The sequence below is a fragment of the Stenotrophomonas lactitubi genome (assembly GCF_002803515.1).
GTDB lineage: Bacteria > Pseudomonadota > Gammaproteobacteria > Xanthomonadales > Xanthomonadaceae > Stenotrophomonas > Stenotrophomonas lactitubi.
Genome location: NZ_PHQX01000002.1, coordinates 57672 through 115342, shown reverse-complemented (window position 1 = coordinate 115342; position 57671 = coordinate 57672). Strand labels below are relative to the sequence as shown.

The 57671-nt window shown below is 65.2% G+C and carries 47 protein-coding genes (2 of these 47 cut by a window edge); 16 read left to right on the top strand and 31 right to left on the bottom strand.

Annotated elements, in window-relative coordinates; translation table 11 throughout:
* The 5 genes in view from CR156_RS20030 to CR156_RS20010 are tightly spaced (at most 39 nt apart) and all read right to left on the bottom strand, a layout consistent with a single transcriptional unit that may run on beyond the window.
* Window positions 1–112: the start of a family 43 glycosylhydrolase gene (locus CR156_RS20030; RefSeq protein ID WP_100554297.1), read on the bottom strand. The gene continues 1478 nt to the left of window position 1, outside the view; only the first 112 of its 1590 coding nucleotides appear in the window; its start codon is at window positions 110–112; its stop codon lies beyond the left edge, outside the window.
* 17 nt (window positions 113–129) lie between these two features.
* Entirely contained in the window at window positions 130–1413 is a 1284-nt protein-coding gene (locus CR156_RS20025; protein ID WP_099819446.1) for a TRAP transporter large permease, read from the bottom strand.
* A 3-nt stretch (window positions 1414–1416) separates the two neighbouring features.
* Window positions 1417–1959 carry a TRAP transporter small permease gene (locus tag CR156_RS20020; protein WP_100554296.1) on the bottom strand — a complete coding sequence of 181 codons (543 nt, stop codon included), beginning with the start codon at window positions 1957–1959 and terminating at the stop codon, window positions 1417–1419.
* Between the two features lie 10 nt (window positions 1960–1969).
* Window positions 1970–2974, bottom strand: a complete 1005-nt coding sequence (locus CR156_RS20015; protein WP_100554295.1) for a TRAP transporter substrate-binding protein — start codon at window positions 2972–2974, stop codon at window positions 1970–1972.
* A 39-nt stretch (window positions 2975–3013) separates the two neighbouring features.
* Window positions 3014–3841 (bottom strand): 2-keto-4-pentenoate hydratase, encoded by an 828-nt coding sequence (locus CR156_RS20010; protein WP_100554294.1) that lies wholly within the window; start codon window positions 3839–3841, stop codon window positions 3014–3016.
* Between the two features lie 156 nt (window positions 3842–3997).
* Between CR156_RS20010 and CR156_RS20005 the strand changes: the two genes are divergently transcribed.
* The 3 genes from CR156_RS20005 to CR156_RS19995 are packed head-to-tail and all read left to right on the top strand — an operon-like array spanning window position 3998 to window position 7239.
* Window positions 3998–4981, top strand: coding sequence for an alpha/beta hydrolase (locus CR156_RS20005; protein ID WP_100554293.1), 984 nt, complete (start codon window positions 3998–4000; stop codon window positions 4979–4981).
* Entirely contained in the window at window positions 4978–6600 is a 1623-nt protein-coding gene (locus tag CR156_RS20000) for a carboxylesterase/lipase family protein (RefSeq protein WP_100554292.1), read from the top strand. The genes CR156_RS20005 and CR156_RS20000 overlap by 4 nt, the downstream gene beginning before the upstream one ends.
* 51 nt (window positions 6601–6651) lie before the next feature.
* Complete coding sequence (locus CR156_RS19995; protein ID WP_099819440.1) at window positions 6652–7239, top strand: cysteine dioxygenase family protein; 588 nt, start codon at window positions 6652–6654, stop codon at window positions 7237–7239.
* Between the two features lie 91 nt (window positions 7240–7330).
* On the opposite strand, the gene CR156_RS19990 is transcribed toward CR156_RS19995, so the two are convergent.
* Together CR156_RS19990 and CR156_RS19985 are read right to left on the bottom strand one after the other, a co-directional pair.
* Entirely contained in the window at window positions 7331–11134 is a 3804-nt protein-coding gene (locus tag CR156_RS19990; protein WP_100554291.1) for a LamG-like jellyroll fold domain-containing protein, read from the bottom strand.
* Window positions 11135–11270: 136 nt separating this feature from the next.
* A complete protein-coding gene (locus tag CR156_RS19985; RefSeq protein WP_100554290.1) occupies window positions 11271–14033 on the bottom strand; it encodes a TonB-dependent receptor in 2763 nt (920 codons plus the stop codon).
* A 285-nt stretch (window positions 14034–14318) separates the two neighbouring features.
* Between CR156_RS19985 and CR156_RS19980 the strand changes: the two genes are divergently transcribed.
* On the top strand, window positions 14319–15338 hold the full coding sequence (locus CR156_RS19980) for a sugar kinase (protein WP_100554289.1): 1020 nt from the start codon (window positions 14319–14321) through the stop codon (window positions 15336–15338).
* Window positions 15325–15963 (top strand): bifunctional 4-hydroxy-2-oxoglutarate aldolase/2-dehydro-3-deoxy-phosphogluconate aldolase, encoded by a 639-nt coding sequence (gene eda / locus CR156_RS19975; RefSeq protein ID WP_100554288.1) that lies wholly within the window; start codon window positions 15325–15327, stop codon window positions 15961–15963. Before CR156_RS19980 ends, eda begins: the two co-directional genes overlap by 14 nt.
* A 52-nt stretch (window positions 15964–16015) precedes the next feature.
* Here the strand turns inward: eda and CR156_RS19970 are convergent, their stop codons facing one another.
* Window positions 16016–17866 (bottom strand): sigma-54-dependent Fis family transcriptional regulator, encoded by a 1851-nt coding sequence (locus tag CR156_RS19970; RefSeq protein ID WP_243382148.1) that lies wholly within the window; start codon window positions 17864–17866, stop codon window positions 16016–16018.
* A gap of 222 nt (window positions 17867–18088) precedes the next feature.
* On the opposite strand from CR156_RS19970, the gene adh reads away from it, so the two are divergent.
* The 3 genes from adh to CR156_RS19955 all read left to right on the top strand — a co-directional run bounded on the left by adh (window position 18089) and on the right by CR156_RS19955 (window position 21215).
* Window positions 18089–19618 (top strand): aldehyde dehydrogenase, encoded by a 1530-nt coding sequence (gene adh, locus CR156_RS19965; protein WP_089241881.1) that lies wholly within the window; start codon window positions 18089–18091, stop codon window positions 19616–19618.
* 74 nt (window positions 19619–19692) lie between these two features.
* Entirely contained in the window at window positions 19693–20721 is a 1029-nt protein-coding gene (gene adhP / locus CR156_RS19960; protein ID WP_089241883.1) for an alcohol dehydrogenase AdhP, read from the top strand.
* A 104-nt stretch (window positions 20722–20825) separates the two neighbouring features.
* A complete protein-coding gene (locus tag CR156_RS19955; RefSeq protein WP_100554286.1) occupies window positions 20826–21215 on the top strand; it encodes a hypothetical protein in 390 nt (129 codons plus the stop codon).
* A 117-nt stretch (window positions 21216–21332) separates the two neighbouring features.
* Here CR156_RS19955 and ligD read toward each other — a convergent pair whose 3' ends face one another.
* The 3 genes from ligD to CR156_RS19940 all read right to left on the bottom strand — a co-directional run bounded on the left by ligD (window position 21333) and on the right by CR156_RS19940 (window position 25287).
* Entirely contained in the window at window positions 21333–23810 is a 2478-nt protein-coding gene (gene ligD / locus CR156_RS19950; RefSeq protein ID WP_100554285.1) for a DNA ligase D, read from the bottom strand.
* Between the two features lie 3 nt (window positions 23811–23813).
* Window positions 23814–24743: a non-homologous end joining protein Ku gene (ku, locus tag CR156_RS19945; RefSeq protein ID WP_100554509.1), complete on the bottom strand. Its 930-nt coding sequence runs from the start codon at window positions 24741–24743 to the stop codon at window positions 23814–23816.
* A 145-nt stretch (window positions 24744–24888) separates the two neighbouring features.
* Window positions 24889–25287 (bottom strand): hypothetical protein, encoded by a 399-nt coding sequence (locus tag CR156_RS19940; RefSeq protein WP_100554284.1) that lies wholly within the window; start codon window positions 25285–25287, stop codon window positions 24889–24891.
* A 141-nt stretch (window positions 25288–25428) separates the two neighbouring features.
* Between CR156_RS19940 and CR156_RS19935 the strand changes: the two genes are divergently transcribed.
* Entirely contained in the window at window positions 25429–25755 is a 327-nt protein-coding gene (locus CR156_RS19935; RefSeq protein WP_089241889.1) for a hypothetical protein, read from the top strand.
* 105 nt (window positions 25756–25860) lie between these two features.
* Here the strand turns inward: CR156_RS19935 and CR156_RS19930 are convergent, their stop codons facing one another.
* Window positions 25861–27975, bottom strand: a complete 2115-nt coding sequence (locus tag CR156_RS19930) for a TonB-dependent receptor family protein (protein ID WP_100554283.1) — start codon at window positions 27973–27975, stop codon at window positions 25861–25863.
* 171 nt (window positions 27976–28146) lie between these two features.
* On the opposite strand from CR156_RS19930, the gene CR156_RS19925 reads away from it, so the two are divergent.
* The 3 genes from CR156_RS19925 to CR156_RS19915 all read left to right on the top strand — a co-directional run bounded on the left by CR156_RS19925 (window position 28147) and on the right by CR156_RS19915 (window position 31514).
* A complete protein-coding gene (locus CR156_RS19925; RefSeq protein ID WP_100554282.1) occupies window positions 28147–29349 on the top strand; it encodes an amino acid aminotransferase in 1203 nt (400 codons plus the stop codon).
* Window positions 29350–29681: 332 nt separating this feature from the next.
* Window positions 29682–30698, top strand: coding sequence for a class 1 fructose-bisphosphatase (locus CR156_RS19920; RefSeq protein WP_100554281.1), 1017 nt, complete (start codon window positions 29682–29684; stop codon window positions 30696–30698).
* Window positions 30699–30806: 108 nt separating this feature from the next.
* Window positions 30807–31514, top strand: coding sequence for a 2OG-Fe(II) oxygenase (locus CR156_RS19915; RefSeq protein WP_100554280.1), 708 nt, complete (start codon window positions 30807–30809; stop codon window positions 31512–31514).
* A gap of 60 nt (window positions 31515–31574) precedes the next feature.
* Here CR156_RS19915 and CR156_RS23325 read toward each other — a convergent pair whose 3' ends face one another.
* From CR156_RS23325 to dnaA, 19 genes are all read right to left on the bottom strand, one after another.
* Entirely contained in the window at window positions 31575–31709 is a 135-nt protein-coding gene (locus tag CR156_RS23325; protein ID WP_263407398.1) for a hypothetical protein, read from the bottom strand.
* A gap of 57 nt (window positions 31710–31766) precedes the next feature.
* Window positions 31767–32096 carry a hypothetical protein gene (locus CR156_RS19905; protein WP_133120124.1) on the bottom strand — a complete coding sequence of 110 codons (330 nt, stop codon included), beginning with the start codon at window positions 32094–32096 and terminating at the stop codon, window positions 31767–31769.
* The gene (locus CR156_RS19900; RefSeq protein WP_165781028.1) at window positions 32068–34275 is read right to left on the bottom strand and encodes an RHS repeat-associated core domain-containing protein; all 2208 of its coding nucleotides are present in this window, start codon (window positions 34273–34275) and stop codon (window positions 32068–32070) included. Before CR156_RS19900 ends, CR156_RS19905 begins: the two co-directional genes overlap by 29 nt.
* Before the next feature lie 15 nt (window positions 34276–34290).
* Complete coding sequence (locus CR156_RS19895; protein ID WP_223880222.1) at window positions 34291–37509, bottom strand: DUF6531 domain-containing protein; 3219 nt, start codon at window positions 37507–37509, stop codon at window positions 34291–34293.
* Window positions 37510–37702: 193 nt separating this feature from the next.
* Window positions 37703–38815: a PA0069 family radical SAM protein gene (locus tag CR156_RS19890; RefSeq protein WP_100554278.1), complete on the bottom strand. Its 1113-nt coding sequence runs from the start codon at window positions 38813–38815 to the stop codon at window positions 37703–37705.
* 302 nt (window positions 38816–39117) lie between these two features.
* On the bottom strand, window positions 39118–39861 hold the full coding sequence (locus tag CR156_RS19885; protein WP_100554277.1) for a pyridoxine 5'-phosphate synthase: 744 nt from the start codon (window positions 39859–39861) through the stop codon (window positions 39118–39120).
* Between the two features lie 9 nt (window positions 39862–39870).
* Window positions 39871–40131: a hypothetical protein gene (locus tag CR156_RS19880; RefSeq protein WP_100554276.1), complete on the bottom strand. Its 261-nt coding sequence runs from the start codon at window positions 40129–40131 to the stop codon at window positions 39871–39873.
* Between the two features lie 40 nt (window positions 40132–40171).
* Complete coding sequence (cls, locus tag CR156_RS19875; protein WP_100554508.1) at window positions 40172–41632, bottom strand: cardiolipin synthase; 1461 nt, start codon at window positions 41630–41632, stop codon at window positions 40172–40174.
* A 206-nt stretch (window positions 41633–41838) separates the two neighbouring features.
* Entirely contained in the window at window positions 41839–42252 is a 414-nt protein-coding gene (locus CR156_RS19870; RefSeq protein WP_004132666.1) for an ExbD/TolR family protein, read from the bottom strand.
* 3 nt (window positions 42253–42255) lie between these two features.
* Window positions 42256–42681: an ExbD/TolR family protein gene (locus CR156_RS19865; RefSeq protein ID WP_012509603.1), complete on the bottom strand. Its 426-nt coding sequence runs from the start codon at window positions 42679–42681 to the stop codon at window positions 42256–42258.
* 56 nt (window positions 42682–42737) lie between these two features.
* Window positions 42738–43499, bottom strand: a complete 762-nt coding sequence (gene exbB / locus CR156_RS19860) for a TonB-system energizer ExbB (RefSeq protein ID WP_025875552.1) — start codon at window positions 43497–43499, stop codon at window positions 42738–42740.
* A gap of 94 nt (window positions 43500–43593) precedes the next feature.
* Complete coding sequence (locus CR156_RS19855; protein ID WP_089241905.1) at window positions 43594–44262, bottom strand: energy transducer TonB; 669 nt, start codon at window positions 44260–44262, stop codon at window positions 43594–43596.
* Between the two features lie 143 nt (window positions 44263–44405).
* A complete protein-coding gene (locus CR156_RS19850; protein ID WP_099819422.1) occupies window positions 44406–45593 on the bottom strand; it encodes a tetratricopeptide repeat protein in 1188 nt (395 codons plus the stop codon).
* Window positions 45594–45724: 131 nt separating this feature from the next.
* Window positions 45725–46531 carry a M48 family metallopeptidase gene (locus tag CR156_RS19845; RefSeq protein WP_100554275.1) on the bottom strand — a complete coding sequence of 269 codons (807 nt, stop codon included), beginning with the start codon at window positions 46529–46531 and terminating at the stop codon, window positions 45725–45727.
* A gap of 71 nt (window positions 46532–46602) precedes the next feature.
* A complete protein-coding gene (locus CR156_RS19840) occupies window positions 46603–47448 on the bottom strand; it encodes a CPBP family intramembrane glutamic endopeptidase (RefSeq protein ID WP_100554274.1) in 846 nt (281 codons plus the stop codon).
* A gap of 67 nt (window positions 47449–47515) precedes the next feature.
* Window positions 47516–49975 (bottom strand): DNA topoisomerase (ATP-hydrolyzing) subunit B, encoded by a 2460-nt coding sequence (gene gyrB, locus CR156_RS19835; protein ID WP_100554273.1) that lies wholly within the window; start codon window positions 49973–49975, stop codon window positions 47516–47518.
* 112 nt (window positions 49976–50087) lie between these two features.
* On the bottom strand, window positions 50088–51182 hold the full coding sequence (gene recF, locus CR156_RS19830; protein WP_100554272.1) for a DNA replication/repair protein RecF: 1095 nt from the start codon (window positions 51180–51182) through the stop codon (window positions 50088–50090).
* Window positions 51183–52103: 921 nt separating this feature from the next.
* Entirely contained in the window at window positions 52104–53204 is a 1101-nt protein-coding gene (dnaN, locus tag CR156_RS19825; protein ID WP_100554271.1) for a DNA polymerase III subunit beta, read from the bottom strand.
* A 276-nt stretch (window positions 53205–53480) separates the two neighbouring features.
* On the bottom strand, window positions 53481–54812 hold the full coding sequence (dnaA, locus tag CR156_RS19820) for a chromosomal replication initiator protein DnaA (protein WP_089241915.1): 1332 nt from the start codon (window positions 54810–54812) through the stop codon (window positions 53481–53483).
* 254 nt (window positions 54813–55066) lie between these two features.
* On the opposite strand from dnaA, the gene rpmH reads away from it, so the two are divergent.
* The 4 genes from rpmH to CR156_RS19800 all read left to right on the top strand — a co-directional run.
* Window positions 55067–55207 (top strand): 50S ribosomal protein L34, encoded by a 141-nt coding sequence (gene rpmH / locus CR156_RS19815; RefSeq protein WP_006404565.1) that lies wholly within the window; start codon window positions 55067–55069, stop codon window positions 55205–55207.
* Between the two features lie 5 nt (window positions 55208–55212).
* Complete coding sequence (rnpA, locus tag CR156_RS19810) at window positions 55213–55707, top strand: ribonuclease P protein component (RefSeq protein ID WP_025875580.1); 495 nt, start codon at window positions 55213–55215, stop codon at window positions 55705–55707.
* Entirely contained in the window at window positions 55707–57422 is a 1716-nt protein-coding gene (gene yidC, locus CR156_RS19805) for a membrane protein insertase YidC (protein WP_100554270.1), read from the top strand. Before rnpA ends, yidC begins: the two co-directional genes overlap by 1 nt.
* Before the next feature lie 130 nt (window positions 57423–57552).
* Window positions 57553–57671: the 5' portion of a polysaccharide deacetylase family protein gene (locus CR156_RS19800; protein ID WP_100554507.1), read on the top strand. It continues 2551 nt past the right edge of the window; only the first 119 of its 2670 coding nucleotides appear in the window; its start codon is at window positions 57553–57555; its stop codon lies beyond the right edge, outside the window.

Genomic DNA, 57671 nt, shown 5'->3' with positions numbered 1-57671 from the left:
CGATGCCGCGCTTCCACTGCGCGGGCGCGGGATCGGCAGCCAGTGCGGGCAGCGCAGCCAGCAGCAGGCCGAGCAGGGCAGTTGCAGCAGCGCGGTGCAGGGTCTGTGTCATGGGAGCGCCTCCGCTCATCAGGCGCGCAGCGCGGCGGGCAGCCACAGCGACAGCGATGGGAAGAAGGTGACGATCAGCAGCACGCCCAGCGCGGCGAACCAGAACGGCCAGATCGTGCGCATGCTCTGGCCGACGCTGATCTTGCCGATGGCGGTGCCGATGAACAGCACCGAGCCCACCGGCGGGGTGACCAGGCCGAGGCCACCGGTCAGCACCAGCACCAGGCCGAAGTGGATCGGATCGATGCCATAGGCCTTGGCCACCGGCAGGAAGATCGGCGTGCAGATCAGGATCATCGGTGCCAGGTCCATGAAGGTGCCCAGCAGCAACAGCATCACCACGATCATCAGCAGCACCATGAACTGGCTGTGCGCGAACGACTGCAGGAAGTCCACCGCCGCCGCGGGCACCTGCAGGTAGGCCAGCAGCCAGCCGAACACCGCCGCGGTGGCGATCACGAACAGGATCACGCCGGTGCTGCGTGCGGCATGGATGACGGTGTCGAAGAACTCGCGCCAGCGCAGTTGCCGGTACAGCACGGTGGTGACCAGCAGGGCGTAGACCACGGCGATGGCCGCGCTCTCCACCGCGGTGAAGATGCCGGCGCGGATACCCACGAAGATCAGCGCCACCAGGCCCAGGCCGGGCAGGGCGGAGACGATGCGCAGCAGTACCGCGCGCCAGCCCGGGAACACTTCCACGCCATAGCCACGGCGACGCGCGACCACGTAGCCGGTGATCATCAACGCCAGCGTCATCAGCAGCGCCGGCACGATGCCTGCGGCGAACAGGTCGGCGATCGACAGGCCACCGCCGGCAGCGGCCGAGAACAGGATCAGGTTGTGCGATGGCGGCACCAGCAGCGCCACCAGCGCGGCGGTGATGCTGACGTTCACCGCGAAGTCGCGGTCGTAGCCGCGCTTGACCATCTGCGGAATCATCGTGCCACCCACGGCCGAAACATCGGCGATGGCCGAGCCGGACACACCGCCGAAGAACAGCGAGGACAGGATCGAGACCTGGCCCAGGCCGCCGCGCATGCGCCCCACCAGCGATGACGCCAGGGCGATCAGGCGTTCGGAGATGCCGCCGCGCATCATGATCTCGCCAGCGAAGATGAACAGTGGAATGGCGATCAGCGAGGCCGAACCGGTGCCGGCGGAGATCTGCTGGACCAGCACGATGCTGGGGATGTCCAGGTAGAGCAGGGTGGCCAGCGCAGCAGCAGCCAACGCGTAGGCGACCGGCACGCCCAGCAGCAGCAGTGCGGCAAAAACAGCGAACAGGATGGTGATGCCCATGGATCAACGATCTCCTTCAGCGTCGACGGCGTCGGCGTCGGCATCAGCTGCCGTGGCATGCAGCGCCTTCCACGCACGGTTCAGTGCGAACAGCAGCATCAGCGCACCGCCCACGGCCAGCGGCAGGTAGTTGATGCTCTGCGGCAGGTTGGCGCCGGCAGTCTTGATGTCCATGCCATCGAGCAGCAGGTCGGCCGACCAGAACGCGATGAAGCCACCCAGCACGGCCACCACCAGTTGGGTGAACACATCCACCGCCCGGCGCAGGCCGGACCCCATGTAGGCGTGCAGCAGGAAGAAGCCGAAGTGGCGGTTGGTGTGCACGCCGCAGGCCGCGCCCAGGCTCATCGCCGTGGCCAGCAGCAGCAGCGTCACCGGCTCGGTCCAGCTGGGCGAATCGTTGATCACATAGCGGGCGAACACCTGCCAGCCCTGCACCACCACCAGGCCCAGCAGCGCAGCCACGGCGATGTAGATGGCGATGTCGGCGATGCGGTCCAGCAGGCGCTGGCCGGGGCCGGCGGCGGCAATCGTCGTCTCGGTCATGGCAGTGTCCTCAGGCGGCAGCGCGGATGCGGGCGACCAGCGCGGCCAGCTCGGGTTGCTGCAGGTACTGCTGCAGCAGCGGCTGGGCGGCGGCGCGGAACGCGGGAAGGTCCACCTCGTTGGCTTTCACGCCAGAGGCCAGCACCGCGCGGCGCGCGGCATCTTCGGAGGCATCCCATTGCTCGCGCATCACCTTCACCGAGGCGCGTGCGGTCTCCAGCAACAGCTGGCGGTCAGCCGGCTGCAGGCGCTCGAAGCTGGCGCGCGACATCAGCAGCACGTCCGGCGCATACGAGTGATCGCTCTGCGACCAGTAATGCGCCGCCTCGAAGTGTCGGCTGGAATGGAAGCTGCGCATGTTGTTCTCGGCGCCATCGATCATGTGCGTCTCCATGCCGGAGAACGTATCGCCCAGCGACATCGGCGTCGGGTTGGCGCCGAGCAGGCGCATCAGCTGGATGAAGATGTCCGAGGACGCCACGCGCAGTTTCAACCCATGCAGATCATTGGGCTGCACGATGGGATGCTTGGTGTTGTAGAAGCAGCGCGCGCCGGAATCGTAGATCGCCAGGCCGACCAGGTCGCGACTCTCGAAACCCCGCAGCACCGCCTCGGCGATGCCGCCATCGAGTGCGGCGCGCTGGTGCGCCACCGACTCGAACACATACGGCAGGCACAGTGCCTGGGTCAGCGGGAATGCGTTGTTCAGCGCACCGGCATACACGCGGGTGATGTCGATGGCACCGAAACGGGCCATGTCGATCGCTTCCGACTCGCGACCAAGCTGGCCGGAATGGTATTGCCGCAGGCGCAGGCGGCCGTTGCTTTCGCGCTGCAGCGTTTCGCCGATCCACTTCACCGCGGTCACGGTGGGGTAGTCGGCCACGTGCACATCAGTGGCGGTCAGCAGCTGGCCACCGTCGATGGCCTCGGCCGGCCCACGGCCACAGGCCGCGAGCATCGGGGTGGCCAGCGCAGCAGCGCCACCGGCCAGGAAGTGTCGTCGTGTGATCATCTGCGCCCTCCCGCGCGTGTTCACCGGATCGTGCGGCGGTTACCCGGCCGGCACGGCCCTGCAGGCAATCTCGCCGAAGCCGGCAAACCGCACCAGCGCCGTCTGTCCTGCGGTGATGTCATGGATGCCGGTGGCGTTGCCGGTTGCGATCAGGTCGCCGCGCTGCAACGGCCGGCCGCGCAATGCCGAACGGGACAGCGCGAACGCGTACGCCGCGCGCAGACCACCGGGCAGGCGCGTCGCTCCGCCGGTGCCGACCACCTCGCCCTCGATCAGGGTTTCGGCGCGCAGCTCGGTCTCGTCGCGGGCGGTCCAGTCGGCGATCTCCGGCCCCAGCACCAGGCCGTTGTTGTTGCCGAAGTCGGACACCACCACGCGCGGGCCGAGTTGGTTGATCGTCGCCAGCGGGCTGCTGGCCACTTCCACACCGATGTACAGCCGCGCCGGCAGCGCTTCAGCCTGCTCGGGTGACCAGTGCAGCTGTGCGGCCGGAGCGTCCTCCAACAGCTCCAGCACGTACTCCGCCTCGACCGCGCCGAAGCCGCCGACGAACACCGGAATGTCCACTGTTCCACCGGTGGCATTTTTCAGCTGACGCGAGAAAACCGGGCCCAGCAGACGGTCGTCGCCGGATGCATCACGGCGCTCGGCGGCGATGTAGCCGACCTTCCAGCCGACCACATGGTCGTCCCAGCTGGCGATGGCCAGATCCTGCACCTGGTAGGCAGCCACCAGGTCAGGCGGGACAAGGCCCGGGAAGCCGGGCAGGGCCTGGCCCGCGCGGCGCGCGGTGGTGAAGGCGTGGGCGATCGCGGCCGCATCGTCCGGCGGCGGCGTCTGCCCATGTATGCCGTGTTCGTTGCTCAAGAACGGTCTCCCTCTGGCGTTGTTGCACTGCCCATCGACAGCGTCTGCAGGAGGTGTATATGGTAAACCGGTGTCATCGCGCAAGCCGCAGCGCATCACGAGCGCTTGCCGGTGACCTCGGCCACTCTGTTGCATCCCGTTGGAGCCCTGCCCACCATGCGTTTTCCCCGTGTGCTGTTGTTGCTGACCGGCCTGCTGTTGGCCATCCCTGCGTCCGCCGTCGATGCGCCGCTGCGCGCGGGCGAGCGGTTGGGCAAGGAGCTGGCTGGTGAACAGATACCCCTGTGGCCAGCCGGCCAGGTGCCCGGTGAAACCGGCACTGCGCGACCGCCGCGCGTGGTCGAGCGCAGCGATGATCCGGCCCACCCTGATCGCTTCATCGACCAGGTCGATGCGCCCTACCTGCTGGTGCATACACCCGCCCACGGCAACGGCCGCGCGCTGCTGGTGATTCCCGGTGGCGGCTACCAGCGCGTGGTGATCGACAAGGAGGACAGCGCGCTGGTGCCCGAGTGGGTGGAGCGTGCCGGCTATACCCTGTTCGTGCTGCGCTACCGCCTGCCGCAGGCCGGCCGCGACCGCCAGGCGGCGCTGGCAGACGCGCAGCGCGCACTGCGCGTGGTGCGCGACCAGGCCGCACGGCGCAGGCTGGATGCCGACAGCGTGTCGGTGATGGGCTTCTCCGCCGGTGGCCACGTCGCCGCACGGCTGGCCACCGGCTTCGATGCGCCGGTCTACCCACCGCGCGATGCCATCGACCGCCTCAGCGCGCGTCCCGCCCGCGCGGTGCTGGTGTATCCGGTGATCGACATGGGCCCGCATGCACACAGCGGCTCACGCGGACGCCTGCTGGGCGAGCAGGCCGATGCGGCGCTGGCTGCGCAGTATTCGATGCAGCAGCACGTACGCGCGGACATGCCGCCGACGCTGCTGATCCACGCCAACGACGACCGCGTGGTCAGCGTGCACAACAGCGAGGTGATGGCGCAGGCGCTGGCCAAGGCGGGCGTCGAGCACGAACTGCATCTGTTCGCCCACGGCGGCCATGGCTTCGGCATGCGCATGCCGCCTGATTCAACGCTGGCCGTGTGGCCGCTGCTGGCACAACGCTGGCTGCAGGCGACGGAGGCCGCACCTTGAACGCAGGGACGACCGACCTGCAGCGCCGTCGTTTCCTGCGCGACAGTGCACGCTGGGCGCTGGCCACGGCCACCCTCGCAGCGCTTCCTGCATCCGCACTGCCTGGACCACGTGCTGACACACAGGTGGTGGCACGCCTGCGTGGCGGCCGCGTGCGTGGCCAGCGCGAGCACGGCGTGCACGTGTTCCGTGGCCTGCGCTATGGCGCCGACACCTCCGCCTACCGTTTCCAGCCACCACGCCGCGAGACAGGTTGGCGAGGCATCGCCGACGCCCTGGAATACGCCGCCTCTGCACCACAGACGGGGGGGGATGGTCCGGGCAGCGAAGATTGCCTGTTCCTCAACGTATGGACGCCAGCGCTCGGCGACGGCGGCAAGCGGCCGATCCTGGTGTACCTGCATGGCGGCGGCTTCAACAACGGTTCCGGCAGCGACCCGCTGTACGACGGCAGCGCGTTGTGCCGGCGCGGTGACGTGGTGATGGTCACCGTCAATCACCGCCTGAACACCTTCGGCTACCTGTACCTGGGCGCGCTGGGCGACCCGCGTTATGCGGCCTCCGGCAACGTCGGCCAGCTCGACCTGGTGCAGGCGCTGCAGTGGGTGCGGGAGCACGCCGCGGTGTTCGGTGGCGATGCCGGCAACATCACCGTGTTCGGGCAGTCCGGTGGCGGCGCCAAGATCGCCACGCTGATGGCGATGCCCGCAGCGAAGGGCCTGTTCCAGCGCGCGTGGACGATGAGCGGGCAGCAGGTCACCGCGGCCGGTCCACGTGCGGCGGCGCAACGCGCTTCGATTGCGATGGACGCGGTTGGCGCGCGCGACCTGCAGGCACTGCTGCGCTTGCCGACGGCCGAGCTGCTGGCCGCCACCCGCGCACGCGATCCTTCGCGGGTGGAAAGCAGCGCGCTGTATTTCGGCCCGGTGCTGGATGAGGTGGTGCTGCCGGTGCATCCGTTCTGGCCACAGGCACCGGCGCAGTCCGCGTCGATTCCGATGGTGATCGGCAACACCCGCGATGAGACGCGCGCGTTTCTTGGCAACGACCCGGCCAACTTCACGCTGACCTGGGAGAGCCTGCCGGCGCAACTGGAGAAGCAGCAGTTCGTCGATCTGCTGCCTTCGGTGGTGATCGCAGAATATCGACGCCTGTACCCGCACTACACGCCGTCAGAGGTGTTCTTCGCCGCCACTACGGCCGGCCGTTCATGGCGTGGTGCAGTGGAAGAACTGGAGGCCCGCGCCCGGCAGACATCGGGTGCCGCACCGACCTGGGCCTACCAGCTCGATTGGCCGTCACCGGTGGAAGAGGGACGTCTGCGTGCGTTCCACACGCTGGATATTCCGCTGGTGTTTGACAACGCGGGTCTGCCCGGTGCGCGCACCGGCGGCGGTGAAGACGCCATTGCACTGGCGGTGACGATGAGCGATGCCCTGATTGCGTTTGCGCGTTCCGGTGATCCGAATCACGCGGGAATGTCGCAATGGGCCCCCTATTCACTGCCACAACGGCAGACGATGCTGTTCGATCGTCACAGCCGCATGGTTGACGATCCACGCGCGGGAGAGCGTGCGCTCTATGCAAAAGTGCCGTTCGTGCAGCGCGGCACGCAGTGATGACACCGCGATGCAAACATTCTGTTAACCCGCCTCGGCTAGAGTCGGTTCATGGAAGCGATGTTCACGCCACCGCCGTTTACCGGCCGCGAACGCTTGATTGCAGGGATCGACGGCGCCGTCTGCCTGGTTGATCCGAAGGCGATCACCGATGCGCTGCAGCGGGTGCTGCGTGAGGCCATCATCGATCCGCTGATCGAACTGCCCCCCTGCGTACGCCGTCCGGTGGATGGTCATTACGCACGCCGTGAACTGCACCGCAGCCCTACGCTGGGCTACAGCGTGATTGCGATGTGCTGGGGCCCGGGGCAGGGCACGCCACTGCACGACCACGATGCGATGTGGTGCGTGGAGGGGGTCTGGCAGGGCGAGTTGATCGTGACCCCGTATGCGCTGCTGGAACAGCGTGGCGAGCGTCACCGCTTCGCCGCGCAGGACACGCTGTACGGGCACCGCGGCAGCGCCGGCAGCCTGATTCCGCCGCACGAGTACCACACGCTGCGCAACGCCAGCGACGAGGACATAGCCGTATCCGTCCACGTCTACCAGGGCGTGATGGAGCGCAGCGCGGTGTTCGATCCGCTGGATGACGGCTGGTACCAGCGCCGGGTGAAGGTGATGGAGACCGAGGCGTCCTGATCGCATTCCGCCGGGCATGGCCCGGCGCTACCAGGGCTTGTGGGCAACCGATTCATCGGTAGCGGCGGCCATGCCCGGCGGAACGCGGAATTCATCGCGGCACGTCCACCACATTGTTGAGGCGCGTCACTTCCTCACCGCCGTCGGCCAGCGCAACGCGCACGCGCAGGTTACTTCGGTCACCGGCCGGCAACGGCAACGACACCACCGTCGTCTTCGGCAACAGGTCAGTCGGTGCAGCCATCGCCGGCACTTCGGTGCGTGCGATCTCGCGGCCCCGCGCATCTTCCAGCACCGCCACACCCACACCGCTGGCCACATGCCCAAGGCCGTGCACCGTCACGTGTACCTGGCGCCCGTCCACCCGTACATCACCACGGCCCACACCCAGGTCCGGGCGTGTTTCCACCGGCGTCCCCGCAGACACACGCTCGAACTCGAATACCTCGGTGCGCCCAGGCTGGAACTGCATCGGAACCGACGCACTCGTTTCCAACTGCACCACGCGTTCGCGCGGCGTGCCGTCGATGCGGCCATCGCCGTCGGCATCCACGCCACTACGCACGCGCCATGACCCGCTGGCCACGTTCCAACCGGTCATGTCAGCGGTGATCACGCGCGCGCCGAGGTTGTGGCTGGTGACCGTGAAGTGCTCGCGCGAGGGCGCATGCACCAGCAGCGCCACCTGTTCGGCGGCACCCTCGCGATCGAAGCGCCAGCTGACGGTGTGCCCGGGCCAACTCTGGTTGCGCTTCAGGGCGATGCCACCCAGCCGTGCACGCTGCAGGAACTCGCTCGGCGCTTCCACCCGGTCGGACCACCAATGGCCTTCGGTGTTCATGTACGCGCGTTGTGCCTTGGCTTGCAGGCCATCGGCATGCAGTGCATCGATGTACTTCCGTTCCCCGCTGGCCTGCCAGGCCATCAGGCTGGCGAAGCCGGTCTTCCCGGCGTCGGCCTCGGCGGTCAGCAGCGGGTACCAGTCCTGCTGCCGGCCGAGCGCCTCCACGTAGTTCTCGCCGAGGTTGGCCAGCGCGCCGGGCCCGCCGCGCTGCACGCGGTAGTCCAGCGCCTGCAGGTACTTCGCGTCGCCGGTCCAGCGCCATGCCGCCCAGAACGTATGCATGGTGTCGCCGCTGCCGGAGCCGTTGTTGAGTTCGCCGCCGCGGGTCTCGCCGGTCGCCCAGTTGATCTCGTTGGGCAGGGTGAAGCGGCCCTTGTCGTCGGTACCGGCGTGGGCCAGATAGCCATCGGCCAGGCCGATCACCAGCCGGCGCCCGGTCGCGTCGGCGTTGTACTGGCCCAGCAGGAACGCCGGATGCAGCACCGGGAACGAGTACGGCTTCTGCCACTGCCAGTTCGGTTCGCGGTAGACCTTGTTGCCACCGAACCAGTTGCTGGAGAACAGCAGATGGCCCTGCGGGTTGCGCAGGATGATGCGCTCGTCGAACGCCTTCACCGTTTCCATCAGTCGTTCCAGGGTCAGCGGATCGCCCCAGTTGAGGTAGAGCATCGCGCTGTTGGTGTTGATGCCTTCCTCGTAGGCATGCAGCTCGTCGGTCTCGATGGTGCTGAGGCCATTGCTGAACATGCCATTGCGGTACACCGCGTCTGACAATGCGGTCAGCGAGGCATTCAGGCGGTCCGGCTGCACGCCCATCAGGGCCAGCCCCGGCCATTGCTGGGTCAGGTCGGAATCGTCGGAGATGCCGCCACCGAAATCGCCGTAGGCCACCTGCCGCTGATCGATCCACCAGTCGACGAACTGCCGCACCTGGGCCAGATCCTGCACCTGATGGAATGCCCACGCCGGTACACCGTTTGGCACCTCCGGCGCGGTGTACGGTGGTCGGCCCTGGCTGTTGTAGCTGATGTAGTTCCAGTACAACCGGCCCAGTTCGTGGTCCGGGTCGACCCGCAGCAGGTCGCTCAGGTCCGCGTATACGCGCGCATACAGGCGCTGGCGCTTGGAGGTGGTGTGTTCCTCCACCAGGAAGCCCCAGTTGTCGCGCACCTGGTTGAAGCGGTCGGCCACGTGCTCCTTGATCGCCTCGGCGCGTGGCTTGAACACCAGCCGCACCTGCGCACCGTCGAGTGCCTTGGCGTCGAAGCCGGGCGCAGCCGAGGCGATGCTCAGCCACAGGCTGTCGGGCGTAAGGATGCGGTCGCGCAGGTCCAGCCACAGCGTGCGCTTCTGCCCGGGTTGCACCGAGACCGAAGCATCGATCATGTCGCGCGCCGGCCAGATCGGATCCTTGATGCGGATGTTCAGCGGGATCAGGCCGTCGTGCGTGGCCGGCAGGTCCAGCGCGGGGATGTCGATGGCCACGCCGTCCAGCCCGTCATGCATGTTTTCCCAGCTGTAGGCCCAGCTGCGGATCAACGGCTGGTTGGCCGGCGCATCGCCCACGCCCGAGGGAATCAACACGTGCACGATCGGTTCCGGCTCGGCCGGCAGCGTGTCGGCGCTGCGGCGCCGCGAGCCTGCGCCCTTCGGCAGCGCCATCACCGTGCTGCGTTCGGCCAGCGGATAGCGGCCGTCGATGTAACGGCGCAGGGTGTCCAGGTTGGTGTAATCGGGCAGCGCCTGGCTGTCGATGACATAGGTCTGTTTGACCGTGCCATCGGGCTCGGCGCCTTCGCTCACGTCGTACGCCCAGATCTCCTGGATCGGCGTTTCCTGTTCAACGTTGCTGAAACGCAGCACGCCCCCGGTCTGTGCCGGAATGTCGTCGACGCTGCGCACCACGCCTTGGGGACGCGTTGCCAGCACCTGCGTGGCGTGCGCCGCATCGCGGCCATGGGCCAGCGTGCCGAACGCCGCACCACGGATCTCCACGCGGTTGACGGTCTCGCCGGCCGGAACGGTGAGGTCCAGGTGCTGGCCGCTTTCCACATAGGTGTTCCAGTCCGGCAACTGGAAGTAGTCGCTGCGGCCGGGCAGGCGCGAGCGGTTGTAGACGCCGGGCCACGTGGTCTCGGCGATGCCGTCGGTGGCCTTCCACATCCATGCCTTCAGATCACGGGCATCGGCAAACTCGATCTTGCGGATGCGCGTGCCGGCGGCGCTCAATGCCGGTGGCGGTGCGCCGTCCCAGCCGAAGCGATGGCGCCAGGCGCGATCATCGCTGGCACCGGCAACGGCGCTGGTGACGGCCTTGCCACGCGCGAGCGCACTGACGGCCGCAGCATCAAGCATGCGGTCGTACACGCGGATGTGCTGGAAATCACTGCCGCGCAGGAAGTTGTAGCGGCTCTGCACCTGGTAGGGCGCCATCACCCGTCCGGCCAGGCCGAGCTGGTCCAGCGCTGCATCGTAGTCACCGCTGGCCTGCACACGCGCCACTTCGCGACCATCGACGAACAGGCGCACGCCCTGGTCTTCATCCCAGGCGAAGGCCAGGTGCAGCCATTGGTCCGCGCGTGGCGGCGTGTCCATGCGGAACGACACGCGCGTGCGGGCGAGGTTGGCATCGGTGACGAACGCATCGAAGCCGTGCCCGTTCCAGTCGATGCGCAGCCAGGCCATGTCCCAGCTGCTGTGGTCGGCATAGCCGACGCGGAAGATCACGAACGGTGCTTCGCCCACCGCATAGCGCGCGCGCCAGTCGAAGGCGACGGTGCCGCGCTGGGCAAGGATGTTGCCGGGCGCATCCCAGGCCAGCACACCGTCGTCCTGCCATTGGATTGCCTTGCCGCGCGCTCCGTCGTCGACGATGTCGACCTTGTCGCGGAAGTTCGGCACCGCCTCACCCTGCGCCACCACGGCCTCAAGGCCTTTGCCGGCATCGACATGGAACAGCAGCGTGGGTGCATCGGTGGCGGCCATCGCGGGGCCGGCAGCCAGGGCCACCGCCAGCAACAGGCAGCGGGACAGGGTCGAGCGGTGCGGCATCAGGCGTTTCCTTTCAACGGGCGACGGCCGGCAAGGGCCGCCGGACCGTAGCAAGGCCACGCCGCGACGGCACCTTGCGGCGCAGCAGCGGTCGTGGCGAACGACGGCGTGCCGGGTGGCACGCCGTCGGCGTTGCTCAGAACTTGTAGCGCAGCCCCAGCAGGTACTGGCGGCCGGTCTCGGTGTACTGCAGCGGCAGGCGACCGGTCAGCGGCGAGTACACCCACTCGTCGGAGGCTTCGTTGGTCAGGTTGATGCCTTCCAGGCTCAGTTCCAGCTTGTCGCTGATCTTGTAGCGGATGGACGCATCGAACACCGTGGTACCGGTCATGCCGTGGTAGCCATCGAGGTTGAAGCCGGTCTCCTGGCCCGGTGCCTGGGTCAGGTAGTCATCGCGGTTGGTGGCCGAGATGCGCCCGGCGAACTTCTCGCCTTCATAGAACAGCGTGGCGTTCCACGACGACTTCGACAGGCCGGTCAGGTCGGTCTTCATCACCGGCTGCCCGGCCGCGTTGATGTACTGGATCTTCGATTCCACCCAGGTGTAGTTCAACTGCACGCCCAGGTTCGCCCACTTGCCGGGCAGGAAGGTGAAGGGCTGGGTGTAGTTGGCTTCCACGCCGTGCAGTTCGCCGCCCGGGGTGTTGACCGGCTTGCTGTAGGTGAAGTCATCGGTGGCCGAGGCGCCGGTGCCGACCAGCAGCGACGCCGGCAGGCCGCTGTCGCTGTACGGGCGCACTTCGCGGGTGGTCTGCACGAAGCTCTCGATGTCCTTGTAGAACAGGCCGATGCCGGCCATCGCACCTTCGGCGAAGTACCACTCGAAGCCGAGGTCGACATTGGTCGCACGGATCGGATCCAGTACCGGGTTGCCACTGGAGATGGTGCGTGCACCACCGGCCACCGCCACCGTCGCGCCCGGCGTCAGGCTGCCCAGCCCCGGACGGCTCATCACCTTGGCCGCACCCAGGCGGATCAGGAAGTCCGGAGTGACTTCAGCCACCAGGTTGAACGAGGGCAGGGTGTCGTCGTAGGTGCGGCTGACCGTGGTTTCGACGGTGCCGTTGGCCAGCGTCGACTGCCCGGTGGACGACTGCTTGGTACGCACGTAGCGCACGCCGAAATTGCCCGACAACGGCAACGAGCCCAGTTCGGTGGAGAACTCGCCCATCAGGTAGGCGCCACGGTCCTTCTCTTCGACGCTGCGCACGTTGTTGGCACGCGGGGCGACGGCGAAGGTGCCGCTGTTGCTGTAGATGTCCAGCTGTTCGGCGATCGCGTCCAGGTTCGGCACGACCCAGTTCGACGGACTGCCGCTGATGCCCTTCAGTCCGGCCTGCTCGGTCAGGTCCACCGGCACGATCTTGCTGCCGTCGGCGAAGTTGGGCACGGCCAGTTCGCTGGCGCGGCGCAGTTCGACGGTCTTGAACGTGTAGTCCTTGGCCAGCACGCCGCCCTTCAGGCGGAAGCCCGGGCTGATATTCCAGTTGAAATCGATCTGGCCGGTGTCGAAGTCGTTGTCCACGTACTGCGGACGCAGGCGGATCTCGGCCAGTTCCCAGCCGTTGGGATTGGTCGGGTCGATGCCGTAGTTGAGCACCGGCGCACGGCTGTTGCCACGGTAGTCGTAGCTGTAACCCTTGACGTCGTACTTGTCCATGATGACGGTGGTCTGCACCGGGTTCTCGTGCTTGGAACGCGAGATGCCGAGCTTGCCGGACAGGGTGAAGTCATCGCCGAAGCGGTGCTGGCCGTTCAGCGCGATCTGCTTGAACTCGGTGCTCCACTCGTCGTGGCGGTTCTCGGTGCGGATGTCGACGTTGTCGAATTCGCCGTAGAGCAGTGCGTTGTCGCGTATCTCGCCATTCTTGACGATGGTGGTCGGCTTGCCCGACAGGCGTGCGCTCGCGTTGGCGCCGCGGCTGAAGGAGATCGCTTCGATGTAGTGCTCGTCGCGCGTCGCATCGATCTTCGAGTACAGCGCATCCAGCGAGATCTCGGTGGCGTCGTTCGGCTTCCACTGCAGCGAACCGGTTACGCCCAGCCGCTTCTGTTCGTGTTCCATCTGCACGTAGCGCGGGAAGCGCGGATGGAACACGTTGGCGCCACGCGCGGCGGCGAACGGCGAGGACGCGGCGAAGTTGCCGTTGCTCGGGCCGTTGGCCCAGCGGCCGGTGTTGGAACCCTCCTCCAGCGCCTGGCGCTCGGAATAGGCCACCGACAGCAAGGCGCCGAAGGTGCCATCGGCGAAGGTGTTGGAGACCAGCGCGGCGATGCGCGGGTCGGCCTTCTCGGCCATCGCGTTGTAGCTGGCCTGGCCACTGGCGGCGAAGGTGAAGCCGTCGTAGTCGAACGGACGCGCGGTGCGCAGATCGACAGTGGCGCCCAGCGAGCCCTCCTCGACGTCGGCCGAGGCGGTCTTGCGCACCAGCAGCTGCGAGAACAGGTCCGAGGCGAACACGTTGAAGTCGAAGCCACGGCCGCGGTTGGTGCCGCCGCTCTGGTCACCGGCGCCGACGGTGGTCAGCGCTTCCATGCCGTTGATGCGCACGCGGGTGAATTCCGGGCCGAGGCCACGCACCGAGATGTTGCGGCCTTCGCCGGCCTCACGGGTGATGACCACGCCGGGGATGCGCTGCAGCGACTCGGCCAGGTTCAGGTCGGGGAACTTGCCGATGTCTTCGGCAACGATGGCATCGACCACGCCGGCTTCGCCACGCTTGATGTCCAGCGCCTTCTCCACGCTGGCGCGGTAGCCGGTGACGGTGACCGTATCCAGGTCGGTGGCGTTCGGGTTGGCGCTCTGCTGCTGCGCGCTGGCGTTGCCTGCCAGGGCCAGCGCTACGGCCAACGCGAGCAAGGTAACCGGTGTCTTTTTTTCATGGTTCCGAGAATGCATGCCTTTCCCCTCTCCCAAAGGTCTGGTATCGCGGCTGTTTCAGCGTGATGACACCGCTGGTCAGGCCGGACGTTAACAGCACGTTCCCGATCCGGCATCTTGCACCGCAACAGATCTGAAATGTCTCCAAGACGCTTGCAGGACAATGCTTCCAACAGTTTGGTAGGCTTAGGGCAAGGCCGGGCGGGATTGAAATGACACCGCTAGCCAATTCCACGCCCCACGCGTGGTCCACAACCACGCCGCCCAGTGTCACATGCTGGCGGCACGCGTGAAGGAGCAGAAATGGGTCGTATCGTGTGTTTCGGGGAATTGCTGCTGCGCCTGGGTGCGCCCGGTCGCGAGCTGCTGCTGCAGTCGCCGCAGTTGCAGGTGCACGTCGGCGGCGCCGAGGCGAACGTGGCTGTCTCGCTGTCCCGCTTTGGACATGACGTGGCCATGGTCAGCACCGTCGCCGGCAACGCGCTCGGCGCGCATGCGCTGGCCGAACTGCGCCGGCATGGCGTCGATACGCGCGGCGTGCGCGAAGATGCCGAGGGCCGCATGGGCCTGTATTTCCTGACCACCGGCGCGGTGCAGCGGGCCAGTGAAGTAGTCTACGACCGTGCCGATTCCGCATTCGCCAACAGCACTGCCGCCGACTACGACTGGCCGGCGCTGCTGCAGGGCGCGCAGTGGCTCCACCTGTCCGGGGTCAGCCCGGCGCTGGGCCCGGACGTGGCCCAGGCCACGCTGGCTGCAGCGCGCGCCGCCCGTGCGCTGGGCGTGCGTGTGTCCTTCGATGGCAACTTCCGGCCGAAGCTGTGGCAACGTTGGGGCGGCGATGCGCAGGCGATCCTGCACGAACTGTTCGCGCAGGCCGACATCGTCTTTGCCGATTACCGCGATATCGAAGTCATCCTCGGCCAGCGCTTCGAACAGGCCGACGTGGTCGCGCGGGTGGAAGCGGCAGCCGCCGCGGCATTCGACGCATTCCCGCAGCTGCAGTGGCTGGCCTGCACCCAGCGGCAGACGCTGAGCGTGGACCACCATGCGCTGGGCGCGCTGCTGCTGGGCCGCGATGGCACCCGTGCGCAGGCACCGGTGCGCCAGCTGCAGGGCATCGTCGATCGCATCGGCGGCGGTGATGCCTTCGCGGCAGGCATCCTGCATGGCATCCTGTCCGCCTTCGATGCCGACGCCACCGTGCGCTTCGGCCTGGCCGCCGGGGGCCTGAAGCACTCCATTCCCGGCGATTTCAATCCCGTCAGCGAAGCTGATGTGTTGGCCCTGATGGGCGAGGAGCGATTCGATGTCCGGCGCTGATCCACGCGTTCGTGCGGTACTGAAACTGGCACCGGTGATTCCGGTGTTCACCCCCGATGACATCGACGATGCGGTGCAGGTCGCGCATGCGCTGTTCCGTGGTGGCCTGCCGGTGATCGAGGTGACCCTGCGCACGCCGCGTGCGCTGGAGGCCATCAAGGCCATGGTCGAAGCGGTGCCGGATGCGGTGATCGGTGCCGGCACCGTGCTCGATGCCGCGCAGATGCAGGCCGTGAAGGAAGCCGGCGGCCGCTTCGCGGTATCGCCCGGGGCGACGCCACGGCTGTACGCCGCCGCACGCGATGCCGATCTGCCCTACCTGCCGGGTGTGGCCACCGGTTCGGAGCTGATCGTCGGCCTGGAGCATGGCCTGGATACCTTCAAGTTCTTCCCCGCCGTGCAGGCCGGGGGGGCCGCGATGCTGTCGGCGTGGCACGGCCCGTTCGCTGATGTGCGCTTCTGCCCGACCGGCGGCATCAGCGCGCAGACCGCCAGCCAGTTCCTGCACCTGCCCAACGTGCTGTGCGTGGGCGGCTCCTGGCTGACCACCGCCGCGCTGATGCAGACCCGCGACTGGGACAGTGTCGAGCGCATGGCGCGCGAGGCCGCGGTGCTGGCCAGCTGACCGTTCGGCCGCTGGTGGAGCCGGGCACAGACCCGGCGCTACCGGCATCCGCTCAGCCGCGTGGCGCACCCAGCCGCCGGTACAGGGTGCTGCGATTGATCCCCAGCCGCTTGGCCGCCGCGCTGACGTTGCCCTGGCAATCAGCCAGCGCCTGGCGCATGGCCGCCTCGGTGATCTCCTCCAGCGCACCGCTGGCAGGCAGTGCTGGCGCGGCCACCGTGCCAGCACGCACATCCACCGGCAGCAGCTGCGGATCCACCGCTTGACCGGGCTCAGCCAGTGCGGCCAGCGTGCGCAGGCAGGCGCTCAGCTGCCGCAGGTTGCCGGGCCAGGCATGGGCCACCAGTGCCGCCCGCGTCTGCGCAGACAACACATGGCCGTGTCCCAGCTGCTGCCACAGCGCATCCACCACGGCAGCGCGATCGGGATGCTGCCGCAACGGCGCCAAGGTCACCACGTGGTCGGCGATGCGGTAATACAGATCCGCACGGAAGCGGCCTGCGTCCACCGCCTGCGGCAGTTCGCAGTGGCTGGCGCAGACCAGCGCGAAATCCAGTTTTACCGGCTTGCCACCGCCCAGCGGTGACAGCTCGCGCTCCTGCAGCACGCGCAGCAGACGTGGTTGCAGCGCCAGCGGCATGTCGCCGATCTCATCGAGGAACAAGGTACCGCCCTCGGCCTGCCGCAGCAGGCCCGGGCTGCCCTGGCGGCGCGCACCGGTGAAGGCACCGTCCTCGTAGCCGAACAGTTCTGCTTCGATCAGGCCTTCCGGCAACGCCGCGCAGTTCACCGCGACGAAGGGCTTACCGGCACGCGCGCTGCGCGTATGCAGTTCACGCGCGAAGACTTCCTTGCCGGTGCCGGTCTCGCCCTGCAGCAGCACCGGCAACCCGGCCTGCAGCACACGCCCGGCGGTGGCCAGCTGCTGTTGCTGTGCGGTATCGAACAGCGGCCCCTGCGCGCGCGCCGGCAACGGCGCGGTCGCCACCGGCGTGGCCACACTGCGTCGCGACGCGCGTGCTTCGCGCACGCCATACAGACGACGACCCTGGCGATCAAGCAGCACGCCGTCATCGGCCAGCCGCGACAGCGGTTGTTCGAACAGTGCTTCGTACGGCGTGCGGCCGATGTCCTGCCGATCGAGCCCGAACAGGGACAGGCCAGCACGATTGGCTGCGACCAGGCGACCGCCGCGGAAGCCGAGCACACCCTCGCGCGCACTGCCGAGCAGCGCGGGTTGATGATGCAGGCGCAGCAGCTCGCAGTCGGCCAGGCCGTCGGCGAAACCGCGGTGCTCGATCTGCGCTACCGCCTGCCGCACCAGCGCCAGCGCGTGCACGTGTGGCAGCCGCGCGTCGCCCGAAACATCGAGCACACCCAGGCACTGCCCGTAGGGATCGAGGATCGGCACCGCCGAACATGTGAGGATGCCGTGCGGGGCGAAGTAGTGCTCGCCGCCACGCACCTGCAGCGCACGTCCGTCGACCAGCGCGGTGCCGATCGCGTTGGTGCCGACCGTGCCTTCGTCCCAGCGCATGCCGGGCATCAGCGCGACACGACCGGCCTTGTCGAGGAAACCGGTGCTGCCTTCGGCATCGAGGATCCAGCCGTCTTCATCGGTCAGCAGCACGATGCTGCCGCTGTGGGTCATTTCCGCCGCCAGTCCATCCAGCTCCGGGCGCGCCTGTCGCCACAGGCGCTCGCGGCGCTGGCGCAGTTCGCGCAGGCGGTGGTCGGTCAGTGGTTCGGCGGCCGGCTGCGCATCCACCAGCAGGCCATGCCGCTGGCAGCGTTGCCAGGAATGCAGGATCGCCTCGGGCACCGCGCCAACCGGAGCAGCGCCGCGCTCGAAGAAACTGCGCCGGGCACTGCCCAGGCGGGGATCGGGAGCAAGCGGGGACACCGACAGCCTCCTGTGTCGCACATTGCGACAGTTGTTGCGGGACCTGTCCCGATTAACAGCACACCCCGCGCCGGCCTGCAACGGCCGCACCTGCTGCACTGCCGCAGCCTGCGCGACACGATGACCGATGGCCGGGCGATGAAGGCGTGATGCAGCGCAGCAGGCCAGGGTTGGCATCGTCCTTGCGCCTGTGGATACACCACGCCCATCACAGGAGCCGCCATGAACGCCGTACCGTCCGCCCGCCCGCATGCCACCGATCCGCGTTCCCTGTTCAAGCCGCGCTATGGCAACTACATCGGTGGCGAATGGATCGCCCCGCGCAGCGGCCAGTACTTCGACAACATCTCGCCGGTGAACGGCCAGGTGTTCACTGAAGTGGCCCGCTCCAACGCCGAGGACATCGACGCCGCACTCGATGCCGCGCACGCCGCCAAGGACGCCTGGGGCCGCACATCGGCCGCACACCGTGCGCTGCTGCTCAACCGCATCGCCGATCGCATCGAGCAGAACCTGGAACTGCTGGCCCACGCCGAGACCTGGGACAACGGCAAGCCGATCCGCGAGACGCTCAACGCCGACGTGCCGCTGATGGCCGACCACTTCCGCTATTTCGCCGGCTGCCTGCGCGCGCAGGAAGGCAGCCTGTCGCAGATCGACGACGACACCGTGGCCTACCATTTCCACGAACCGCTGGGCGTGGTCGGGCAGATCATTCCGTGGAACTTCCCGCTGTTGATGGCGGCCTGGAAACTGGCGCCGGCACTGGCCGCCGGCAACTGCGTGGTGCTGAAGCCGGCTGAGCAGACTCCCGCGTCGATCCTGGTGCTGATGGAGGTGATCGGCGACCTGCTGCCGCCGGGCGTGCTCAACGTGGTCAACGGCTTCGGCCTGGAGGCGGGCAAGCCGCTGGCAAGCAGCCCGCGCATCGCCAAGATCGCCTTCACCGGCGAGACCTCCACCGGCCGCCTGATCATGCAGTACGCCAGCCAGAACCTGATTCCGGTGACGCTGGAACTGGGCGGCAAATCGCCGAACCTGTTCTTCGCCGACGTGATGGCCGAGGACGATGATTTCCTCGACAAGGCGGTGGAAGGTTTCGTCATGTTCGCCTTCAACCAGGGCGAGGTCTGCACCTGCCCGTCGCGCGCGCTGGTACAGGAATCGATCTACGAACGCTTCATGGAGCGCGTGCTCGAACGCGTGGCAGCGATCCGGCAGGGCAATCCGCTGGACCCGAACACCATGGTGGGGGCGCAGGCATCGGGCGAACAGCTGGAGAAGATCCTGTCCTATATCGCCATCGGCCGCGAGGAAGGCGCCGAGGTGCTGATTGGTGGCGACAAGGCCGCGCTCGGTGGCGACCTGGCCGGCGGCTTCTATGTGCAGCCGACCGTGTTCAAGGGCCACAACGGCATGCGTGTGTTCCAGGAGGAGATCTTCGGGCCGGTGGTGTCGGTGACCACGTTCAAGACCGAGGAAGAAGCGCTGCAGATCGCCAACGACACGCTGTACGGGCTGGGTGCCGGCGTCTGGAGCCGCGATGCCGCGCGCCTGTACCGGGTGGGCCGCGCGATCCAGGCCGGGCGGGTATGGACCAACTGCTATCACGCCTACCCGGCACACGCCGCGTTCGGCGGCTACAAACAGTCGGGCATCGGCCGCGAGAACCACCGGATGATGCTCGACCACTACCAGCAGACCAAGAACCTGCTGGTCAGCTACGCACCGAAGAAGCTCGGCTTCTTCTGAGGATTGATCGGGATCAAGGCGCGGGCATGGGGCCGGCGCCATCCTGTCTGCAAGCGCACTACGGAGAAGCACGCATGAATAGAACCATGAAGGCCGCCGTTGTCCGTGAGTTCGGCAAGCCGCTGGTCATCGAGGAAGTCGTGGTACCGCGCCCGGGGGCGGGCGAGGTGCTGGTCAAGATCGAGGCCTGTGGCGTCTGCCACACCGACCTGCACGCCGCCGAGGGCGACTGGCCGGTGAGACCGAACCCGCCGTTCATCCCCGGCCACGAGGGCGTGGGGCACGTCGTGGCCGTGGGAGGCGGGGTAGGGCACATCAAGGAAGGTGACAGGGTCGGCATCCCCTGGTTGTACTCGGCGTGTGGCCATTGCGAACACTGCCTGGGCGGCTGGGAAACGCTGTGCGAAACGCAGCGCAATACCGGCTACTCGGTCAACGGCGGCTTCGCCGAGTACGCACTGGCCGATGCCAACTATGTCGGCCTGCTTCCGAAGGAAGTGGGCTTCGTGGAGATCGCGCCAGTGCTGTGCGCGGGCGTCACCGTGTACAAGGGCCTGAAGGTCACCGACACCAAGCCCGGTGACTGGGTGGCGATCTCCGGCATCGGCGGCCTCGGCCACATGGCCGTGCAGTACGCCCGCGCGATGGGCCTGAACGTTGCAGCGGTGGACGTGGACGACGCCAAGCTGGCCCTGGCCAAGCGCCTGGGCGCGCAGGTCACCGTCAACGCGCGCACCACCGATCCGGCCGCGTTCCTGAAGAAGGAGATCGGCGGCGCGCATGGTGCGCTGGTCACCGCGGTTTCGCCCAAGGCGTTCGAACAGGCGCTGGGGATGGTCCGTCGCGGCGGCACGGTCTCGCTCAACGGCCTGCCACCGGGCAACTTCCCGCTGGACATCTTCGGCATGGTGCTCAACGGCGTCACCGTGCGCGGCTCGATCGTCGGCACCCGCCTGGACCTGCAGGAATCGCTGCAGTTCGCCGCCGAAGGCAAGGTTGCCGCCACGGTCAGCACCGACCGCCTGGAGAACGTCAACGATGTGTTCGCGCGCATGCATGCCGGCACCATCGAAGGCCGCGTGGTGATCGACTTCGCTGCCTGACCCCCTGTGCATGGCCGCCGTGCCCGTTTCCCTCTCCCACGGGTGCGGCGGCCATGCCGATCTGCCGGCAGCGCCGGGCAGCCTGGCGGCCGTACAATGCGCGCATGCCCGCCACGCTCAAGACCATCTTTTTCTCCCTGCTCGCCCTGATCGGCGCGTTGCTCGCGCTGACCCTGGTCAGCAGTGCGGCAGGCTGGCTGCCATCGCTGCTGGGCCTGACGCCGGGAAGCGAGGCGCAGCTCGGCTGGGACCTGGCATTCACCGTGCTCGGCGGCATCGCCGCCATCGCCTTTGCCACCTACTACGCACCGTGCTGGCCACGTGCGCATGGCACCTCGATCTGGTCGTTGCTGGTACTCGGCGCGGGCTATGGCCTGTGGATGATGGGGGGCGATTTCCCACAGTGGTTCGTCATCGGCCTGCTGGTTTCGCTGCCGGTGCAGTTGTTGTTGGGCTGGTGGTTCGGCCGCCGCGCGTCGCGCGATCCGCGCTGAGCGCGCATGGTCAATACTGGCCGCTTCTGCTTCAACGCGTCGATGCCCGTATACGGGTAGTGCCGGCCGCTGGCCGGCAACCTCGATGATCCTGCAGCTGCCGGCCAGCGGCCGGCACTACCGCTTCGACGTCGGCAACGTCTGCTTCAGCGCGTCGATGCCCTGCCACGGATCCGCCTTCAATCGCTTCGCCCGTGCCAACGCCTTGTCCATCGGAAACGCATCGGCAGCGCCGACCCTCGCCAGCTCTTCCCAGCGCAGCGGCACCGCCACGCCCGCGCTCTCGCGCGCACGCAGCGACCACGAACACACGCTTGTCGCACCGCGTGTATTGCGCAGCCAGTCGATGAAGATCACGCCGCTGCGCTTGGCCTTGCTCATCGTCGCCACGTAGCGGTCCGGCGCCTGTTCGGCCATCGCCTGCGCGAACGCCTCGCAGAACGCTTTCGCGTCCTCCCAGTCCGCCTTGGGCAGCAGCGGCACCACCACATGCACGCCCTTGCCACCGGACAACCGCACGAAGCTCTGCAGCCCGGTCTCCTGCAGTCGATCGCGCACATCGCGCGCGCCGCGCTTCACGTCGGCCCAGCTCACGCCCTCACCCGGATCAAGATCGAACACCAGCCGGTCGGGATGTTCGGGATCGGCCACCGTCGCCCCCCAGGGATGCAGCTCCAGGGTGTTCATCTGCACCAATTGCAGCAGCCCGCGTTCGTCATCGATGTAGACGTAGTCCTCGCGCCCGCTCTTCTGCTGCAGCGGCACTGCATGCACGGCGTCGCCCAGGCCTTGGCCGTGGTGCTTCTGGAAGAAGCACGCCTTGCCCACGCCATCGGGACAGCGCAGCAGCGACAGCGGTCGTCCACTGATTTCCGGCAGGATCCAGCGCGCCATCTGCCGGTAGTAGTCGGCGACGTCGCCCTTGCTGAGCTTCTTCTTCGCAAACACCACGCGCTCGGGATGGGTGATGGCAACGTCGTCGCCGTCATCGGCCGATGTTGCACTCATCGCCAGGTCCTCCTTCTTCTTGTCACTGCGCAGTCGCTTGAAACTGGCCTGGCGCAGCAATCCTTCCTTGCCCCAGCCGCGGAACGCGACCTCGGCCACCGTCACCGGCTTCACCCAGCGCACGCTGTCCGCACGGAACGGCACGTGCGACGGCAGCTGCAGCACCGCTGCTTTCACCGCCAACGGTGCAAGCACCGCCGACAGCGCGCGCAGACTTTCATCATCGAAGCCGGTACCAACCCGACCGACATAGCGCAGGCCGCCCTTGTCCGGCGTGGCCAGCAGCAGCGAGCCGAATCCCACCCGCGAGCCCTTTGGCGCGGTGTGGCCGATGATCAGGAATTCATCGGTGTCCTCGTGCTTCACCTTCACCCAGCTGCGTGCGCGGGCGTTCACATAGGGCGCGTCGATCTGCTTGCTGACGATGCCTTCGAAGCCCGCCTTGCCGCTGGCGTCGAACACCGCCGGGCCGTGATCGATGACGTGCTCACTGAAGGCCAGCGTGCCAACAGCATCGCCGATCAGTTCCTTCAGCAGTGCCTTGCGTTCCAGCAGCGGCGCGCGGCTGATGTCGACCCCCGCCACGCCCGGCAGATCGAACACGATGTAGCGCAGCGGTTGTTTCGAGCTGCCGTCGATCACCCGCTGCAGCGCGGCGAAGTCGCTGCGGCCGTTGTCGTCCAGCACCACCAGTTCTCCATCCAGGCGTGCATCGCGCACGGGCAGCGCCTGTACGGCCTGCACCACTTCGGGAAAATCCGCCGTCCAGTCCAGGCCATTGCGCGAGCGCAGTTTTACCTCGCCCTCATGCAGATCGGCCAGCATCCGGTAGCCATCCCACTTGATCTCGTGCAGCCAGCGCTCGCCGTCCGGTGCGCTGTCGCGATGATCGGTGAGCTGTGGTTTGAACTGACGCGGGTAGTCCTTGTCACGCGCTCCGTCCAGCTTCAGCGCGCGCGCACGCCAGCGTGCATCGGCCTTGCGTGGGTGTGCGGTACGCGGCGCTGACGCTGCCTTCTTCGTAGAGGCGCGGGCCGCCTTCGCAGATTTGGTTGCCGGCGCGTGCAGCAGATCATCCGCTTCGGCATCCCGCGCCTGCTCGTCGTCGCGCTTGATCAGCAGCCACTGCACCTGGCGCCCCTTCATCGCCGTGCGTACCAGCTTCCAGCCACCGGCCAGACGCTGCCCATGCAGCACGAAGTCGATTTTGCCGGCCGCCAGTGCCTGCAGCGGATCACCTTCGCAGGCCCAACTGCCGTGGTCGAACACATCGACGTGGCCGGCGCCATAGTGTCCTTCGGGAATATCACCTTCGAAGCCGGCATAGGACAGCGGGTGGTCTTCCACCTCCACCGCCAGGCGCTTCTCACCCACCCGCAGCGACGGCCCCTTCGGCACCGCCCAGCTCTTCAGCACGCCATCCATTTCCAGGCGGAAATCGTAGTGTCGGCTGCTGGCGTGGTGCAGTTGAACCACGAAGATCGGCCGTCGCTTCGGGTTGCCCCGTGCAGGCGCCTCATCCGGCTCGGGGGTCTGCCCGCTGCCTCCGCCCAGTCGACGCTTGCGCCGGTACTGATGCAACGACATGGCTCAACCTGCCTTGCGTCGCGCGGCGGTCTTCTTTGCAGCCTTCTTCGCAGGGGCCTTTTTTGCCGGTGCCTTCTTCGCCGCTGTCTTCCTGGCCGGTGCCTTGCGAGCTGCTGCCTTCTTTGCCGGCGTGCGCTTGTTGGCATCCAGGCTCTTCTGCAGCAATGCCATGAAGTCCACCACGTTGGTGCTGGCGTCCTCGCGCGGTGCCGGCTCGTCCTCCACCTTGGTGGTCCCACCCTTGGACTTGATGCGCTTGTTCAGCACCTGCTGCAGGCGCTCGCGGAATTCATCGTGGTACTGCGACGGATCCCAGTCGCCCGCCATCGACTCGATCAGCTGCTCGGCCATCGCCGTTTCCTTGCTGGTGATGCGATAGTCGGCGAGCTTTCCACTGGGCAGCTTGTAGTCGTCAGGCTCGACCAGTTCCTGCGGATAGCGCAGGATCATCAGCACCAGTGCGTCGTCGTTGGGCATCACCGCGCACAGGTACTCGCGCGTGCGCACCACCACCCGTGCGATACCGACCTTGCCGGTGCTGCGCAGTGTTTCCCGCAGCAGCACGTAGCCTTTCTCGGCTTTTTTACCCGGCACCAGCAGATAGGGTTTTTCGTAGTAGCGTGGATCGATCTGCGTGGCGTCGACGAAGGTCTCCACCTCCACCGTCTCATGGCTCTCCGGGGCCGCCGAACGGATATCGTCTTCCTCCAGCACAACGTAGCTGCCTTTGTCGTACTCGTAGGCTTTGACGATGTCCTTCCACGGCACTTCTTCGCCGGTGTCCGCGTTGACCCGTTCGAAGCGGATCGGTTTGCGGTCGCGCGAATCCAGCATGCGGAAGTGCAGGTCGACCTTGCGTTCACCGGACATCAGCGAGACCGGTACGTTGAGCAGGCCGAAGGAAAGTGTGCCGGTCCAGATCGGGCGGGCCATGATGCGCACCTGGGTTTCAGCAGGGGTAGCCAGCTTCAGCCGGCCGCCGTGAAACGCTCGTGTCGACAACGTGCACGCCGTGCGGGTAGTGCCGGCCGCTGGCCGGCATCCCACGCATCATCGAGCTGCCGGCCAGCGGCCGGCACTACTGCAGCAGCGGCCTCACCGCAGCGGCCGGGATATGGTCCAGCGCGCGCCAGGCATCTTCCACCACCGGCTGCGCTTGTGCCCAGTTCAGGCGCGACTGTCCGCGCATCTGGTCCCAGTGCTCGGCCAATTCGCCACAGGTATCGGCGCCACCGCCACGCGGCCAGTCGGCGGCGTGCGTGGTCAGCGCGAAGGCATATACCGGGCACAGGTCGCGCCAGTTGCGATGCCCCTGTGCGCGGCGTTCTTCGTAGTCGCTCAGCATGTACTGCAGGTAATCCTGCGCCACCGCTTGGGGATCCTCCGTGCGGCGGGTCCGGCGCTGCGCGCTGCGCTGGCCCAGCGGATCCAGCAGGGCGTTGAACACGGACGGGGCGGGGCGTTCAAGACGGGGCATGGCCGGCTCCTGCAGCAGGGCGGGTGGGCAGGAATACGCGCGGTGCCGTTATCCAGTCGTGACAAAGATGTTCATGACGCCAGGTTCGCAGTGGCTTTACTTCGTCCGCGCTGTAGTGGAGGCCTACCGGAGGAATGCCCCATGACCACCACCCGTGACCCCCTGCGTGAGAACCACACCCCCGAGCCGGGCGAGCAGCGCGGCAAACACGATCTGGCCGACGCCGAGGACCGCGGCGCGGGCATGTCGACACCAGACGAGGGCGCCTTGCCCGTCGTGCGTCGACCTGAACAGGCCGCACAGGACCGCAAGGACTGTGGCGATCGCAATCGCGGCGGCCAGGAAAGCCCGCTGAAGCGGCGCGAGCGCAAGCAGCATGCCAGCGACAACCAGGACGAGGCGCTGGAAGAGACCTTCCCGGCCAGCGACCCGACCTCGCCGTTCGTGCCAGCCAAGGCCCCGGATTGATCGCCACGCCGGCCAGGGCCTCCGTTTGACGGGTAGTGCCGGCCGCTGGCCGGCAACCTTATCCCCTGCACGGAGCGTTGCCGGCCAGCGGCCGGCACTACCGCTTCAGCGCCATGACCACTGCAGCCCCACGCTGGCGCGGCGGTCCGGCCCCGGTTCGAAGAACCGGCCGTTGCCGTCGTTCACGATCACCGAGCCGATGTAGCGCTGGTCCAGCGCGTTGTCGATACGCGCGAATGCACGCAGCTCACCGGCCTGCAGCCTCCAGCTGCGGCCGGCCTCCAGGTCCAGCAGCGCGTATCCCGGCGCGCGCTCGGTGGCGATGTCGTTCACCACCACGTCGCTGCTGGCGGCAGCTTCCAGCGCCCACTGCCAGTCCCCCGGCGACCACTGCAGGCGCGCATACGCCTGCTGCCGGGGCACGCCGGGCAGGCGGCTGCCGGCGGCAACCACGGTATCGGGCACTGCGCAGTTGCTGGCCGCGCAGGCCAGGTAGGGCGAGCGCACCTGCGCCTGCAGCCAGGTCCAGGCCAGCTGCAGCTCCAGCTGCTCGGCCAGCGGTTGCCGGTACTGCAGCTCCACACCTTGGCGGCGGGTACGGCCGATGTTGCGGTACGTGCTGCGACCGTTGGTATTGCTGGCAACGGCCAGCTCATCGTCTGTATCTGCGCGGAACAGGCTTACATCGAGCTGCCTTCCATCCTGTGCGTGCCACTTGCTGCCCACTTCCAGGCTGCGGCTGCGGGCAGCCGCGAGATCCAGCGCCAGCCCGGCCTGGCCATCGGCGCGGTAGCCCAGCTCATTGAACGTCGGGGTTTCAAATCCACGGCCCACGGCCGCGTGCAGGCGCCACTGCGGGCTGGCCTCGAAGCTGACTCCCGCCACCGGCGTGGTGGCCTGGTAGCGGCGGCGGCCGCTGTCGTCCGGGTTGCGCCCGGCGATGTAGCGATCATCCGATTCGAAGCGCACCGTGCTGTGGCGCACTCCGGCCAACAGCGACCAGCGCGGGCTCCATTGCCACCACGCCTGGGCGAACTGGTCCACGTTCTGCACGATGTCGATCTGGTCGCGGCGCAGGCGCCCGCGCACGCCCAGGGAGGTGCCGATGAAGTTCTCGTAGCCAGTGCGGTGCTGGCGCTGACGATCGGCATTCACGCCCACCACCAGATCCAGCGGGCGGCCCCACAGATCGCCGTTCCAGCCCCAGCGTGCGTCCAGCCCGCCATAGCCGCCATCCAGGTCGATCACGCCACCGGCATGCAATGGGTTGGCCTGCGGTCCTGGCGGAATCGGCAGGTACTGGGTCACCGCGCGCTGCCCGGCATAGCCCATCAGCTGCCAGCGCTGCGCGCCGGCTTCCCGCGTCCAACGCAGGCCGGCCTGCTGCTGGCGCACCGATTTGCGGGTGTTGTACTGGTGGGCCACCGCCGTCGCCTGACGCGGGTCGGCCGCCACCTGCGCGCGGCTCAGTCCCAGCGGGTCCTGCGCGTTGGGCGCGTGCAGCGCGTTGAGCAGCAGTTCCAGGCGGCCGCCAGCGAACTCGGTGCCCAGCCGCGCGTTCAACGACTCGCGGCGCGCACGGCTGTGGTCACGCCAACCATCGGTGCTGAAATGGTTGGCGGCCACGTTGTAGTCGATGCTCTTGCCGGCCCCGCGCAGCTGCGCGCCGACGCTGAGCGTGTTGTCGGCACCGGCATTCACGCGCAGCCGCCAAGGGTCACCGGCCTGGCCCTGCGCACTCCACACCTGCAGTACGCCCCCGGACGAGTTGCCGTACAGGGCCGAGAACGGCCCGCGCAGCACCTCGATGCGCTCGGCACCGAGCAGGCTGGCGTGCGACAGCTGGCCCTGCCCATCGGGCATGGTCGCCGGTACGCCGTCGATCAGCACACGCACCCCGCGCACGCCGAAGGTCGAGCGTGCGCCGAAGCCTCGGATCGACAGCTGGGTGTCCTGCGCGAAGTTCTGCCGGTCGCGGGCCAGGAGGCCCGGCACCCCGCCCAGCGCCTCGGACAGCTGCGCGTTGGGGCCGGCACGGTCAGCATCGATCCACACCGTATCCAGGCTGGCGGGCAGGGCGAAGGGATCCACGCCTGGCACCCGCGCGGCCTGCACCTGCACAGCCGGCAGCGCGGTGGGCGAGGGCTCGGCCCCCACCGCCAAAGGCGACAGCAGCAGGGCGGACAGCGGCAGGCAATGACGTCGTGCGGCGGGATTCATGATTCAGGTTGATGGATCGGGCGGCAACGCACGCCATGGTACGGGCAGGCGGATGACGATGGCGGCGGCCAGCCCCGGCAGGCTTTGTTACGATGGGTCGGTTTCGGCCGACAGGCCGCAAGCCGCGTGGCGCAATTCCTCCCCCTTTCCGTCTACCGAACGAGTACCGCCGTGTCCTTCTTTGCAAACGTGGAACTGGTCCCAGGCGACCCGATCCTGGGCCTGACCGAGGCGTACAACGCCGACAGCCGCCCGACCAAGGTCAACCTGGGTGTGGGCATCTACTACGACGAGAGCGGCCGCATTCCGCTGCTGCGCGCCGTCAAGCAGATCGAGCAGCAGCTCGCCAACGAAGCCAAACCGCGCGGCTACCTGCCGATCGATGGCCTGCCGGCGTACACCCAGGCTACCCGTGAGCTGGTGTTCGGCAAGGATTCGCCGCTGCTGGCCGCCGGCCGCGTCACCACCGCACAGACCGTCGGTGGCAGCGGTGCGCTGCGCGTCGGCGCCGACGTGCTGAAAAAGCTGCTGCCGCACGCCACCGTCGCGCTGAGCAACCCGAGCTGGGAAAACCACCGCGCCGTGTTCAGCGCCGCTGGTTTCGAGGTGGTCGATTACACCTACTTCGACCCGGCCACCCATGGCGTGAACTTCGACGGCCTGCTGGCCGACCTGGGCAAGCTGGAAGCGGGCACCGTGGTGCTGCTGCATGCCTGCTGCCACAACCCCACCGGCGCCGACCTCACCGTCAGCCAGTGGAAGCAGGTCGCGCAGCTGCTGAAGGACCGCCAGCTGTTCCCCTTCATCGACATGGCCTACCAGGGCTTCGACAAGGGCATCGAGCAGGACGGCGCCGCGGTGCGCATCATCGCCGAGGCCGGCATCGACAGCTTCATCGTCGCCAACTCGTACTCCAAGTCGTTCTCGCTGTATGGCGAGCGCGTGGGTGCGCTGTCGATGGTGGCGCCGACCGCCGCTGACGCCAAGGCCGTGCAGTCGCAGGTCAAGCGCGTGATCCGCACGATCTACTCCAGCCCGTCCACGCACGGTGCTGCACTGGTTGCCGGCGTGCTGACCAACCCGGAACTGCGCGCGATGTGGGAGCAGGAACTGACCGAGATGCGCGAGCGCATCCACGCCCTGCGCCAGGGCCTGGTCGAGAAGCTGGCCGCCGCCGGTGCCCCGCAGTTCGGTTTCATCAACGAGCAGGCCGGCATGTTCTCGTACTCCGGCCTGAGCCGCGAACAGGTCGAGCGCCTGCGCGACGAGTTCGGCATCTACGCCGTCGGCACCGGCCGCATCTGCGTGGCCGCGCTGAACCAGAACAACCTGGAATACGTCGCCAAGGCCGTGGCCACCGTCGCCAAGGGCTGAAGCACCACTCCAGTGGTTTGAAAACAAAGGCGCCGCAAGGCGCCTTTGTTTTTGCTCCTGCCTTGCCACACCCTCCGCGCGCGCAGCCAACCCTGAAGCACGCGGGAGGGGGAGGCAATGCAGGACCGTTGGCGCCATGGATGGCGCCATCGAGCTTACATGGACGTACTTGCAGCGTGTCCTGCATTGTCTCCCCCTCCTGCGTGCCTCGACGAAAGGGAAGCGCCACACAGCGCAACGCATCTGGAAACGATTACGCCCTCCCCGCTCACCCACGCGCAAGTCAGACCAGCGACAATAGTCGTTTCCCCGTTGCCGAGACCTGCCCGCCCATGTCCCGTACCTCGTTGACCCGCTTCCTGATCCAGCAGCAGCACGCCGGCCGCATCAACGCCGACCTGCGCCAGCTGATCGCGGTCGTCGCCCGCGCCTGCACCAGCATCTCCATCGCCGTCAGCAAGGGCGCCCTCGGTGGCGTGCTCGGCGAAGCCGGCACCGGCAACGTGCAGGGCGAAGCGCAGAAGAAGCTGGATGTCATCAGCAACGAGATCCTGCTGGAAGCCAACGCCTGGGGCGGTCACCTCGCTGCCTGCGCATCGGAGGAAATGGACCACAGCCAGCCGGTGCCGGACATCTACCCGCGCGGCGATTTCCTGCTGCTGTTCGATCCCCTCGATGGCAGCTCCAACATCGACGTCAACGTCTCCGTCGGCACCATCTTCTCGGTGCTGCGTTGCCCGACCAACGTCGAACTGCCTGGCGATGACGCCTTCCTGCAGCCGGGCAGCAAGCAGATCGCCGCCGGCTACTGCATCTACGGTCCCAGCACGCAGCTGGTGCTGACCGTCGGCCACGGTACCCACGCCTTCACCCTCGACCGCGAAACCGGCGAGTTCCTGCTGACCACCGAGAACATGCAGATCCCGGCGGCCACCCAGGAGTTCGCCATTAACATGTCCAACCAGCGCCACTGGGAAGCGCCGATGCAGGCCTATGTGGAAGATCTGCTGGCCGGCAAGGAAGGCCCGCGCGGCAAGAACTTCAACATGCGCTGGATCGCCAGCATGGTCGCCGACGTGCATCGCATCCTGACCCGCGGCGGCATCTTCATCTACCCGTGGGACAAGAAGGAACCGGGCAAGGCCGGCAAGCTGCGCCTGATGTACGAAGCCAACCCGATGGGGCTGCTGGTGGAGCAGGCGGGCGGTACGGCCTGGACTGGTCGCGAACGCATCATCGACCTGCAACCCGACCAGCTGCACCAACGCGTGCCGGTGTTCCTCGGTTCGCGCGAAGAGGTCGCCGAGGCCGTGCGTTATCACCAGGAGCATGACGCGAAGAGCGTCTGACAGCGGCCATCCCTACAGCGGTCATGGCAGATTGATGACATGACCGCAGGGTGACAGCAGCGGCTGCAAACGGCACCATCAAGCCCTTGCCGTCGAAGGAATGCACGCATGCACGAGCCGGGCCCTGTCGATTTCATCGAGGTCATCCACAACGCCGTCCCCAGCGACGTGTGCGCTGCGATCGTCGCCCGCATGCGTGCAAGTCAGGGCCTGAAACCCGGTGCAGTGGGCAGCGGCGTGTTCCCGGAACTCAAGCACAGCAAGGATCTGCGGATCAGCGGCCTGGACGGATGGCAGGATGTCGACCAGCAGCTGCAGCAGGCGGTTTTTGCCGGTCTGCAGACTTATCTACGCCGTTATCCACAGGCATTGATCGCGCCGCTGATGTTGCAGATCCAGGACAGCAACGGCCAGCCGCGACGTCTGTCGGCCGAGGATTTTCCCGACATGGCACCGGAGCAGCTTGCGGATCTGGCGCGCACCTGCCTGCGCCCGGGCGCGATCAACCTGCAGTGGTACGCAGCGGGCGAGGGCGGCTACCCGTACTGGCACTGCGAGCTGTACCCGAAGGATGCGCAGGCCGACACGCTGCACCGCCACCTGCTGTGGACGCTGTACCTCAACGACGACTTCGAAGAAGGCGAAACCGAGTTCCTGTTCCAGGGCCGGAAGATCGCGCCGCGCACCGGCAGCCTGTTGATCGCACCGACGGCGTTCACCCATACCCATCGCGGCAACCGCCCGCAGGGCGGCGACAAATTCATCGCCACCAGCTGGATTTTGTTCCAGAGTGCGCAGAAGTTGTTTGGGGGGTAGCGTCCTCGTAGAGTCGAGCTTGCTCGACTTCGCTCCAGGTTCCGTCGAGCAAGCTCGACGCTATCGAGGGCGGCGGCGATAGAGAATCCCGCCCGCCAAAGCGCCGAACACCGCCACACCGAAGCCAACGAGCTCTTCTTCTCCAAGCGCGTCGCCCGACATCAGCTTGCCGGCCGTCAGCAGCAGAACGTTCAATGGAAGCATCCACAGGAACGCGATGCGCAGCCAGTAGATGATCTTCAGGTCACGTGCTCACTGGTCCGGATACATCGACTTGAACCAGTAGGCGGATCTGTTCCGCATCCAAGTGCTGAACTCTTTCGTCTCGAGCTCCCGCAACTGGTGCATATCGATTCCATAGCGTTGGAACAGCGAAATCAGCTCTCTCATACCGTCCTCATCCACAGCCGACGGATCAACAGAGACGTTGATCGTTCTGAGAAAGCCCTCAACAGACACCACGCCCGATGTTTTACTCAACCTGGAGAAGAACGCATCCTCGTCCAGTCGTGAATAGAACCTCAAGGATTCAATTTCCAGCTTCAGCATAGAATCAGCGCCTTCTTCCACCAGGGTAGACATTGATGTAGTCCCCATTGGGGGATTGAACGTCCCAATGAGGTCCACCATGGGCACCCCCTCCTTGGCCAGAGGGAACCCAAACATCTCCGGATTTGTCGAGCCATCCACTCCCTCTGCCATTCGGGCTCTTAACCCACTGAGGCCCCTTCTTGGGTGCACAGTATCCCTCAACCTCGCCAGGGAGACCCGGAGCCTTCGCACCGTTGGGATCTGTTGCGTCGGCTGGTGGCTTGTTGTAGAGCGCTCTCGCAAGCTGAGGGAGTGAAGGAGAAACAAGCACGATAGTTCCGAAGATGCCAAAACTCCCAGCATCCAATCGAGGACCACCGTACTCTTCAGAACCACCTGTGGCGTAGTTGCCTGGATAGTAGGTCGGACGCAGTGCGCGAGCCTGAAGCCCGAGGGGGTCAACCGAATTGATTGGGTTGCCGCCAACATAGGCGTACGTATTGGTTCCTCCGACCAACCCGATCGGATCACTCTGCACATACCGGCCAATGCTTGCGTCATAGTCACGGAAGCCGTTGTACCAAAGCCCGCTTTCTGCATCGTAGTACTGGCCCGGGAAGCCAATGTTCAACCCACCGATTTCATCCTTCTGCACGCTGCGCCCATAGGCGTAGTTGTATGCCTTCCAGACAGTGTGCTGGTCCGGGCTGGTCACGAACTCCGGGCGTCCGAGATGATCGGTATGCACGTAATTGTGCTGACCACTGCGCGCCAGCCCCACCAGTTCACCTTCGAACCAGAAGTAGTTGGTCCACACGCCGTTGTTCAGCTCGGTCATGAGCTGGTTCTGACCGGCGTAGAAGTAGCGGCTGTTGGTGCTCTGGTTGATCTTCGCAACGCGCTGTCCCTGCGCATTCAGCACGTAGTCGGTCGTTGCGCCTCCGATGTTGCTGCGGCTCATGCGATTGAAGGCGTCGTACTCGAAGGTGCTGATCCGGCTGCCCGCAGTCTCGCTGATACGATTTCCCAGTGCGTCGTACTGGTACTGGCGGCTGCCGTCCTGGTTGGTGTAGTTCAGCACCCGATTGCTCCCCGGGTCGATGCTGTACTGGGTCAACTGATTGCCGGCCTGATAGCGGTCGTGATTGCCGCCGGCGTCGTAGGAAAGCGTGTTGGTGACGCCAAAGCGTGTCAGCTGGGTCAGGCGACTCAGCGAGTCATAACCGATCATCTGGGTCATGTTCGGGTCGACAGCGTCGACGATGGCGGTGATTTCTCCATCGCCACTGTACTGGTAGTCCCAATAGCTGACCTTGCTGCTGTTGGGTCCCCAGACCGACATTGCCGTCAGCCGTCCCTCCTGATCGTGGTTATAGCCACGGACGAGGCCATTGCCATAGGCCAGCTGCTCATGCGCTCCGGTGACCTTCCAGTTGGCCTGCGAGATGATTGAGCGCTGAGTACCGTCGACGGTTGCCATCAACGCGCTTGGCTTTCCCTGGGAACCATAGGTGTAGGTCGCCTTGTCACCATTGGGATAGGTGATCTGGCTCAGGCGATTGATGCTATCGTAGCCATACGTCGTGCTGTGATCCGTCTTCTGACCAGACAGATCTGTGAAGTCGCGGCGTATCTGCAGTTCGCCGTTCGGCGTGTAGGCGAAATGTGTCGCTGTTCCCGGCCCCGAGGTGCCGCACAACAGTCCCTTGCCATTACCGCACCAATCGTAGCTGTAGCCCAACGTCTGGTCTTCGGCGCTCGCAGAAGTCATTCGTCCCAGGCCGTCATAGCCGAAGGAAACGACGCTGCCATCTGCACGCGTCGTCGCGGTCCGCAAACCAGCAGCATCATACTGATGCTGCGTCGTTCCCGTATCCGGGCTCACCTGCTTCCACATCTGGCCGAAGCCATCGAATTCATAGGTGGTGACTAGTTTTCGCGGATCGCTCACCTGGATCGGACGATCTGCAAGATCGTAGGCGATCTGGGTCGTGCCCCCGGCAGCGTCGATTGATTGGATCAGGCGCCCACGCGGGTCGTAGTTCATCCGGGTAACCCGATTCTGCGAATCGGTGACCTGGGTGACGCGCCCTTCAGCGTCATAGGCATAGCGCACGTTCTGCACGCCGTTTCCGCGTTCGACAATCACACGTCCCAGTTCGTCGTACTCATATGTATTGACAGAGACAATAGCGTTCAGCCCCATCAGGGCAAGCGTCAGTGCTGGCATTTGGACAGTCCTTTGTTACCGAGGCCGTTCGCAGGTAACGCGGCCACAGCTTCCCTTGTTGTTCTCAACAGACAATGTCGCCCTCCCTTCCGTGCCCCACGCAGCACCACCAGAGGCCATTTGCGCCTTGTAGATGAAGGTGACGTTGCCATTGCCGGTGTTCTTCGGACCAACGCTTCTGGTAAAGGTTGCAACTGCCCCAGGAGGCACCGGTCCAGCCAGGCCCATGCTTTCATTGAGCTGAAGGATTCCGAATGCCAGATAGGTGTCACCAGGGTTCCACACGACGTTGCCGGTATTGCGGAACTGGAACGTCAGATTCGACGAGCCCCCATTGAATATCTGCCGGGGTGATGCCGATGCGCTGACCAGTTCTGCATTGCGGACGACGGCGGGTATGGTGAAGGCTCCTGATCGATTGATCGTCAGATGATCGCCGCCCCATGGCGAGATGCCATGAACATACAGCGCCTTGTCACCATGCGCTGATCGTAGATTGGCATCGAGCGGGATCTTGAACCAGTACGCATTGCCGTGCGCTTGGCAAGCGTTGGCGACGTTGCCGTCCGTTGCCAGGTTGGCACGGCCACTGGCTACGAAGGTGCCCCCCGTCCATGCGGAGCTTCCTGCATAGACGTGCACATCGATCGACGCGTCCACGCCCATCGAGCAAGCCCAACCTTCGACGAAGAAGTTCCAGTTGCCGTCCTGGGTCACCCCACCGATGTCGCCGACGATGTTTGCCGATGGAATCGCGAATGCACCTGAGTTCGCAAGCGGTCGATCCTGATTTCGACCTTGCGGAGACTGGGCATAGATGGAGAACTTGCGTCCGCCCAATTGCTGCCTCTGAGCTAGCGAGATCGGCAACTGATATCGATAAGAACTACCTGAGGCTTGGCAGGCTGCAGCAACCCCTGGCTCACTGGCGAGGTTGGCTTGAGTGCTTCCCAGATAGATGTTGCCATCGGCGTAGCCATCTACCTGGATCGACCCAGCCGATCCAGTGGAGCAGGCCCAGCCACGCACGAACCAGTTCCACTGCCCGTCATGGGTGATCTCGTCAATCGTTCCTGTGACCACCGTATCGATCGGATAGTCGGTGTGCGAGACCTCGGTACGCGTGCGATTGGAAGCGTTGTTGTAACTATGGCGCGTCCACGCCCACTTGCCGTCTCCCATTGAACGGACTTCCTGTATCAGGCGACGTCCGGCATCGTAGCTGTAACGGATGGTCACTCCATCGGGCTGCGTGAGCGAGGCAATATCGCCTGCAGGGGTGTAGCCAATGGTCGTGGTGGCCCAGCCTGTTGCGGAACTGGTTCTGTCGGACACAACACGGCCACGTCCATCGTACGTCAGCTCCCTCACGCCACCGTTCGCATTGACGATGCGTCCCGGTAAGCCCAGTCCGTTGAAGTTGGAGTAGCTGACCGTATGACCGAGTGCGTTGGTGACGCTGGCCAGATCGCCTTGGCTGTTGAAGACGGAGGTAACGTCATCCTGTGCAAGCGGTCCGTCGACCTTGATGGAGGCCTTCAATCCATTGGGATGGTAGGTATAGACGCTCCGGGTCACCCGCGTCTGGCTGGGCACCCCGCGTGCCGTCAAATTGCGCTCGGTTACACTGGCTACGTTTCCACGATCGTCATAGGTGTAGGCAGCTTCGAGATCACCCACGACCGTTGTCTTGAGCAGTCGGTTCCGCGTGGTATCCCACTCCTGCAGCGTGGTGCGTTCGGCAGAGCTGCCAACAGCTTCCACCCGCTTGAGCAGGTAGCCCTGTGCGCTGTAGTCAAAGTTGGTCAGATTGTCCTGGAAGTCATGAACCAGGTCGGGGTAACCGTTCGCGTCATAGCTCTGCTCCTTGTAGCTTGCCGGGCAGTTCGGCGATGGATCGCCCTTAGTCGACACCATCTTTCCGTCCTTGAACGTGTAGGTGGTGCTACGGCCGAGGGGATTGACCACGGTGACGTCAATGTCCACCGGACGCGTCAGGCCAGGCGATGCGGCGGCCGTCATACCCAGAGCACTCTCCATCGGCAGCGAATCGACAGGCAGCGAGCGTGGCTGGTAGCAGATGCGTGAGCCTCCGGGGCGCTGTTCGCACCATCCACGCTCTTCGTCGGTGCGGAAACCACCTGGCCGAGTCGGTGCGGGGGGCGGAAGCACCGGTTCGGTGCTGCGAACCGCGTAGCTGAAGCGGAACCGTTCAACGCCACCATTGTGCTCCGTGCTGATGGCGCGCCGCTCCGCATCGTAGGCAAAAGTGGAATAGCGCACGCCATCAAAAGACTTGCCGGTCAGGGCTCCCGGGAAGCGGGCATCTTCGTAGTGGTAGCTGATCGTCGTTGCAGGTGTGCCTGGCAGCGTCGAGCTGGCGAGCCGGCCACGTCCGTTCCCGAACACACTGGGGGTATAGGTGTAGCGATAGATGTTGCCGGCCGGATCGGTCACCTGGGTAACCTGCCCGTTGGCCCAGCCAAAGCTGATGCTACGTCCAGAGGAGTGGGTCACCTTCTGCAGGTAGCGGTCAACATAGGAGAATGTCCAGCTCACACCCTGCTCATTGCTGAGTCGGGTGATGTAGCCCTCGGCGTTGTAGGTCTCCGCCCCATTGTTTTCGTTTCGAAGCGTAAACGTGCCATCGCCGTTCGCGGAGAGGTACGCGATGGGCTGGGCCTTGTCCTCATACCAACGACCGCTGGCCGCATCCTTGAGGTACTTGATGCGGCGACCGTCGGGCCGTTGCACCCACGCCAGCTGATTTGCATCGGTGAATGCGAGCGAATAGTCGAAGTTGCTCAGCCAGTGATTGCCGAACAGTCCAGTCGCGCTCCAGTAATGATTGTAATTGCGCTGCAGGAACAGGCCCATTTCGCCCTGACTGGCGAAATCGAGTTCCGGCTCGACCTTGTTACCGCTGTAGAGAACGACAGGATTGCCCTTGCGACCATTGCAGTCCTTCTCTTTGTCATCGGTCGGCTGCTCCTTCGCGGTTTCGGTCGGAATCGCACCGCCGCCGCCATTGTCCATCTGTGATTCGGACAGGTGGACGCCACTGCCGCCACCAAATCCAAAACCGCCTACACCGCCACCTCCAGCAGGGCGCGTGGCGACGACTTGAACGGTTTCGAGAGTGTTTGCCGCGGTTGCCAACGTCATCGGCAGGGAAAGCAGCGGCAAAAGAAGAAGACGGGACTGCAGGGTGTTCCTTGTTGCAACGTGCGTCATGCGCTTGCCTAGCTCCTCATCCGAGACCGACTCATTCAGTCATCGGGAATTCATGTTTGTAACGAGTGTATGACGGCGTGATGCAACGGTGCAATGGACACAGGTAATGTTTTTTCATGCATTGCCCATCAACCAGCTGAGCACAGCACGGCGCGACGGACCGCTGATGCATTCGACAGCAGATGTACACGCCTTAGAAGAGCGAACCCTGCGGCGTATCCACCTTCGGTGGCAGCGGCTTCTCGAACCGGCTGCGATCCAGTTTCGGCCAGTGGCTGTTCTGCGCGTTGAAGCCCAGGCGCTTGCGCGCCAGCTTGAAGCGGTTGCTCAACAGCTCCGCATATACGCCCTGGCCACGCATGCGCGTGCCGAACTGGCTGTCGTAATCCTTGCCGCCACGCAGCTGCTGGATCGTGCTCATCACATGCGCGGCACGATCCGGATGATGGGTATCCAGCCAATCGCGGAACAGCGGCGCCACTTCCAGCGGCAAGCGCAGCAGTACGTAGCCTGCGGTGCTGGCGCCGGCATCGTGCGCAGCCTCCAGAACGGCTTCCAGTTCGCTGTCGTTGATCCAGGGAATCACCGGCGCCACCATCACACCGACGGGAATGCCCGCTTCATGCAGGCGCTTCATCGCACGCAGGCGCGCATGGGGTGCCGAGGCACGCGGCTCCAGTTTTGCCGACAGGTGCGGATCCAACGATGTCACCGAGAAATGCACGCTGACCAGGTTCTCCGCCGCCAGTGGTGCGAGCAGATCGATGTCGCGCTCGACCAGCGCGTTCTTGGTGATCAGCGAGAACGGGTGTTTGGTTTCGAGCATCACCTCGATCAGCTGACGGGTCAGCTTGAACTTGCGCTCGATCGGCTGGTACGCGTCGGTGTTGATGCCCAGCGCGATCGGTTGCGGCACGTAGCCCGGCTTCGACAGTTCCTTGCGCAGCAGCTGCGGCGCGTTGGTCTTGGCAAACAGCTTGGTCTCGAAGTCGAGCCCGGGCGACAGGTTCAGATAGGCATGCGAGGGGCGCGCGAAGCAGTACGAGCAGCCGTGCTCGCAGCCTCGATACGGATTCACCGACTGGCTGAAGCCAACGTCCGGCGAGTTGTTGCGGCTGATGATGCTGCGCGCGGTCTCGGCACGCACTTCGGTGCGCAGGCGAGGGGCGAGGAATTCTTCGCTCTCGTCCATCGCCCAGCCGTCGTCCACCGCCTCGCTGACGGTGCTTTCGAAGCGCCCGGCAAGGTGGGACGTGGAACCTCGGCCCTTGATGGCGGCCTGGGCGTTGCGAGGGGGGTGCTGCATGTTGCCCTCCGGCCGTTACGAGATATTAGTGTTATTGCTAACCACAGGCGGCGCAAGCGGGCAGGATTCACGTAGCTGTAGGGGCGGAGGCGTATGGGACCGCACGTTGACCCCAGACTTGTCCACAGGGTTGCGTGGCTTGCGACCGGGCGCGCGCCATCGCCGCGGCAGGCCAGCATGGGCCACGGGTGTCTCAACAGCTGCGATGGGAAGATCGGCTACAGGGACGCACGCCAGGCCGGAATACGGCGACCTGCCGCACGTCCTCCGGCTTCAATCTGCCGGGGAAGTCCCATGCACTGCTACAGCAGTGCCAGGTAACCCTTCACCGTGGCATCCAGGCCGTCGTACAGCGCCTCGCCGATCAGCGCGTGGCCGATCGAGACCTCCAGCACCTCCGGCACATCGGCCAGGAAGTCACGCAGGTTGTCCTGCGACAGGTCGTGTCCGGCATTCACACCCAGGCCGACGGCCTGTGCACGGCGTGCGGCGGTGGCAAACAGTTCAAGCATTGCCCGTACGTCGCCAGCAGCATGGGCCTCGGCATACGGGCCGGTGTACAGCTCGATGCGGTCGGCGCCGACCTCGGCCGCCTGTTCCAGCAGCGGGTTGCCGGCATCCACGAACAGGCTCACCCGGCAGCCCATCGCCTTCAGTTCGGCCACCAGCGGGCGCAGTCGCTGCGCGTCGCGCTCGAAGTCGAAACCATGGTCGGAGGTGATCTGGCCATCGCCATCGGGAACCAGCGTGGCCTGTGCCGGGCGCGTCTGCGCGCACAGCGGCAGCAGCCCGGGGTAGCCCTCACGCGGCGGCGCGAACGGGTTGCCTTCGATGTTGAACTCGACGCCCCGCGCACGGGTCAGCGCCGACAGTGCCAGCACGTCCTCGGCGGTGATGTGGCGGCGGTCCGGCCGCGGGTGCACGGTGATGCCATGCGCGCCTGCATCCAGGCAGGCCTGGGCGGCACGCACCACGTCCGGTTCGGCACCGCCACGCGAGTTGCGCAGGACGGCGATCTTGTTGACGTTGACGCTGAGCTGGGTCATGGAACGGGACTACGGGGAGTAAGAGGGAGGGTCGCTGCCGTCGGCCGGAGTCACCTTGGCCTGTTCGCGCAGACGCCGCAGTTCGTCGCTGTCCACCAGTGTCGCCGGATCGCGCTGAAGGTCGCCAAAGCGTGCGACGTAACGGCCACGCACCCACGCCAGCAGGAAGGCGAGGGCGCCCAGCAGGGCCAGTGACATCAGCCCCATGTTCGGTGTTTTCAACGCAAAGGCGAAGCAGCCCAGCGCCAGCAGCAGGTACAGCCAGTACATTGTCAGTCTCCCCGGGCCACCGCCGCAGTGTAGCGCTGCCTCACAGCAGCGGCGAGGCCAATCGCGCGAAGGCCTCGGGCAACCGATGCAGCCACAGCGAGCGTCCTGCCTGGTCGTGTACGCGGGTGGCACGCTCGAACTCGGACTGCAGCAACAGGGACAGTTCCGCCACCCGGCCACGGTCGCTGATCATCATCGACAGCTCGAAGTTCAGGCGGAAGCTGCGGTGGTCGAAGTTGGCGCTGCCAACGATGCAGACATCATCGTCGGCGATGAAGGCCTTGGTATGCAGCATGCGCGGACCGTACTCGTAGATCTTCACTCCCGCATGCAGCAGTTCGTCGAAGTACGAGCGGGCGGCCTGGGTGACGAACCAGGAGTCGCTCATCTTCGGCACCAGCAGGCGCACGTCCAGGCCGCCGAGTGCCGCCGACGTCAGCGCCATCCGCGCCGCCTCGCCAGGTACGAAGTAAGGCGTCACCAGCCAGACCCGCTCACGTGCTTCCTGGATGGCGGCCACATGCAGTCTGTGGATCGTCTCCCATCCCGAATCCGGGCCGGAGACCAGCACCTGCGCGTCGATCGCGCCGTCGCCGCGCAGGGCCATATCGCTCGGCCACAGCCGGGCGATGTCGAACCGCGAGTGATCCTGGCCACTGGCGTACAACCAGTCCTCGGCAAACACCAACTGCAGGCTGCGCACCACGTGCCCGCGCAGGCGCATGTGCAGATCGCGATAGGCATTCGGGTTGCGACTTTCGTCTTCGTCGTCGGTGATATTGATGCCGCCGGTGAACGCCAGCCGGCCATCGACGATCACCAGCTTGCGGTGCGTGCGCAGGTTCAACCAGGGGCGTTTGAACGGCTTCAGCAGCTGCCGCGGATGGAACCAGACCACGTCCGCGCCGGCATCCAGCAGGGGCTGCAGGAAGCGCTGGCGCACGGCGGAGGAGCCCACCGCGTCCAGCAGCAGCCGTACCTGCACACCGGCGCTCGCCCGTTCCAGCAAGGCATCCCGCAACGCGGTGCCGGCGCGGTCGGGATTGAAGATGTAGTACTCCAGATGCACATGGTCACGGGCCTGCGCCACCGCTTCCAGCAGCGCAGCATAGGTGGCTGCGCCGTCGACCAGCCAGGTCACTTCGGTGGCGGTGCTTGGCGCCAGCCCAGTCGTCGCCTGCGCGATCTTGGCCAGCTCGGTGCAGTCGGCATCGGGTGGGCAGACATCGCTGTAGTGCTCCATGCCCGAGCGCGCGCGACCGCGTCGCAGCCGTTGCCGCTTCACCTTCTGCGGCCCCAGCAGGTAGTAGATGAAGAGGCCGAGGTAGGGCAGCAGCGCCAGCGACAGGATCCAGCTCAGCGTGGCCACCGGCTCGCGCTTCTGCAGCATGATCCAGCCGGTCAGGGCGAGCAGGTACAGCAGATAGGCCACCGCCAGGATCGTTCCCAGGTGGGCGATGCCATCAAGCCAATGGCGCACGGAATCGAAGAGGGCGAGCATCCGCCGATCATAGCGGGCACACGCACCGGTCAGCGGCATTTGTTCCCAGACGCGTTCCCGGCAAGACGCATCCACGCATGGCGTGGATCCACGTGTCGACCAAGGTCGACACCTACCAAGAGCAGGCATGTCATTCAAAAAAAGACGCCCCTGTTTCCAGGGGCGTCTGCAGTCGCGTCATGACTGATGTATTGCGGTGTAGCGATTTACTGCTGCACGAAGCCGATCTTCTTCATCTGAGCATTCTTCGCGGCGGCCAGAACCTTGGCCATCACGTCGTACTCCGAATCCGGGCTGGCATCGATCCGCAGTTCCGGCTGGTTGGTCGGGTCACGCTGGACCTCCTGCTCCATCCGCTGCTGCAGTTCGCTTGCGTTGATCGGGCTGTTGTTCCACGAGACCTGGTTGCTGGCGTCGATCTTCAACTCGATCGGCGGCGGCGGTTCGACCAGCTGCGGCGGTGGGTTGAGCACGCGCTGCGGCAGGTCCACGGCGATCGGGTACGTCATGATCGGCGCGGTGACGATGAAGATGATCAGCAGCACCAGCATCACGTCCACGAGGGGCGTGACGTTGATGTCTGCCATGGGGCCTTTGCCACCACCACTACTGAATGCCATGGCTTATTGCCCCTTCTCTTTGGTCGCCACGAAGCCGACGTCCAGCATGCCCTGTTCCTGCGCGATCTTGGTCATCTCGTTGATGACACGCATCTTGGTGGTGCGGTCACCACGCAGGTTCAACGGCGGCTGCGGGGTCTGCTGGGCGGCGGTCGCCAAGCGCGACTCGAGAGTCTGCTTGTTGATCTCTTCGTCGTTCCAGTAGATCGAACCGTCTTCCTTGACTGCCAGGGTGATGGGACCCTTGCGGTCGTTGGTGTCGTCCGGCTTCTGGACCAGATTGGCCTCCGGCAGATCCACCTTGACCTTGTGGGACATCAGCGGCGCCGTGATGATGAAGATGATCAGCAGCACCAGCATCACGTCCACGAGGGGCGTAACGTTGATGTCGGCCATGGGGCCGCCGCTGTTACCACTACTGAAAGCCATAACGGGCTCCGTCTAGATCTTGGTGACTACGTTCTCGCGGGTACAGCGCGTCGCAATTAGCGGACGCGCGAACCGGTGGCGAAGAAGTCGTGCAGGTCGTGCGCGAAGGTATCGAACTTGCTGATGGTCGCGCTGTTGATCTTGCTGAAGAAGTTGAAGGCGAACACGGCCGGGATCGCGACGAACAGACCGATGGCGGTCATGATCAGTGCTTCACCCACCGGGCCGGCAACGGCGTCGATCGAAGCGGAGCCGGTGGCACCGATCTTGATCAGCGCGCCGTAGATGCCCCACACGGTACCCAGCAGACCGACGAACGGAGCGGTTGCACCGACGGTGGCCAGCAGGGTCATGCCCGACTGCAGCTTGTTGCTTTCGCGGGTCACGGCCTGGCGCAGAGCGCGGTCGACGAACTCCGAACGGCTCAGGTTCTCACCCACGCCGCCGACGGCGCCGCCTTCAGCACGCTGGTGGTGCGCAGCAGCCTGGGCAGCGTCCAGAGCGATCTTCGAGAACGGCTCCGAAGCCGGCTGCTCTTCCATTGCACGGATGGCGTCCTGCGCGTTCGGGGTATCCCAGAACAGGCTGACGACGCGATCAGCGGCGCTCTTCAGGCGGGTAGCACGGAAGATGTTGATGACGGTCCAGTACCAGGACATGGCGGACATGACGACCAGGGTCAGCAGCACGACCCAGGAAACCGCGAAATCACCCGGCTTGGTGGTCATTTCGTGGATCAGATGCTCGAAGCCCATCTGCGACAGGGCGTTGGACGGATTGCCCCCGGCAGCAGCGGCGATGAAAATTTCCTGCAGCATGACGCTTACCTTTGTTGTGTGTGGTGATAAAGGGTGTAGCTAAGCTAAACAATCGAACTGGAGGCGAGGGTGGCCAGGCGGCCACCCGGGCGCATCAGTTCAGCGCAAAGTTGACCGGGACGCGGACGCGGCCAGCAGCCTTCTTACCGCCAGCTTCGGCGGCGTTGAAACGCCACTTGCGGGCAGCTTCCATCGCAGCACGGTCCAGATCGCGGTTACGGCTGGACTTTTCCACCGTGACATTGGTGACGTTGCCCTGGGCATCGACATCAATGATCAGGATCACTTCGCCCTGGATACCAGCGCGGAAGGCGGCCGGCGGATAGCGCGGCGGATTCATGGCCTTCGACGAGATGTCCACGCTGGCCTCGATCGAGGTCGGCGGTGCCGGCGGCGACGGCGGCGACGGGGGGGTGACGATATCGTTCGCGCGCGGTTCCGGCACGTCGACGACCGGCGCCTGCGGCGGCGGCGGGACGGGCGACGGCTTCGGCGGCGACAGATTCTTCACCGGCGGCGGCGGGGTGTCCTGCGGCGGCGGCGGCGGCGGCGGTGGCGGCGGCGGCGGCGGTGCGTCGACGATGGTCACCATGACGTTGCGCTCCTTCTCCGTCACGGCCTTGGGAGCCACGGCGGGAATCAGGAGCATCATGAAGGCCGCCAGATGCAGGGCGATTACAAACGCGATACCGACGATGCGAGGCCAGCTCAGCCCCGAGTCATCGGGTTGTTCGTACCGGTGAACGACTAGTTGTTCCGTCATGCGCCAAGAGCTCAATAGTGGGGCCGGAATCCCGGGGGCGGGATCCCTGATCAGCGGTGCATGACACCGCAGGAACCTCCAAGCTTATACCAATCCTGAGCGCTTGCGCATCAACTGGGCAGGCGTTCAGGCGTTATTCCTACTTACTTCAGGTTGATGATTTTCTTGGCATCAGCCTGGTTCTTCACGCCCTTCGCCAGCGCCTGCTGGGCGGCCTGCTTGGCCTCCGGGACACGACCTTCACTGTGCAAAACACGTGCCAGATTCAGGTAGGTCTCACCGTCCTTGGAGAGCGGGGCGGCCTTCTGCCACGCATCGATCGCCTGCGGCACCTGGTCGGAGTAGTAGTAGGACTGGGCCAGTGCCAGGTAGACCTGGTAATCCGGCTTCAGGATGCCCTTCTGCAACCCTTCGTTGATGACCGCGATGACGTCCTTTTCCTTGTTCTCGGTGTTGGCATAGATCGAGTACAGCTGCTTGTACTCGCGCTCTTCGGTGAGCTGACCGCTGCTGCGCAGCTTGTCCATCACCGCGGCGGCCTTCGGCATCTGGTCGGCCTGCATGTACATGTTGGCCAGGTTCAGCTGCGCTTTCTTGTCATTCGGGTTCTTGGCGGCCAGTGCTTCGGCAGCCTGCACGGCCTCACCGGTCTGGCCGGCTTCGGCCAGCGCGGCCATCAGCAGCTGGTTCCAGTTGTCCTTCGGCTCGGCAGCGCCGGCGATGGCCTGCTTCAGCACCGGGATCGCTTCCTGGTAGCGCTCCAGCTGGTACAGCGCCTGGCCCTTGATGATCAGCTCTTCCGGCTTGGTCGACTTGCTCTCGGCGAAGTACTTGTCCAGGGTCGCCAGGCCTTCAGCGGTCTTGTCTTCCTGGATCTGCAGCTGGCCGAGCATCAGCATCGACTGGAAGTGGCCGTTGTTGTCCAGGCCGTTGAACTGCAGCACCTGCTTCAGGTAGGCGATGGCGGCTGCGGTGTCGTCGGTCTGGTAGGCCGCCTGGGAGGCGAGCTGCGCGGCCAGCGACTTGTCGTACTCGTTGGCGCCTTCGTTGGCCAGGATCTCGTCGGCCAGCGTGCGGGTCTCCGGGAACTTTTCCTTGTTGTAGCTGTCAATCATCTTCTGCAGCTTGCTGCCCAGCTTGGCCGACGACTTCGCTGCCGGTTCCTGGCGGGTCGCGTTCGGGAACAGCACTTCGGCCTTGGCCTGCTTGCCGCCACGGTTGCCACGCTCGGACGAACGCGAGGACTGCGCGAACGCATCGGTGACCACGGCGCCGGTCAGGGCAGTGGCGATGAGGACGGAAAGCACAGCTTTGTGGTTACGGAAAATCATCGTTCACCTCGATCGAACCGCCGGTAGCGGCAAAGTCGGACTGTCAGAAAAATCTGAGCCGCCAAACGTATCAGAAACAGATGGCGTGAGAAATCGTTTTATGTGCTGCAATACAGCATGAATCTGCGCACTCAGCCACACTTTGGACGGCGTCCGGCCGCCTGGGCCTGCTGGTAGACGGGGCCGAGCGCCGGTACATCACGCTGCAACTCCCTGATCCGATTGGCTGGATCGGGATGGGTGGACAACCATTGCGGGCTGCGACCGCCACTGGCGGCCATCATGTTCTGCCACAGATCGACCGCCTGGGCAGGGTTGAATCCGGCCTCGGCCATCAACCGCTGACCGATCACATCGGCCTCGCTCTCTTGGGTGCGTGAGCCGGGCAACAGGAACGCGGTCTGCGCCCCCATCCCGCCGAGCTGGTTGACCGTGCTGGCCGCGCCTTCGCCACCATACGCGCCCGCGAGTGCCCCGAGCACCGCCAATCCGGTCTGCGCGCCCATCTGCCGGGTGATGCGCTCTTCATGGTGGCGGGCGATCACGTGGCCGATCTCATGGCCGATCACTGCGGCCAGCTGATCCTGGTTCTTGGCGACGGTGAAGATGCCGGTGTTGACCCCGACCTTGCCGCCGGGCAGGGCGAAGGCGTTGGGTTCCTTGTCGACGAACACCGCCGTCTCCCACCGTACGCCACGGTACTGAGGCGGCAGCTGTGCGACGAGCGCATTGACCACGCATTGCACGTAGCCGTTCTGGCGGCCGTCGCTGCTGATCTTCTCTTTCTGCTTGGTCTCAGCGAATGCCTGCGCACCCAGCTGATCCAGCTGTGCCTGCGACACGCCGCCCACCATCTGCCGACGTCCGGTGGGCGAGGTGGTGGTCGCGCAGGCGCTGACCAGAGTGGTGATGACGATGGCCAACAGCAGTTGTTTCATGGACCCACCCCCGTGTTCAGAAGCCCAGTGTGTAACGGGTCTGCTTAATCTTTCGTCAAGCGGACAGAGCCTTACGTTGCCCCGAAAAACACCAGGGCTGCAAGCGCCACGGCGTTGTTCAGTGCATGTGCGGCGATCGCCGCCCACAAGGTGCCAGTGCGGCGGTACAGCCAGCAGAATGCAGCGCCCATGCCGCCATAGACCAGCCACAGCTGTGCGATCTCGGCCGGGCCATTGGCGCTGGTACCGGGAATTTCATGGATGAGCGCGAACGCCAGGCTGCTCAGGATCATCCCCAGCCACGGCCGTCCGGCCTGCCACAGACGCCCGAACAGGACACGGCGGAACAGCAGTTCTTCGTAGGCGGGTGCAAGCACCACGGCAAACAACGTCAGGAACAGCGGAAAACGGGCAACCGCGTTCTGCATCAGTTCGAGGTTTGTCGGCACCGGCTCGATGCCCATCTGCTTGGCCACGAAGGCGATACCGTTGCTGCCGATCACGATCGCGCTGGCAACCAGCAGCGTCCAGCCCCAGGTGGAGGGGCGACGGAGTGCGTCCCGCGAGCGCTGGCGTTCGTCAGCGTTGGCCGGTCGGCGCCAGAAATACACCAGCAGCGCTGCGCCGCCGGTAGCGACCAGTGCCATCAGGATCTGCCCGAGCGCACCGGGTTGGCCGAGCTGCTGGGCGACCGCTGCCGTATCAGGCGTGCCGCCGCCGGATTTGGCGCTGGCATAACCCACCACGATGCCGCGGTAGAGCCCCCAGACCAGACCACTCACCAGGCTCAACCCGAACAGGGTGACGGCGGCGATGCCCAGATCAATGAAAAAACCTGCCAGCGGCGAGGAGGCGCGGGCGGCTGCGGTTGCCGGCGGGACCGGCGGCGGAGCGGAAACCGGGGCGGAAGCGGACATCGATTACCTGCGATCAAGGGACAAAAGCCGGCGCACCTCCCCGCGCGCCGGCCACGATCCGATTGTGTCAGATATCCAGGTTGGCGACCTTCAACGCGTTGTCTTCGATGAAGTCACGACGCGGCTCGACCACATCCCCCATCAGGGTGCTGAAGATCTGGTCAGCGGCCACCGCGTCTTCGATACGTACCTGCAGCAGGCGACGGGTATCGGGATTCACGGTGGTATCCCACAGCTGTTCCGGATTCATTTCACCCAGACCCTTGAATCGCTGGATCTGACGGCCGCGCTTGGCTTCGTCCAGCAGCCAGTTGCGGGCCTGCGCGAACGAGTCGATCTCGATCGACTTGGCGCCACGGGTGATGACCGCGCCTTCGCGGACCAGACCGTGCAGCAGCTGCGCTGCCTGGTGGATGCCGCGCAGTTCGCCGCTTTCCAGCGCAGACAGCGGCAGCACCTGGATGTGCTGTTCGCCCATGTGGCTGCGCGTGACCAGCACTGCAGCCGGACGCTGCTCGTTGGGTTCCTGCAGTTCCAGGGTGAAACGGGCGCTGCCGAGGTTGCCTTGGTTGAGGTGCTTGGCCAGCGCGTCCAGGCCTTCGCCAGGACCTGCAGTGCGCAGGTTTTCCAGCTCCAGCGGCATGAAGTCGACCAGCGCTTCGAGCAGGTTGCGATCGTAACGGTGGGTATTGCGGTTGATCGTGTCCTGCGCGGCAGCGTAGGCGAGCAACAGCTTTTCCAGCGCCACGCCATCGATCGGCGGCTCGCCGCTGGCCGGCACCAGCCCGGCATTTTCCACCGCGCTGCTGGCCAGATAGCTGTCCAGTGCCGGATCGTCCTTCAGGTACAGCTCCTGCTTGCCCTGCTTGATCTTGTACAGCGGCGGCAGGCCGATATAGACATAACCGCGCTCGATCAGCTCCGGCATCTGACGGTAGAAGAACGTCAGCAGCAGGGTGCGGATGTGCGCGCCGTCGACGTCGGCGTCGGTCATGATGATGATCTTGTGGTAACGCAGCTTGTCCGGGTTGTACTCGTCGCGACCGATACCGGTGCCCAGCGCGGTGATCAGCGTACCCACCTGGTCGGACGCCAGCATGCGGTCGAAGCGTGCACGTTCCACGTTGAGGATCTTGCCGCGCAGCGGCAGCACGGCCTGGTTCTTGCGGTTGCGGCCCTGCTTGGCCGAACCACCTGCCGAGTCACCCTCGACGATGAACAGTTCGGACAGCGCCGGATCCTTTTCCTGGCAGTCGGCCAGCTTGCCCGGCAGGCCGGCGATATCCAGCGCACCCTTGCGGCGGGTCAGGTCACGCGCCTTGCGCGCCGCTTCGCGGGCACGGGCAGCGTCGACGATCTTGCCGGCGATGGCCTTGGCTTCGTTCGGGTTTTCCTGCAGGAACTCTTCCAGGCGCTGGCCGAACGCGCTTTCCACGGCCGGGCGCACATCCGAGCTGACGAGCTTTTCCTTGGTCTGGCTGGAGAAGCTCGGGTCCGGCACCTTCACCGACAATACCGCGATCATGCCTTCGCGCATGTCATCGCCGGTCAGGTTGATCTTGGCCTGCTTGGCGATGCCGTTCTGCTCGATGTAGTTGTTGAGCACGCGGGTCAAGGCGCCGCGGAAGCCGGCCAGGTGGGTACCGCCGTCCTTCTGCGGAATGTTGTTGGTGAAGCAGTACATCGTCTCCTGGTAGGAGTCGGTCCACTGCAGCGCCACCTCCACGGTGATGCCGTTGGATTCGCCGCTTACCGAGATCACGTTCGGATGCAACGGCGTCTTCAGCTGCGCCAGATGCTCCACGAAGCTGCGGATGCCACCCTCGTAATGGAAGTCGTCGCGGCGGCCATCACCACGCTCGTCCACCAGCACGATCTTGACGCCGGAATTGAGGAAGGACAGTTCGCGCAGGCGACGGGCCAGGATGTCGTAGTGGAATTCCACGTTGTCGTGGAAAGCCTTTACCGAGGGCCAGAAGCGCAGGGTCGTACCGCGCTTGGTGCTGGGACCGACCTGCTTGAGCGGATGCAGTGCTGCGCCGTCGGCGTATTCCTGCTGGTAGTGGAAACCGCCCTGGTAGATATCCAGGACCAGCTTCTGCGACAGCGCGTTGACCACGCTGACGCCCACGCCGTGCAGGCCGCCGGAAACCTTGTAGCTGTTGTCGTCGAACTTGCCGCCTGCGTGCAGGACCGTCATCACGACTTCGGCAGCAGACACGTCGCGGTCGAGCTTTTTGCTCATCTGCTCGTGCTTGCCCGTCGGAATGCCGCGACCGTTGTCGGACACTCCAACCGAGCCGTCGGCATGGATCGTCACCGAGACGTGGTCGGCATGGCCGGCGAGGGCTTCGTCGATCGAGTTGTCGACGACCTCGAACACCATGTGATGCAGGCCGGTGCCGTCATGTACATCGCCGATGTACATGCCTGGGCGCTTGCGGACAGCCTCCAGGCCTTCCAGGGCCGTAATGCTGTTGGCGTCGTAGTTGCCGTTGTTTGCCGGGGTGTTCTGTTCGTCGGTCATTGCGCTTGCCGTAGGCTCCGCAGGTCGGACACCGCTTTGAGCGATGTGCCGAGAATGAAGGGATAGCAGCCTGAATTATACCAGCCGGGGCTGAGCGGCCTTGCCGTGCCCACTATGGCACAGCCACGATCTGTGCATGTTCCACGTGGAACCGGGCGATGTTGCTCAGGGTCTCCAGGGCCGCAGGCGTTTCTGTTGCGGTGATGAAGATCTGCGCCGGCGCCGCCAACAAACGGTGCAGTACCCGGCTCTGGTGGGTGCGATCCAGCTCCGAGGCCAGATCGTCCAGCGCAATGACGGGCCACTCGCCACGCTGCTCGGCGTAATCCTCCGCCTGAGCCAGCAGACAGGCGAGGGCGGTGAGCTTGGCCTGGCCGCGCGAGAGCGCATCGCGACCTGGAATGCTGTGAAACGCCACGCTCCAGTCTGCGCGGTGCGGGCCCAGCGAGGTGTAACCCGCCTGACGGTCGCGTTCGCGTGCCAGCAACAGTGCATCGGCCAGTGGAACCTCACTTCGGCGCCAGCCGGGGCTCAGGTTCATGCCCACAATTCCCAGCTGAGGAGCCAATGCCTCGGCCAAGGCGATCGTCCGGGACTGCAGCCGCTCCAGGTAGTGCTGCCGACGACTGGTCAGCGGCTCTCCCGCCTCGGCCAGCTCGTGATCCCAGGTATCGAGCATCCGAGACGGCCCGCCTTGCTTGAGCAGGGCGTTGCGCTGCTTCAGAGCCCGCGAATAGCGCCGCCACAGGGAAAGGAAGTCTGGTTCCACGTGGAACAGGCCCCAATCCAGGAAACGCCGACGCGGTTCACCACCACCACTCACCAAGGCATGGCTGCCTGGTTCAAAGGTGACCACCGCCAGAGCGGCACACAGGTTGCCGAGCTGGGCCACGTCTTCGCCATCCAGACGGCCCTTCCACTCCTGCCCACTGTGCCGCAGCCCTGCTTTTCGCCGCTGCGGGGGCAGATCACCGCGTTGCTCGTCCCATTCCACGAAGACGTCCAGGGCTTCATGGCCCTGACGGACCAGGCCATCGCGTACCCGCCCGCGGAAACTCCGCCCATAGGCCATCAAATGCAACGCTTCAAGGACGCTGGTCTTGCCAGCGCCGTTGTCACCGGTAAGCAGATTCACCCCTGGCTGGGGCGACAGCTCCACCGCATCGAAACGACGCAACTGGTGGAGGGCAAGACGACGAATCTGCATGGGATGTGACAGACCATCCGCACGTGGCGGTAGAGGGGCGGGGAATCATCCAGCTTACTGCATTGGTCAAGCCAGCCGTCATGGCGGGACACGGTCCGGCATCAGCGAGCCCTGTCGACGTTGGAGAACATGTGTTCCACGTGGCGGGGGCGTGACTGCCGGCGACAGGCGACCGGACAGCGGCCGAGATCGTTCAAATCCAGCAGCTGGCCAAGGCTTGAGGAGCCCAGATTTCAACAATCCGGAGACTGTTACACGCACACAAGGCCTGGGAGTGCGCTGGGCTGGCAGTCAATACTCCAAAAATTTCTTGAAATCTGGGGGCGGTGGTCCTGCCAGGTTCCACAGATTTCAAGAAATTCAAAGCATCCGTTCCACGCCATCCACAGGGGGCCTGTATGACTTATACACAAGGTGTGGGCGAACTGTGGATAAAAAAGGCCTTTTTCCTTGGCTGCAAAACTATCCACAGGTTCCCCCCCAGGCTTGATGGCCTATATACAGGGGGTTTCAGCCCTATAAAATTGTTTTAAATCAAAAACATAGCCTACTTCTACATGAAATCTGGCCCTACCATCACCACCAAGCTTTTGATTTATACCCAGATTTAGAAGCTAGGGAGGGCCCGAAATTCCGCGAACGGGAGCTGTGGACAGTGCAGTCAGCACGGCCAGGCAAAGAGCTGGACGAGCGATCGCTGTTTGACGGCGTCAAGGAATTTTCAACCTACGTCGTGCGTGAGACGGCTTGCGAGTTCAATGCCTCCCGGTTCTGATGCACCTTCGTCAGAACCAGGATTGAAATCAGGTTCGCCCAACAGGCAACAGGGGCGGGTACCCGTACCGATGCTCCACGTGGAACAAAAAAAAACGCCCGGGAATTCCCGGGCGTCCATGTGTTCCACGTGGAACGGCGCAGCTGTCAGAGACGCAGCGGCATCACCACATGACGCGACTTCTCACTGCTCGATTCACGCACCAGCGCCGAGGAGTTGGAGTCGCGAAGCTGGATGATCACTTCTTCGTCGCGCAGGGCGGAGAGGGCATCCAGCAGGTAGTTCACGTTGAAGCCGATGGCCAGATCGCTGACCGAGGTGTCGGCTTCGATTTCTTCCTGGGCCTCCTCCTGCTCCGGGTTGTGCGCGCTGATCTTCAGGTTGCCCGGCGAGACTTCGACGCGGATGCCGCGGTACTTCTCGTTGGACAGGATCGCGGCACGCTGCAGCGAGGCGCGGAGTGCTTCGCGATCAACCTTCACTTCGCGGTCGGCGCCGATCGGAATCACTGCCTCGTAATCCGGGAAGCGACCATCGATCAGCTTGGAGGTGAAGGTGACATCGTCGCGCTTCACACGAACGTGGCTGCGGCCAACTTCCAGCTCGATCTCGCGATCGCCGCTTTCCAGCAGGCGCTGCAGTTCGGTCACGCCCTTGCGCGGCACGATGATCTGGCGCTTGGAACCGCTGGGCTTGGCCAGATCGGTTTCGCACAGGGCCAGGCGATGACCATCGGTAGCGACGGTGCGCAGGGCATCGCCGCGCAGGTCGAACAGCAGGCCGTTGAGGTAATAGCGCACATCCTGCTGGGCCATCGCGAACGCCGTGCGCTCGATCAGCTCCTTCAGGGTGGCTTCGCCGATCGCAACGCGCTCGGTGGCTTCCACTTCGTCCACCGACGGGAAGTCGTTGGAGGGCAGGGTGGCCAGGGTGAAGCGGCTGCGTCCTGCCTGCACGGTGATCTTGTCACCGGTCTGCGAGACGGTGATCCGGCTGCCATCAGGCAGGGCGCGGATGATCTCGAACAGCTTGCGGGCGGGAATGGTGGTTTCGCCGTCCTGGGCATCTTCAACCGCGATCCGCGACACCATCTCCACTTCCAGGTCGGTACCGGTCAGCGACAGCTGGCCGTTCTGCACCTGCACCAGGAAATTGGCCAGAACCGGAAGGGTCTGGCGGCGTTCGACCACGTTGACGACCTGTGCCAACGGCTTGAGAAAGGCTTCGCGCTGCAGTGTGAAACGCATGTGGTTCCGTGCCCCTATGCTTTAAAAAAATGTGGAATAAATCAAAAGCTTGGTGGTGCTGGTAGAGCCAGAATCGCTGGAAAACACAGCTAAGTCTTTGTAAACAAAAGGGTTTCAGGCTTCGAAACCCTCTGCATTACCAGCCCCCAAGGGGTGGGGAAAGCTGTGGATAAATCTTCCGCGAAATCCAACGGCATTTTTATCCACACCCTGTCCCGCGCTTGCTACCGGATTCTGCACCGTTTTATGCGGTGACGCCTCATCGGCGTACGTGCATCATTCGCTCAGCTTCCGGATCAGCTTGTCCCAGTCCTCGCGGAGCTTGCCGTCGGCTTCCATCAGGGTGCGGATCTGCCGGCAGGCATGCAGCACCGTGGTGTGATCACGACCGGCAAAGGCGTCGCCGATTTCGGGCAGGCTGTGTTCGGTCAGTTCCTTGGTCAGCGCCATGGCAACCTGACGCGGACGGGCCAGCGACCGGGTCCGACGCTTGGACAGCAGATCCTTGATCTGCAGCCCGTAGTAGTCGGCAACGGTTTTCTGGATGTTGGGAATGCTGATCGCCTGCTGCTGGGCGCGCAGCAGGTCGCGCAGGGTTTCCTGGGCGAATTCGGTGGTGATCGCACGGCCAGTGAAGTTGGCGCGGGCGGTCAGGGTATTCAGCGCGCCCTCGAGGTCGCGCACATTGGAGCGCATTTTCTTGGCAATCAGGAACGCAACGTCATCGGGAATCTCGGCACCACGCTCGCGGGCTTTGGCCAGCACGATCGCAGCGCGGGTCTCGAAGTCCGGCGGCTCGATCGCGACCGACAGGCCCCAGGCAAGCCGCGACTTCAGGCGCGCTTCCAGGCCTTCGACTTCGCGCGGATAGCGGTCGCAGGTCAGGATGATCTGCTGCTTGCCATCGAACAACGCGTTGAAGGTGTGGAAGAACTCTTCCTGGGTGCGGTCCTTGCCTGCGAAGAACTGGATGTCATCGATCAGCAGCGCGTCGACCTGCTGGAACTGGCGCTTGAACTGATCCATGGTCTTTTCCTGCAAGGCCCGGATCATGGCGCTGAAGAACTGTTCCGAACGCAGGTACAACACCTTGGCGCCCGGATTGGCCTGGCGCATCGCGTTGCCGGCAGCGAACATCAGGTGGGTCTTGCCCAGGCCGGTGCCCCCGTACAACAGCAGCGGATTGTGCGCCCGGTCGCCCGGCTTCTGTGCCGCCTGGAATGCTGCGGCCAGACCCAGCTGGTTGCTGCGGCCTTCGACGAAGTTGGCGAAGGTGTAGTGGTTGTCCAGGTTGCCGGCGAACGGGACCTGCGGCTGCACCGGCGCCTGCGCCGAATGGCTGGAAACCGGCGCGATCTGCGCGTCCACGGGACGCGGACGCGAGCCGATTTCAAGAAAAACGTCGCCGAAACCGGCAAAGTGGGTGACCAGCTCGCGGATCCGCGGCAGGTACAGCTCGCGCACCTGATCGACAATGAAGGCATTCGGTGCATACAGCACCAGGCTGTCAGCGCGCAGATCGGCCTGCAGCGGCTTCAACCAGGTGTGAACATCCTCGGGCGGGAACTCCGCCTCGAGTCGCTCGAGACTACGTGACCAGGCATCCATCAGCAATAATTGTCCGGTGGCCGATGCATAGGCGCGAAAAGGCGCCCAAACACAGGCCTGAAAGGGGGGAAATGGATGGCTCAGCCTACCACCGAGCGCCCGCCTTCGGAATGCTTGTCCCCTACTTATTCACAAAAAGATCCACAGCTATTGCACAGCCCGGTGAATTGGCGTAGCAGACAGGGGTTGACGGGAGGGGGGATACCTCTCTAAAATTTCCGGTTCTTTCCGTCCCATTCATACGAGAGGCCCACATGGCCACCAAGCGCACCTTCCAGCCCAGCAACCTCAAGCGTAAGCGCGACCACGGCTTCCGTGCCCGTATGAAGACCGCTGACGGCCGCAAGATCCTGTCGCGTCGCCGCGCCAAGGGCCGCAAAGTCCTGAGCGCCTGATTGCCATGCCGCATCCAGCGGCAGACGCAATCCATTCGACAGTGAATACTGCAGACCCGCGCAAGCGATTCCCTCGCTCTGCGCGGGTTCGCACGCGTGCCGAATATTCAACGGTCTTCAACGGCGCCCGCCGTGTGTCCGATCCGCTGATGACCCTGCACTGGCTACCGGCTGACCGGCCGGCCAGGCTGGGTCTGGCGGTTTCCCGCAAGGTCGATCCTCACGCCGTTGGGCGTAACCGGATCAAGCGCGTCCTGCGCGACGCCTTGCGTCAGACACGAACCGACATACAGCCAGGCGACTTCGTCGTCGTGGCTCGTACTGCTGCGCGTCACGCCAGCAACGAAGATATCCGCCAGGCCTTCCTGCGCCTGTTGCGGCGCCTGCGCGCATTGCCCGCGCCGGGCGTGGACGGCACAATGCCGCCGCCTGATGGCATTGCCATTTCCTCCGTCACCGAGCCGGCACCGCGTCCCGGCCCCGCTGAGCCTGCCTGCTGATGAACCAGACCCGTGTTTTCCTGATCTTTGCCTGGCTGATGGTGGCCGTGCTGCTGTGGATGGAGTGGAGCCGTGAGAAGTCCGCCCCGACCCCGGCGCCGACGACCAGCTCGGCCCCGGCCGCCGCACAGAGCGTTCCGGGTGCAACCCCGGGCAGCATCCCCAGCGCACAGGTTCCCGGTGCCCCGGGCCAGGCCGCTGTACAGGCCCAGGCCAGCGCCACCCCGTCCGCACAGCGCGTGACCATCACCACCGACGTGCTGCGCCTGGTGCTCGATGGTGGCCGCGTGCTCGATGCCGAACTGCTGCAGTTCCCGCAGAGCAAGGACGAAGGCAGCCCGCCGGTACGCCTGCTGACCGAAGATCCCGCACATCCGTACAGCGCGATCAGCGGCTGGGCGAGCGAAGACAAGAACACCCCGGTGCCGGGCGTCGACGGCTTCAAGCTGGTCGGTGATACCCGCGACTTCGTGCTGGCCAATGGCCAGAACGAACTGCAGGTCCCGTTCGTGTGGACCGCCGACAACGGCGTGACCATCAAGCGCACCCTGATCGTGGGCCGCAACGAGTATGCGATCCGCTTCAAGGACCAAGTCAGCAACGCTGGCGCCGCGCCGTGGAACGGCTACGTCTACCGCACCCTGGACCGCACCCCGACCATCCTGTCGCGGAGCATGACCAACCCGGACTCGTTCAGCTTCAACGGTGCCACCTGGTACGACAACGACAAGAAGTACCAGCGTCGTGCGTTCAAGGATTACCTGGACGATGGCGCGCTGAACCAGAACATCACCGGTGGTTGGCTGGCGATGCTGCAGCACCACTTCTTCACCGCCTGGATCCCGCAGAAGGACCAGACCGCACACTACGTGCTGTCGCAGGTGGCCGGTCGTGACCTGATCGAAGCGCGCGGCCCGGCCTTCACCGTGGCCCCCGGCCAGTCCACCAGCACCGAGGCCCGCCTGTGGGTCGGCCCGAAGCTGGTCAACCTGATCGCCAAGGAAGACGTGCCGGGTCTGGACCGTGTGGTCGACTACAGCCGCTTCTCGATGATGGCGGTGATCGGCCAGGGCCTGTTCTGGGTGCTCAACCAGGTGCACAAGCTGGTGGGCAACTGGGGCTGGGCCATCGTTGGCCTGGTGGTGCTGCTGAAGATCGTGCTGTACCCGCTGTCGGCGACGCAGTACAAGAGTGGCGCCAAGATGCGTCGCTTCCAGCCGCGCATCGCGCAGTTGAAGGAACGCTATGGCGATGATCGCCAGAAGTTCCAGACCGCGATGATGGAGCTGTACAAGAAGGAAAAGATCAATCCGATGGGCGGCTGTCTGCCGATCCTCATCCAGATGCCGATCTTCTTCGCCCTGTACTGGGTGCTGGTGGAATCGGTCGAACTGCGCCAGGCGCCCTGGTTCGGCTGGATCCAGGACCTGACCGCACGCGATCCGTACTTCATCCTGCCGGTGATCAACGTGGCGGTGATGTGGTTCACCCAGAAGCTGACGCCGGCACCGGGCATGGACCCGATGCAGCAGAAGATGATGCAGTTCATGCCGCTGGTGTTCGGCGTCATGATGGCCTTCATGCCGTCCGGCCTGGTCCTGTACTGGGTGGTCAACGGTGGCCTGGGCCTGCTGCAGCAGTGGTGGATGACCAAGCGTCACGGCAGCGATCCGATGCCGGCCACGGCGGCCACCGCCCCGGCCAAGAAAAAGTAAGAGGTAGACGTCGACCTTGGTCGACTGCTTCCCAGGGTCGATCGACCCAGCAAAGGCCCGCCGCAAGGCGGGCTTTTCGCATGCGGCGTTAGAATCGCCGGCACACCATCCCCCTTTGTTCGAGTCCGCCATGCCGCGTGCGCCGTCGTTCCGCCTGTTCCTGCCCAGCCTGCTGCTGACCCTGCTCGTGGCCGGCTGCGGCGACAAGGACGCGCAGGCACCGGCGGCGGTCACCCAGCCGAGCGCACA

Bases quoted from the DNA above. Each gene is read 5' to 3' on its own strand.
- gyrB (WP_100554273.1), bottom strand. From the start codon at position 49,975: ATGACCGACGAACAGAACACCCCGGCAAACAACGGCAACTACGACGCC.
- CR156_RS20025 (WP_099819446.1), bottom strand. From the start codon at position 1,413: ATGGGCATCACCATCCTGTTCGCTGTTTTTGCCGCACTGCTGCTGCTG.
- dnaA (WP_089241915.1), bottom strand. From the start codon at position 54,812: ATGGATGCCTGGTCACGTAGTCTCGAGCGACTCGAGGCGGAGTTCCCG.
- CR156_RS19930 (WP_100554283.1), bottom strand. From the start codon at position 27,975: ATGAATCCCGCCGCACGACGTCATTGCCTGCCGCTGTCCGCCCTGCTG.
- CR156_RS19990 (WP_100554291.1), bottom strand. From the start codon at position 11,134: ATGCCGCACCGCTCGACCCTGTCCCGCTGCCTGTTGCTGGCGGTGGCC.
- cls (WP_100554508.1), bottom strand. From the start codon at position 41,632: ATGCTCGCCCTCTTCGATTCCGTGCGCCATTGGCTTGATGGCATCGCC.
- CR156_RS19900 (WP_165781028.1), bottom strand. From the start codon at position 34,275: ATGCCAGCACTGACGCTTGCCCTGATGGGGCTGAACGCTATTGTCTCT.
- CR156_RS19855 (WP_089241905.1), bottom strand. From the start codon at position 44,262: ATGACGGAACAACTAGTCGTTCACCGGTACGAACAACCCGATGACTCG.
- CR156_RS19850 (WP_099819422.1), bottom strand. From the start codon at position 45,593: ATGATTTTCCGTAACCACAAAGCTGTGCTTTCCGTCCTCATCGCCACT.
- rnpA (WP_025875580.1), top strand. From the start codon at position 55,213: ATGCCGCATCCAGCGGCAGACGCAATCCATTCGACAGTGAATACTGCA.
- dnaN (WP_100554271.1), bottom strand. From the start codon at position 53,204: ATGCGTTTCACACTGCAGCGCGAAGCCTTTCTCAAGCCGTTGGCACAG.
- CR156_RS19980 (WP_100554289.1), top strand. From the start codon at position 14,319: ATGGGTCGTATCGTGTGTTTCGGGGAATTGCTGCTGCGCCTGGGTGCG.
- CR156_RS19840 (WP_100554274.1), bottom strand. From the start codon at position 47,448: ATGTCCGCTTCCGCCCCGGTTTCCGCTCCGCCGCCGGTCCCGCCGGCA.
- ligD (WP_100554285.1), bottom strand. From the start codon at position 23,810: ATGTCGTTGCATCAGTACCGGCGCAAGCGTCGACTGGGCGGAGGCAGC.
- CR156_RS20005 (WP_100554293.1), top strand. From the start codon at position 3,998: ATGCGTTTTCCCCGTGTGCTGTTGTTGCTGACCGGCCTGCTGTTGGCC.
- CR156_RS19865 (WP_012509603.1), bottom strand. From the start codon at position 42,681: ATGGCTTTCAGTAGTGGTAACAGCGGCGGCCCCATGGCCGACATCAAC.
- CR156_RS19885 (WP_100554277.1), bottom strand. From the start codon at position 39,861: ATGACCCAGCTCAGCGTCAACGTCAACAAGATCGCCGTCCTGCGCAAC.
- ku (WP_100554509.1), bottom strand. From the start codon at position 24,743: ATGGCCCGCCCGATCTGGACCGGCACACTTTCCTTCGGCCTGCTCAAC.
- CR156_RS19920 (WP_100554281.1), top strand. From the start codon at position 29,682: ATGTCCCGTACCTCGTTGACCCGCTTCCTGATCCAGCAGCAGCACGCC.
- CR156_RS19845 (WP_100554275.1), bottom strand. From the start codon at position 46,531: ATGAAACAACTGCTGTTGGCCATCGTCATCACCACTCTGGTCAGCGCC.
- CR156_RS19890 (WP_100554278.1), bottom strand. From the start codon at position 38,815: ATGCAGCACCCCCCTCGCAACGCCCAGGCCGCCATCAAGGGCCGAGGT.
- adh (WP_089241881.1), top strand. From the start codon at position 18,089: ATGAACGCCGTACCGTCCGCCCGCCCGCATGCCACCGATCCGCGTTCC.
- recF (WP_100554272.1), bottom strand. From the start codon at position 51,182: ATGCAGATTCGTCGTCTTGCCCTCCACCAGTTGCGTCGTTTCGATGCG.
- CR156_RS19955 (WP_100554286.1), top strand. From the start codon at position 20,826: ATGCCCGCCACGCTCAAGACCATCTTTTTCTCCCTGCTCGCCCTGATC.
- CR156_RS19870 (WP_004132666.1), bottom strand. From the start codon at position 42,252: ATGGCATTCAGTAGTGGTGGTGGCAAAGGCCCCATGGCAGACATCAAC.
- CR156_RS19895 (WP_223880222.1), bottom strand. From the start codon at position 37,509: ATGACGCACGTTGCAACAAGGAACACCCTGCAGTCCCGTCTTCTTCTT.
- yidC (WP_100554270.1), top strand. From the start codon at position 55,707: ATGAACCAGACCCGTGTTTTCCTGATCTTTGCCTGGCTGATGGTGGCC.
- exbB (WP_025875552.1), bottom strand. From the start codon at position 43,499: ATGCTGCAGGAAATTTTCATCGCCGCTGCTGCCGGGGGCAATCCGTCC.
- CR156_RS20015 (WP_100554295.1), bottom strand. From the start codon at position 2,974: ATGATCACACGACGACACTTCCTGGCCGGTGGCGCTGCTGCGCTGGCC.
- eda (WP_100554288.1), top strand. From the start codon at position 15,325: ATGTCCGGCGCTGATCCACGCGTTCGTGCGGTACTGAAACTGGCACCG.
- CR156_RS19915 (WP_100554280.1), top strand. From the start codon at position 30,807: ATGCACGAGCCGGGCCCTGTCGATTTCATCGAGGTCATCCACAACGCC.
- CR156_RS19935 (WP_089241889.1), top strand. From the start codon at position 25,429: ATGACCACCACCCGTGACCCCCTGCGTGAGAACCACACCCCCGAGCCG.
- CR156_RS19995 (WP_099819440.1), top strand. From the start codon at position 6,652: ATGGAAGCGATGTTCACGCCACCGCCGTTTACCGGCCGCGAACGCTTG.
- CR156_RS20020 (WP_100554296.1), bottom strand. From the start codon at position 1,959: ATGACCGAGACGACGATTGCCGCCGCCGGCCCCGGCCAGCGCCTGCTG.
- CR156_RS19880 (WP_100554276.1), bottom strand. From the start codon at position 40,131: ATGTACTGGCTGTACCTGCTGCTGGCGCTGGGCTGCTTCGCCTTTGCG.
- rpmH (WP_006404565.1), top strand. From the start codon at position 55,067: ATGGCCACCAAGCGCACCTTCCAGCCCAGCAACCTCAAGCGTAAGCGC.
- CR156_RS19985 (WP_100554290.1), bottom strand. From the start codon at position 14,033: ATGCATTCTCGGAACCATGAAAAAAAGACACCGGTTACCTTGCTCGCG.
- adhP (WP_089241883.1), top strand. From the start codon at position 19,693: ATGAATAGAACCATGAAGGCCGCCGTTGTCCGTGAGTTCGGCAAGCCG.
- CR156_RS19905 (WP_133120124.1), bottom strand. From the start codon at position 32,096: ATGTCTACCCTGGTGGAAGAAGGCGCTGATTCTATGCTGAAGCTGGAA.
- CR156_RS19940 (WP_100554284.1), bottom strand. From the start codon at position 25,287: ATGCCCCGTCTTGAACGCCCCGCCCCGTCCGTGTTCAACGCCCTGCTG.